The sequence below is a fragment of the Novosphingobium lindaniclasticum LE124 genome, from assembly GCF_000445125.1.
GTDB classification, from domain to species: Bacteria; Pseudomonadota; Alphaproteobacteria; order Sphingomonadales; family Sphingomonadaceae; genus Novosphingobium; species Novosphingobium lindaniclasticum.
The window spans coordinates 1-57,671 of record NZ_ATHL01000153.1; the positions used below are offsets into that span (position 1 = coordinate 1).

At 62.9% G+C, this 57,671-nt stretch carries 45 protein-coding genes and 3 pseudogenes; 27 read left to right on the forward strand and 21 right to left on the reverse strand.

Going from position 1 to position 57,671, the window contains the following annotated elements:
• Positions 1-336 (reverse strand): transposase (locus tag L284_RS45640; RefSeq protein ID WP_167663621.1); only part of this gene is annotated, 336 nt, incomplete at its 3' end.
• Between the two features lie 106 nt (positions 337-442).
• Here L284_RS45640 and L284_RS47765 point away from each other — a divergent pair.
• A complete protein-coding gene (locus L284_RS47765) occupies positions 443-616 on the forward strand; it encodes a heme-binding protein (RefSeq protein ID WP_235054611.1) in 174 nt (57 codons plus the stop codon).
• A gap of 33 nt (positions 617-649) precedes the next feature.
• Here L284_RS47765 and proP read toward each other — a convergent pair whose 3' ends face one another.
• The 3 genes from proP to L284_RS45660 all read right to left on the reverse strand — a co-directional run bounded on the left by proP (position 650) and on the right by L284_RS45660 (position 4,206).
• Entirely contained in the window at positions 650-2,107 is a 1,458-nt protein-coding gene (gene proP, locus L284_RS45645; RefSeq protein WP_021236126.1) for a glycine betaine/L-proline transporter ProP, read from the reverse strand.
• 733 nt (positions 2,108-2,840) lie between these two features.
• Complete coding sequence (locus L284_RS45655) at positions 2,841-3,278, reverse strand: hypothetical protein (protein ID WP_021236129.1); 438 nt, start codon at positions 3,276-3,278, stop codon at positions 2,841-2,843.
• Between the two features lie 271 nt (positions 3,279-3,549).
• Positions 3,550-4,206, reverse strand: a complete 657-nt coding sequence (locus tag L284_RS45660) for a sensor histidine kinase (protein ID WP_160172161.1) — start codon at positions 4,204-4,206, stop codon at positions 3,550-3,552.
• 226 nt (positions 4,207-4,432) lie between these two features.
• On the opposite strand from L284_RS45660, the gene L284_RS45665 reads away from it, so the two are divergent.
• Together L284_RS45665 and L284_RS0125030 are read left to right on the forward strand one after the other, a co-directional pair.
• Positions 4,433-6,073, forward strand: coding sequence for an FAD-dependent oxidoreductase (locus L284_RS45665; protein WP_031343233.1), 1,641 nt, complete (start codon positions 4,433-4,435; stop codon positions 6,071-6,073).
• Positions 6,070-6,372, forward strand: a complete 303-nt coding sequence (locus tag L284_RS0125030) for a UBP-type zinc finger domain-containing protein (RefSeq protein WP_031343234.1) — start codon at positions 6,070-6,072, stop codon at positions 6,370-6,372. The genes L284_RS45665 and L284_RS0125030 overlap by 4 nt, the downstream gene beginning before the upstream one ends.
• A gap of 156 nt (positions 6,373-6,528) precedes the next feature.
• Here L284_RS0125030 and L284_RS45670 read toward each other — a convergent pair whose 3' ends face one another.
• The 4 genes from L284_RS45670 to L284_RS0125035 all read right to left on the reverse strand — a co-directional run bounded on the left by L284_RS45670 (position 6,529) and on the right by L284_RS0125035 (position 11,606).
• Positions 6,529-7,944: an efflux transporter outer membrane subunit gene (locus tag L284_RS45670; protein WP_081674214.1), complete on the reverse strand. Its 1,416-nt coding sequence runs from the start codon at positions 7,942-7,944 to the stop codon at positions 6,529-6,531.
• Positions 7,941-9,041 (reverse strand): HlyD family secretion protein, encoded by a 1,101-nt coding sequence (locus tag L284_RS45675; RefSeq protein ID WP_021236134.1) that lies wholly within the window; start codon positions 9,039-9,041, stop codon positions 7,941-7,943. Before L284_RS45675 ends, L284_RS45670 begins: the two co-directional genes overlap by 4 nt.
• Positions 9,038-10,558: an MFS transporter gene (locus L284_RS45680; RefSeq protein WP_200861693.1), complete on the reverse strand. Its 1,521-nt coding sequence runs from the start codon at positions 10,556-10,558 to the stop codon at positions 9,038-9,040. Before L284_RS45680 ends, L284_RS45675 begins: the two co-directional genes overlap by 4 nt.
• A 448-nt stretch (positions 10,559-11,006) precedes the next feature.
• Positions 11,007-11,606: a DedA family protein gene (locus tag L284_RS0125035; RefSeq protein WP_021236136.1), complete on the reverse strand. Its 600-nt coding sequence runs from the start codon at positions 11,604-11,606 to the stop codon at positions 11,007-11,009.
• Positions 11,607-12,006: 400 nt separating this feature from the next.
• Between L284_RS0125035 and L284_RS45685 the strand changes: the two genes are divergently transcribed.
• Positions 12,007-13,539 carry a sensor histidine kinase gene (locus L284_RS45685; protein WP_021236137.1) on the forward strand — a complete coding sequence of 511 codons (1,533 nt, stop codon included), beginning with the start codon at positions 12,007-12,009 and terminating at the stop codon, positions 13,537-13,539.
• Positions 13,540-13,653: 114 nt separating this feature from the next.
• Here the strand turns inward: L284_RS45685 and L284_RS49145 are convergent, their stop codons facing one another.
• From L284_RS49145 to dld, 4 genes are all read right to left on the reverse strand, one after another.
• Positions 13,654-13,926, reverse strand: coding sequence for a chloride channel protein (locus tag L284_RS49145; protein ID WP_152524790.1), 273 nt, complete (start codon positions 13,924-13,926; stop codon positions 13,654-13,656).
• Positions 13,927-14,001: 75 nt separating this feature from the next.
• On the reverse strand, positions 14,002-14,199 hold the full coding sequence (locus tag L284_RS48910; RefSeq protein ID WP_031343242.1) for a cytochrome ubiquinol oxidase subunit I: 198 nt from the start codon (positions 14,197-14,199) through the stop codon (positions 14,002-14,004).
• A 15-nt stretch (positions 14,200-14,214) separates the two neighbouring features.
• On the reverse strand, positions 14,215-15,951 hold the full coding sequence (gene poxB / locus L284_RS45690) for a ubiquinone-dependent pyruvate dehydrogenase (RefSeq protein ID WP_021236139.1): 1,737 nt from the start codon (positions 15,949-15,951) through the stop codon (positions 14,215-14,217).
• 129 nt (positions 15,952-16,080) lie between these two features.
• Entirely contained in the window at positions 16,081-17,814 is a 1,734-nt protein-coding gene (gene dld, locus L284_RS45695) for a D-lactate dehydrogenase (RefSeq protein WP_081674216.1), read from the reverse strand.
• 585 nt (positions 17,815-18,399) lie between these two features.
• Between dld and L284_RS45700 the strand changes: the two genes are divergently transcribed.
• Positions 18,400-18,915: a Dps family protein gene (locus L284_RS45700; protein WP_021236141.1), complete on the forward strand. Its 516-nt coding sequence runs from the start codon at positions 18,400-18,402 to the stop codon at positions 18,913-18,915.
• Positions 18,916-19,001: 86 nt separating this feature from the next.
• On the opposite strand, the gene L284_RS45705 is transcribed toward L284_RS45700, so the two are convergent.
• Positions 19,002-19,910, reverse strand: a complete 909-nt coding sequence (locus L284_RS45705; RefSeq protein WP_235054613.1) for a LysR family transcriptional regulator — start codon at positions 19,908-19,910, stop codon at positions 19,002-19,004.
• A 201-nt stretch (positions 19,911-20,111) separates the two neighbouring features.
• Between L284_RS45705 and L284_RS45710 the strand changes: the two genes are divergently transcribed.
• Together L284_RS45710 and L284_RS45715 are read left to right on the forward strand one after the other, a co-directional pair.
• Complete coding sequence (locus tag L284_RS45710) at positions 20,112-20,957, forward strand: fumarylacetoacetate hydrolase family protein (protein WP_021236143.1); 846 nt, start codon at positions 20,112-20,114, stop codon at positions 20,955-20,957.
• A gap of 28 nt (positions 20,958-20,985) precedes the next feature.
• Positions 20,986-21,969, forward strand: coding sequence for a C-terminal binding protein (locus L284_RS45715; protein ID WP_021236144.1), 984 nt, complete (start codon positions 20,986-20,988; stop codon positions 21,967-21,969).
• A 31-nt stretch (positions 21,970-22,000) separates the two neighbouring features.
• Here L284_RS45715 and L284_RS45720 read toward each other — a convergent pair whose 3' ends face one another.
• Positions 22,001-22,228 (reverse strand): hypervirulence associated TUDOR domain-containing protein, encoded by a 228-nt coding sequence (locus L284_RS45720; RefSeq protein ID WP_021236145.1) that lies wholly within the window; start codon positions 22,226-22,228, stop codon positions 22,001-22,003.
• A 239-nt stretch (positions 22,229-22,467) separates the two neighbouring features.
• Here L284_RS45720 and L284_RS45725 point away from each other — a divergent pair, with 239 nt between their 5' ends.
• The 12 genes and pseudogenes from L284_RS45725 (at position 22,468) to L284_RS45770 (ending at position 37,342) form a co-directional block, all read left to right on the forward strand.
• On the forward strand, positions 22,468-23,448 hold the full coding sequence (locus L284_RS45725) for an MBL fold metallo-hydrolase (RefSeq protein WP_021236146.1): 981 nt from the start codon (positions 22,468-22,470) through the stop codon (positions 23,446-23,448).
• A gap of 5 nt (positions 23,449-23,453) precedes the next feature.
• On the forward strand, positions 23,454-24,917 hold the full coding sequence (locus L284_RS45730) for an OprO/OprP family phosphate-selective porin (protein ID WP_021236147.1): 1,464 nt from the start codon (positions 23,454-23,456) through the stop codon (positions 24,915-24,917).
• 183 nt (positions 24,918-25,100) lie between these two features.
• Positions 25,101-25,964: an alpha/beta fold hydrolase gene (locus tag L284_RS45735; protein WP_021236148.1), complete on the forward strand. Its 864-nt coding sequence runs from the start codon at positions 25,101-25,103 to the stop codon at positions 25,962-25,964.
• 46 nt (positions 25,965-26,010) lie between these two features.
• Complete coding sequence (locus tag L284_RS45740) at positions 26,011-26,790, forward strand: alpha/beta fold hydrolase (RefSeq protein ID WP_021236149.1); 780 nt, start codon at positions 26,011-26,013, stop codon at positions 26,788-26,790.
• 138 nt (positions 26,791-26,928) lie between these two features.
• Positions 26,929-27,399, forward strand: a complete 471-nt coding sequence (locus L284_RS45745; protein WP_021236150.1) for a MaoC family dehydratase — start codon at positions 26,929-26,931, stop codon at positions 27,397-27,399.
• Between the two features lie 46 nt (positions 27,400-27,445).
• Positions 27,446-27,802 (forward strand): annotated as a pseudogene (locus L284_RS49150) (esterase/lipase family protein); the annotation flags it as partial.
• A 58-nt stretch (positions 27,803-27,860) separates the two neighbouring features.
• Positions 27,861-28,169, forward strand: coding sequence for an alpha/beta fold hydrolase (locus tag L284_RS48915; RefSeq protein WP_235054615.1), 309 nt, complete (start codon positions 27,861-27,863; stop codon positions 28,167-28,169).
• Between the two features lie 118 nt (positions 28,170-28,287).
• A complete protein-coding gene (locus tag L284_RS45755; RefSeq protein WP_235054616.1) occupies positions 28,288-29,262 on the forward strand; it encodes an alpha/beta fold hydrolase in 975 nt (324 codons plus the stop codon).
• A gap of 35 nt (positions 29,263-29,297) precedes the next feature.
• Complete coding sequence (locus L284_RS0125050; protein ID WP_160172162.1) at positions 29,298-30,446, forward strand: sensor histidine kinase; 1,149 nt, start codon at positions 29,298-29,300, stop codon at positions 30,444-30,446.
• A gap of 287 nt (positions 30,447-30,733) precedes the next feature.
• Positions 30,734-33,037: a TonB-dependent receptor gene (locus L284_RS45760; RefSeq protein ID WP_152524782.1), complete on the forward strand. Its 2,304-nt coding sequence runs from the start codon at positions 30,734-30,736 to the stop codon at positions 33,035-33,037.
• Positions 33,038-33,125: 88 nt separating this feature from the next.
• The gene (locus tag L284_RS45765) at positions 33,126-34,019 is read left to right on the forward strand and encodes a LysR family transcriptional regulator (protein ID WP_152524783.1); all 894 of its coding nucleotides are present in this window, start codon (positions 33,126-33,128) and stop codon (positions 34,017-34,019) included.
• Positions 34,020-34,579: 560 nt separating this feature from the next.
• On the forward strand, positions 34,580-37,342 hold the full coding sequence (locus L284_RS45770) for a TonB-dependent receptor (RefSeq protein WP_021236156.1): 2,763 nt from the start codon (positions 34,580-34,582) through the stop codon (positions 37,340-37,342).
• A 254-nt stretch (positions 37,343-37,596) separates the two neighbouring features.
• On the opposite strand, the gene L284_RS45775 is transcribed toward L284_RS45770, so the two are convergent.
• Positions 37,597-38,415 (reverse strand): DUF1206 domain-containing protein, encoded by an 819-nt coding sequence (locus L284_RS45775; protein WP_021236157.1) that lies wholly within the window; start codon positions 38,413-38,415, stop codon positions 37,597-37,599.
• A gap of 282 nt (positions 38,416-38,697) precedes the next feature.
• On the opposite strand from L284_RS45775, the gene L284_RS45780 reads away from it, so the two are divergent.
• Entirely contained in the window at positions 38,698-39,219 is a 522-nt protein-coding gene (locus tag L284_RS45780) for a hypothetical protein (RefSeq protein ID WP_021236158.1), read from the forward strand.
• Between the two features lie 896 nt (positions 39,220-40,115).
• Here L284_RS45780 and L284_RS45785 read toward each other — a convergent pair.
• The gene (locus L284_RS45785; protein ID WP_152524784.1) at positions 40,116-40,583 is read right to left on the reverse strand and encodes a response regulator; all 468 of its coding nucleotides are present in this window, start codon (positions 40,581-40,583) and stop codon (positions 40,116-40,118) included.
• A gap of 380 nt (positions 40,584-40,963) precedes the next feature.
• On the opposite strand from L284_RS45785, the gene L284_RS47780 reads away from it, so the two are divergent.
• From L284_RS47780 to L284_RS49160, 5 genes and pseudogenes are all read left to right on the forward strand, one after another.
• Complete coding sequence (locus L284_RS47780) at positions 40,964-41,887, forward strand: TetR/AcrR family transcriptional regulator (RefSeq protein WP_152524785.1); 924 nt, start codon at positions 40,964-40,966, stop codon at positions 41,885-41,887.
• Positions 41,888-41,943: 56 nt separating this feature from the next.
• The gene (locus tag L284_RS45795; RefSeq protein WP_021236162.1) at positions 41,944-42,981 is read left to right on the forward strand and encodes a phytanoyl-CoA dioxygenase family protein; all 1,038 of its coding nucleotides are present in this window, start codon (positions 41,944-41,946) and stop codon (positions 42,979-42,981) included.
• Positions 42,982-43,033: 52 nt separating this feature from the next.
• Positions 43,034-43,336: an SDR family NAD(P)-dependent oxidoreductase gene (locus L284_RS45800; protein WP_021236163.1), complete on the forward strand. Its 303-nt coding sequence runs from the start codon at positions 43,034-43,036 to the stop codon at positions 43,334-43,336.
• Positions 43,337-43,620: 284 nt separating this feature from the next.
• A pseudogene (locus tag L284_RS49155) lies at positions 43,621-45,039 on the forward strand (class I adenylate-forming enzyme family protein); the annotation flags it as partial.
• The gene (locus L284_RS49160; RefSeq protein WP_407635861.1) at positions 44,967-45,254 is read left to right on the forward strand and encodes an AMP-binding enzyme; all 288 of its coding nucleotides are present in this window, start codon (positions 44,967-44,969) and stop codon (positions 45,252-45,254) included. The pseudogene L284_RS49155 and the gene L284_RS49160, both read left to right, overlap by 73 nt.
• A 337-nt stretch (positions 45,255-45,591) precedes the next feature.
• Here the strand turns inward: L284_RS49160 and L284_RS49165 are convergent.
• From L284_RS49165 to L284_RS45825, 5 genes and pseudogenes are all read right to left on the reverse strand, one after another.
• Positions 45,592-45,711: pseudogene (locus L284_RS49165) on the reverse strand (DeoR/GlpR family DNA-binding transcription regulator); the annotation flags it as partial.
• 320 nt (positions 45,712-46,031) lie between these two features.
• The gene (locus tag L284_RS45810; protein ID WP_021236165.1) at positions 46,032-48,086 is read right to left on the reverse strand and encodes a glycoside hydrolase family 97 protein; all 2,055 of its coding nucleotides are present in this window, start codon (positions 48,084-48,086) and stop codon (positions 46,032-46,034) included.
• Complete coding sequence (locus L284_RS45815) at positions 48,083-49,705, reverse strand: alpha-amylase family glycosyl hydrolase (RefSeq protein WP_021236166.1); 1,623 nt, start codon at positions 49,703-49,705, stop codon at positions 48,083-48,085. The genes L284_RS45810 and L284_RS45815 overlap by 4 nt, the downstream gene beginning before the upstream one ends.
• A 35-nt stretch (positions 49,706-49,740) precedes the next feature.
• Entirely contained in the window at positions 49,741-51,567 is a 1,827-nt protein-coding gene (locus L284_RS45820; protein ID WP_021236167.1) for an alpha-amylase family glycosyl hydrolase, read from the reverse strand.
• Between the two features lie 168 nt (positions 51,568-51,735).
• On the reverse strand, positions 51,736-54,504 hold the full coding sequence (locus L284_RS45825; protein ID WP_021236168.1) for a TonB-dependent receptor: 2,769 nt from the start codon (positions 54,502-54,504) through the stop codon (positions 51,736-51,738).
• A 251-nt stretch (positions 54,505-54,755) separates the two neighbouring features.
• On the opposite strand from L284_RS45825, the gene L284_RS45830 reads away from it, so the two are divergent.
• Positions 54,756-55,790, forward strand: a complete 1,035-nt coding sequence (locus tag L284_RS45830) for a LacI family DNA-binding transcriptional regulator (protein ID WP_021236169.1) — start codon at positions 54,756-54,758, stop codon at positions 55,788-55,790.
• Between the two features lie 135 nt (positions 55,791-55,925).
• Positions 55,926-57,431 (forward strand): MFS transporter, encoded by a 1,506-nt coding sequence (locus tag L284_RS45835; RefSeq protein ID WP_021236170.1) that lies wholly within the window; start codon positions 55,926-55,928, stop codon positions 57,429-57,431.
• The last annotated feature ends 240 nt before the right edge of the window (positions 57,432-57,671 follow it).

A 57,671-nucleotide genomic window follows, 5' to 3' on the forward strand; every position in this document is an offset into this window, starting at 1 on the left:
CAGGGAGATGACCTCGATGTCGCTTCCAAAGCGCAAAGTCCGGCCTTTCGTCAGGCGCAGCTCAACCATGGACGTCGCGCCCGGACCAGGGTTGTAAGCAACTTCAGGGGCTCGAACGGCAGGCAAGTCCAGGGGGAGAAAGACAGCCTCGGGGGCGGCTCCCAAGAGCCCGCGCTTCTTCAAATCATACCGCCAAGTATAAATCTGTTGTCGGGTTACATCGTGGCGCTGCGCCACCTCTGTCAGTGTAGCGCCATTCACGCCAACGGCACCAATGATCTCCAGCCGCTGCTGATCCGTCCACCGGCGCCGACGTTCCTGACCCAGTATCTCCACCCTCATCGCAATCCCCGATCAAGAGACGTCGTTAGCGACGTCGCTATGACCGTCTCTTAAGAGATTATCGCGCCATCAGGCAGGCGGTCCCAATCGGACGGTTACGTTGCTGCTGCTCGGCGGGGGGATGCCGCTGCTGGTCGACGGTGACGTGATCGGAGGTATCGGCGTCGCGGGATCGGGCGGAGCGGCCAATGACGAACGCTGCGCGACACAGGCGATTGCTCAGGCTCTTACCTCGACAAGCGTGCGACAGGGGCTAAATGTAACAGGCGAATGATCGCTCGGGGTTTGCCTGGATAGAACCCTCCGTTCATTCGCGGAAGGTGGGCAGGTTTTCGTCCACGGTAACAGGCACATCGCCTTCCACCAGGGCCACGGCATCCGCCTCGGTTTCCACGGCGGGCGGCGACCCGCGAAGCGGCAATTGCGCCGTCTCGCGTACGGTCAGCATGGTGATGAACCCGATAACTGCAGCGCCCATCATGTAGTACGCTGGCAGGAGGTCGTCTCCGGTCTTTTCTATCAACCAGGCCGTCAGCAGCGGCGTGGTCCCGCCGAACAGGGATACAGAGATGTTGAACGCGATGGACAGGCCGCTGTATCGCATGGGTGTGTAGAAAAGGGCGGGCAAAGTGGACGGCATCGAGCCTGCAAACCCTGCCAGGATGATACCCAGGACCATCAGGCCGGCGAAGATCAGCAGGTCGTTCGCCATGCCGATCAGCATGATGGCGGGAATGGACAAGAGGAACAGCGCCGCACACACGCCAAGGATCATGGGTTTGCGTCCGAGGCGGTCGCTTACCCGGCCACTGATGACGACCAGCGGCATCATGACCAGCATCACGACGATAAGCAGCAGAAGGCCTTTGCTCTCGCCATAGTTCAAGGTCACGGTCAGGTAATTGGGCATATAGGTCAGCAGCATGTAGCTGGTCACGTTCCAGGCCAGAACCAATCCGATGCACTTCACCAGTTGTCGCCACTGATGCTGGATGAGGACCGGCAGACCCGGCCGTGTCGCTTCGCGGGCATCCGCAGCTTCCGTATAGGCTTGGAAAGCCGGTGTCTCTTCCAGTTTCATGCGCATGTAGAGGCCGAGCAATCCAAGCGGGCCTGCAATCAGGAACGGCAGGCGCCAGCCCCATGAAAGCATGTCGTCGGCGCTGAGCGACAGCTGCAGCATCGTTACCGTTCCGGCACCGGCGATATAGCCGCCCAAGGTTCCGAATTCGAGCCAGCTGCCCATCATTCCGCGCCGGATGTCGGGCGAATACTCCGCGATGAAGGTTGCGGCGCCGCCATATTCGCCGCCGGTGGAAAAGCCCTGCACCAGGCGCGCGATCAGCAGCAGGATGGGCGCAGCGACCCCGATCTGGGCGTAGGAAGGGATGATGCCGATCGCGAATGTGCCTGCTGCCATCATGATCATCGTATAGGCCAGCACTTTGTGGCGGCCAAAGCGATCGCCCAGTGGACCGAAGACCAGACCGCCAAGCGGGCGAACCAGGAACGCAGCGGTAAACGTCGCGAGAGTGGCTATGAGCTGCAAGGATGGGTCATCGGACGGGAAGAAGACTTTCCCCAATGTGACGGCGATATAGCCGTAGACCCCGAAATCGAACCATTCCATCGCGTTGCCGAGAGCGGCGGCGCCGACCGCGCGTTTCAGCGCAGAACCGTCGACGAGCGTCACTTCTTCGACGTCGAGGTCGTCCGAGCTCTTGTACCAGCCAAAATGAGCCGCTTGCGCGGGTTCATCCACCATTTTCATCTCCGAGGCATCGGCTTAACGGATCAGACCTGCTCGCACGGTAGCAGACCCGATCATCTATTCCCCCGCTTGGGCGGCGGAAGTCCGCGCCTCTCCGAATGGTCCAACGGGTAGAATGTTCCTGTCCTGCGATCGCGTGCACGCCGATCGCACGAGTTTACGCCCTAGCTCCGGCGAGAGGTTGGCCGGCTGGTGACGATACACAGGCACTATATCTGGACGGTCCATACGAATGTGGGGGACAAGCATACGAGCCTTGTTCGATAACGTCCGTGTGTTTTCGTAGCTGCGTCTTATGGTATCGTTCAAATGGTCAGACGGACTTCAGCCACCGACCATCTTCGCCAAGCGGTTGAGCGGGTTCCGTCCTGACGAAGCGCAAGAGCCCAAGAACCACGATCTGCCATCCAAGCGCGATGACACCCGCTGTCAGGACCACGTCGCCGAACGTGCGAACCCAGCGAAGCGTCCGGAAGATCGGTTGCTGCAATAAGTCCGCGCTTCGCGCTTACCACATTCCGGTTTCGACGCTGGCTTGAAATTGGAGGAGACCGATCGGGAGTAGGCTGGTGACGATCATCAGCACGAGACAGCTGTTCAGACACCAGAAGCTCGTGTGCATCAGGCGCTCGTCCGGAGCAGCGGCGAGAGAAGCACCATATGATGGTTCGAGCCGACACTAAGGAGAGAAGCCGCCAGCGATGCTAGCGGCTTCGATGAAGAGCTTTTACCAGCCTCGGTTGGGCCAGAACCCGAAACCGGCCCATGGACCATCCCAAGGTCCCCAGGGGCCCCAGTTCCAGTTCGAATCCTGATAGGCATCTGCGGCGTTCAGCTGGTCCCGCGCAATCTGTGCCTGCTGCATCGTAGCCCGGTAGGTGCCATAGGCTTGCTGGGTTCCGACGTAGAGGCAGTTGCAGTGTACCGGGTCGGCATAGAGGTAGGCGACGTTGTCCCCATTCACGCGGCGGAAGAATTTCTCCTTCGGCAGGCTCGCCAGCATGGTTTGCCGCTCCGGCGTATTTGCTGGTCTGGCCTCGAAACCTGCGGCAAGCAGTTGGTTCTCCTGTCGGGTGATGTGGTCTTTCGATTTGGCGATCGCCGGCATGGCGACCAGCGCGATCGTCGAAGCCGCAGCGAATGCGGTCCCGGACGTCTTGAGCATCGATTATCTCCTGTTGCCAGATGCATGAACCTGAGATCGGACGTATCCCTGATCCGGCACGACAACGGCAGACAAATGATGGTTTAGGATCGTCCCTCGGCATCAACCGGGACTGCTTTGCAAACTATACCTTTTTGGAGAAGCCTCCAACGCCAGTATGATAGCAGCAAGTTTGATAGGCGACGCAGGTTGGAAACGACATGGAGCGCGGTAAGCTCAGGAGAAGTCATGAGTTAGACTTGGCACTGATGCGCGAGGCTCTTCCAAGTTCTCAGAGCGGAGCGGCCAGTACGCATCGCGTGCCGGGAAACGTCTGTTCCCAGATCAGGGCCGCGCCGATGCGCTGGGCCATCATCTCGATGAGGCGCGTGCCGAAGCCCACGCGAGACGGGTGCACGGCGCGTCCGACGCCGTCGTCTTCCACGGCAAGGCGCAGTGCATGCGGGCCGGCGCGCCGAAGATCGATGCGGACCTCGCCCCCTCCCGTGCCGGGATAGGCATATTTGAACGCGTTGAGGACGCATTCCGATACGACCAGCCCAAGGGCCGCCGCCGTTCGGGCAGGGACCTGGATCGGTTCGGCGTGAATGGCCAGCCGGCGTCCTCTCGCAGGATCGCAGCAACTTTCCGCCAGGTGATGGCCCATGCGCCGCAAATAGCTTTCCGCATCGACCATCCCTTCCGGACGCGGCGCCGTGAGTTCCCGGTGCACGCCGGATATCGCTCCGATCCTGCCAAGCGTGCGATCGAGCACCTGGCGCGCCGCCGGATCGTCGATCTCCTTTTTTTCAGCCGATATCATGGCGATCAGCAACTGCAGATTATTCGCGATACGGTGATTGCTTTCCGTAACCATTTCGGCCCCGTAACCCTGGAAAGAGGGTCTGGCGGTCGTGTTGTCATGCCGATTGTACTGCGAGGAGGGCATCTCGCGATCCTTTATATGGCTGCGTTCCGATGAGTCGGTGCTTATGGCCTCATCTGTCGCACCTTGCCGGTCCCCTCGCCACCATACGGACGGGTAGTATTTTGCCTGCCGAATCCACACCAGCGTATGGATAGTCGATCCTGTGTCATAACTGCATAATGCCCGTGTCGGGATGACCTTCCCCATCCTCGAGACCGATATCGCTACTGCAGTCAGGAATAAGACGATGAGCATTGCAGAAACCCGAGAGCACCAAATATACCCGGTACTTTCCGCTGCCGAAATCGGCCTGGCGCGGCGCTTTGCCAGCGGCCCTGAACGCCGGTTCACGCCGGGCGAGGTGGTTTACGCGATCGGCGATCATCATGCCTCCGCCTGGCTGGTTCTCGAAGGCTCGATAGAGGTACAGCGCCGCGATGGGCTGAACAGGGAAGCTCCGATAACGACGCATGGTCCCGGCCAGTTCACAGGCGAAATCAACCAGCTGGCCGGCCGCCCCTCGATCGCTGGCGGCATCGCCGGGAGCGAGGGCTGCGTCGCTTTGCCCATCGACGCCGCGCATCTGCGGGCGTTGATGATCGGCTCGGCCGACCTCGGCGAGAAGGTCATGAGGGCACTGATCCTGCGCCGCGTCGGCCTGATCGAGGCGGGCGGCGCCGGGACGATCATCATCGGGATTCCCGGCAGTGCCGCCGTGCTTCGCTTGGAGGAGTTCCTTCGCCGAAGCGGCAGCCCCTTCCTTTTCCTGGACGTCGGTCAGGATGAGGAAGGCAAGGCGATGGTGGAACGCCTTGGAGTTACACCATCGCAGTACCCGCTGGTCGTTTGCCCCACCGGCCCGATCCTGAAGGCGCCTTCGGAAGAGGAACTGGCGGGATGCCTGGGTTTGACCACTGCGATCGATCCCGATGCGCTTTACGACGTTGCTGTCGTGGGGGCCGGTCCTGCCGGGCTCGCGGCAGCCGTCTATGCCGCCTCGGAAGGACTGTCCGTCGTCGTGTTCGATGGGCGCGTGGTAGGCGGCCAGGCTGGAGCCTCGGCGCGGATCGAGAACTACCTGGGATTTCCGACCGGGATCTCGGGGCATGCGCTCGCCGCGCGGGCCTTCAACCAGGCCATCAAGTTCGGCGCTCAGGTCGCCGTCCCGGTCGTGGCCGAGCGGCTCGAGCGCAAGGATGGAGCGCTGGAACTCTCGTTGTCCGGCGGCGGCCGGGTGCGATCCCGCGCGGTGGTTCTCGCGTCCGGGGCGACCTATCGCCGGCTGCCGGTCGAGGGGCTTCAGCGCTTCGAAGGCGCTGGTGTCTTCTACTGGGTCTCGCCCATCGAGGCCAAGCTCTGCAGCGGCGAGGACGTGGCGCTGGTCGGCGGCGGAAACTCGGCCGGGCAAGCGGTGGTCTACCTCGCTCCGCAGGTTCGGCGGCTCCACCTGATCGTTCGCCGGAAGCTCTCGGAAACGATGTCGAAGTATCTCGTCGATCGGATCGCGGCGCTGCCGAACGTCGAAATTCACGTCGGCGCCGATGTGGTCGGCCTGGAGGGCGACGAATACGACAACCTTACCGGGATCGACATCCGCCGGAACGCCGACGGAACGGTTCATCACCGCTCCTTGCGCCACTTGTTCCTGTTCATCGGGGCAGACCCGAACTCCGGCTGGCTGCCTGCCGAGGTCGCACGGGACAGCCATGGGTTCGTGTGCACGGGTAGCCGGAACCGCCCTCTGGAGACCGAGATGGAAGGTGTTTTCGCGATCGGAGACATCCGCGCTGGCTCCACCAAACGCGTGGCATCGGCGGTGGGCGAAGGCGCCGCCGTCGTTGCCCAGATTCATGCCATGTTCGCCAAGAGCGAGAAGGAAACGCGATGAACGCCTGCTCCCACAGTTCGACGATCCATGATGTAACGCCCAGTGCACGAGGCTGCGAGGAATGCCTCAGGATCGGAAGCCCCTGGGTCCACTTGCGGATCTGCCGGTCCTGCGGCCACGTGGGCTGCTGCGACGATTCCCCGCATCGGCATGCCCGGGCCCATTTCCATTCGTCCGGGCACCCGATCATCGAGGGATACGATCCGCCGGAAGGTTGGGGTTGGTGCTATATCGACGACATCGAGGTCGACCTTCCCGATCAGACGCCCCAATGGGGGCCGATCCCTCGCTACATTTGAGTTTTTCGCGCTCGACGGACGGTGGGGATGCCGTTCGCACCTGCCGGGCGGTGCGCCCTCCAGTTCCGTTTTTCAAGCACGCCGCGTGGCCGTTTTGATTTCGCTGAGAACCTTGCGGCCAGGATGACCCGAGAGTGTCGAGGTCCGGAAAATACTTTAATCTCGACCAGATGGCACAGCCTGGACTTTTGCGTCCCATCCGCCGCCGAGGGCCTGGTAGAGAGCGACGAGATCCTGGAACTGTTGCGCTGTCGCATCGATGGTCACCAGCTGTGCCTGTAGGAGGCCGCGCTGGGCGTCCAACTGGTCGATGTAGGAGGAATAGCCGCTCAGATATCGCCGTTGAGCGGTCTGGAATGCCTGCGTCGCAGCCGCCTCGCGAGACCGGGCAAGGAGAAGGTCGTCGCGATCGAGTCGCAAGCCGCTAAGCGCTTTCTCTACTTCTCCGAAAGCGGTCATGACGGCGAGCCGGTACGCGAGGGCTGCTTCCTCCACCTGAGCACCGGCAAGGTCCTCGCGCGCCCGGAGTTGTCCGCCCTCGAACAAGGGGGTCAGCACCGACCCTCCCAGGCTGAACAGGGTAACGGGGCTTGAAAGAAGTGTGGAGACGATACCGCCACCCGTGGGAGTGAGCTGGAGTTTGGGCAGGAATGCGTCCCTGGCCGCTGTCAGCCTGAAACTTGCGGCGGCCAGCCTCAGCTCTGCAGCGGCAATGTCGGGTCGCTTACGCACGATCTCGCTGGGTAGCGCCGTGGGCGCGGGGGCGAGGTGCAGTGCATAGAGATCGGCTTTTCGTTCAACGGGAGCGGGATTCGATCCTTCGAGGATGTTCAACGATCTCTCATTGATCTCGATGTCGCGGTCGATCTCGGCGACGAGCTGGCTGGCGGAGGCCAGTTCGATCTTCGCCTGCTCGAGATCGAGGCGCCCTGCATATCCGGCGTTCGTCCGCCGCAAGATCCTCGCAAGCTCTTCGCGGCGGGTCCCCTCCGTGTCGGCGGCAATGCGCCGCTTGGCATCCAGGGCAAGCAGCGTCAGATAGCTCTGGACGGTCGTTGCGATCAGGCCGAGGCGGACCGTATCGCGGCTTGCTTCGCTTGCTAGGGCAGTCGACCGCGCAGCTTCGGTCCCCGCCTTCAACCGGCCGAACAGGTCGACCTCATAGGAAATGCCGATGTCCGCACGGGCGTCAGTCTGATCGACTGGCTCACCGAAAGCGTTCAAACCGCGGTCCCGCGCAGCCTTGCTTGAGGCCGTGATCCATGGCCTTTGCAAAGATCGCTCAGCCGCAAGCTCGGCGCGGGCCTGCATTATCCGAGACGCGGCGATCTTGAGATCGACGTTGTTCGCAAGGGCCCGGTCGACTGCGGCATCCAAAGCAGGGTCACCAAAGCCCCGCCACCAACGATCCTTTACGACATCCAGTCCGCCAGTATCGCCGGGAGCGCTTTCGGCCGTCGCTATCCAGCCTTGAGGCACGGGTGGTGGCGCAATACGCGGCCGGTAAGTCGGCGATGCACATGCGGAGAGGAGACCTATCGAAGCAAGGCAGAACCGGCGGATAGGCTTCATTTCGCAACCTCGATCCGGGTTTCAACGGACATTCCGGGGCGAAGTCTCTCGGCCAGAGGCTGGTTCTTGTCGATCTGCACCATCACGCCGATGCGCTGAGGGATTTTGACGAAGTTACCCGTGGCGTTGTCGGGCTTGAGCACGGCAAATTCCCAACCCGTAGCCGGAGCGATCCCGGACACCCTGCCGGTCATTCGGTGCCCTCCCAGGGCATCGACCGTGAAAGTGACCCGTTGGCCTATGGCCATTCGATACGTCAGGGCTTCCTTGTACTGGGCGATGATATAACGCAGGGGTGGCACAACCTCCATCAGCGACGTCCCGTTCGTGACATAGGCACCCTCCCGAACGCGGACTTCGCCAAGTTGACCAGTTTCGGGGGCCCGTATCACAGTATGGAGCAGATCGATCTCGGCGAGGCGCAGCTCCGCCCTCGCCATTTCGACCTGCGCCTTGAGACCGGAACGTCCCACCAGGACCGTCTTAAGATCCTGCCGTGCGATCTCGCCACCCGAGAACGTTTCGCGCAAGACTCCTTCGGCGGTGGCAAGGGCGGCCGCAGTCTGATCGCGCTCTCGCATGGAGATGGACCCATCGGCGGCGAGATCGAGCGCACGCGCCATGTCGGCTTTGGCCTTGACGAGCTGGGCACTTGCGCTTGCCATGCGAGCGGTCTGGCCGGCAATGCTCGCGCGTCGCGATTGCTGCTGTTGCTCGCTGTTTGCGAGGGCGGAGAGCTGGACATCGAGGTTCGCCTGAGCCTGCAGGACTTTCGCCCGGTAGATGTCATCGTCGATCAGGGCGAGGAGCTGGCCGCGTCTCACCGTATCGTAATCCTTCACAGGCACCTTGCGGACATAGCCGCTGACTTGGGGCGAGACGATGACGGTCCGGCCGCGTACCAGCGCATCGTCGCTCCGAACCGAAGGGTCCGCAAAGGGACCGAGGCCCCAGACACGCAGGATGATACCGACTGAGGCTATCAGCACGGCCGTCAGAATGGCGGTCGTGATGGGGTTGGAGCGCGGCGCCTGCCAGACATCCGACGGCGGGGCTAGGACAGCCGGGGACTGTATTGCGGCTGAGGGGTGGCTCATGCTCGCGCCTCGTGGGTGCTCGGCTTCATGGGAAAGAACTTCTTGCTGACGATCAGGGCCGAAAGAAAGATCGCAGCGGCTAGTGCGATCCAGGTGACGACTCTGAAGGTGTCGTTGAATGCCAGGATGTTGGCCTGAAGCTGGAGTGCGTTGCCGAAGACGGCGTTGCCCTGAGCGGTTTGCTGAACCGGATCGATCAGAATGTCGTGGTACAGATTTGCGGATTGGGCGAGCCGAGCGTCGAGTTCGCCGTGGCCCATGGCGATGTTCTCCGCCAGCCTTTCGGCGTGAAAGCGAGTACGTCTCATCTGGATGGTGCCTAGCAGTGCCGATCCGGCGAGGCCGCCGAGGTTCTGCGTAGTGCTGAACAGGACGACGAAGCTGACCAGGTAAGGCGGCCCACGTTCGATGACCCGGCTGAGACCATACTGGATCGCGGTGCCCAGAAACAGGATCGAGCCGAAGCCGAGGAGCGACTGGCTGAGGAAAAGCTGCTGCGGGCGCGTCTGTGTCGTGGCGTTGCTGTCGATCCAGGAGCCTGCGGCGATGAGCAGCGCTGCGGCGATCGACATCGGAAAGAGCCGGTGGGGACGGGCCACGACGGCGGTGACGGCGACGCCGGCAATCATCGCGATCAGGACCATCGCGAACAGCGGGTGCAACTGATCGCTCGTGAGGCCGCCAAGGGAAAGCAGGCCCACGGCCGCGTAGGTTTGCTCGGTCAGTGCAATTCGGAACACTACCCCGATGAGCGCGAAAATGAAGATATCCCGATTGGCATACCAATGAACCTGAAGCAGAGGGCGCTTTCTACGATCCTCGATCTGCAGCACGGCCCAAAGGAGCGGGAGGGCCGCCGTCAGCGCCCATCCGATCCAGGGCGTATCGCTCCACCAGAAAAACCGCCCTTCGGCGAGCACGATGCACAGGAGCATCATGCCCGGAACGGCAAGGCTGACGGTGAGCGCATCGAGCGGTTCGAATGCTTTCTGCCGCTCGGTTGGCGGGAGCGGCACGAGATTGATGATCGCCCAGGCAGCGAGCGCGAGGGCCAGCTCTATAAGGTGCAAACCCTGCCATTCCCCCGGAGCGATGGCATCGAGCGGGATGAGGCGCGCGACCGGTACGGCAAGCTGGGGGAGAGTGAAGCCTATCACGATCGCGGCTGGACGGTGTCGCAGCGGTATCGCCTGAAAGAGGTTGTGAAGCGTCAGGGTGGTAAGACCTCCTGCGGCGATGCCCGACATCGCGCGTGCCAGGACGGTAAGCCCGAAGGAGGGGATGGCGATCTGCAGGACTTGCGCAGCGATCACGCCGCCAAGCAGGACATGCATGCACGGGATGATGCCGAACTGCACACGGGCTTTCACCAGCAGCAAATTCGCCGTGGCGTTGAAAGCAACATAGACGGCTACCAGCAGGAAGACTTCGTAGGTGTAAACGCCGATGTACCCGGCCATATTGGTGACGTTGACCGTGAGAAGACCGTTACCGAGCCCGCTTGCCATCGCCATCACGAATGCGGCCATACCGTACAAGATGCGGGCGGCGGGACTGTGGCGGGGTGAGTAGGGCGCGCCGGGAAAGGCGGGCCGTTCTTCGGGCCGGAACTGATAGCCGCTGGATGCTGGGCTGATCGATGCCGAGTCTCCTGACATAGCCTTGCGACCAATATCCCGTTTGCCGGACAGGTTCGTAGTGCGACCCTGTGTTCGTTTGATGCCCATCGGAATGATGGAACGAAGCGCCTTGCTTGGGAATGCATACGATCGTGTGGCTTTTCGCCGGCGGCCCTATCCTTCGGTATCTGGTCACCCGACCGGACATCGCGATCATGCGACCGTCGCAACGGTAATTTGTTCCCGCCGCATCGGCCCGCGAACTCCCACGGCCGAGCGGTCGGCCCGATCGTCTTCCAGGTGACTCAATGCATCCACGGGGCCCAGGCGTCGAGGATGCCGCCGCTTAGTGCAGGGGATCCCGGGCCGCCTCATCATTCGCAGGCCGACCCTTTCGCGAGCAGATTTTGGCGATCGTGCGAAGGCACAGGAGAGCAAAAGCGATCGCGGCAAGCGTTGCGGCAATTTTCGCGATGGATGCAACTTCACCAAAGTAACTTGCGATTGCCGATCCGAAAAGATAGCCGGCCAGAGAGAAAGTGGTCCCCCATACGATAGCCGCGACGCCGTTCAACCGCATGAACACCCCTGTCGGAAGGTTGGTGGTCCCCAACACCACAGGGCTGATCGTTCGCACACCATAAAGGAAACGAAACGCAAAGACGAAGCCGGTCGGGTGACGTTCGAAAGTGGACAACACTTTGGCGAACGCAGGCTTCGCGGTCCAGCGGACCATCGCGGGGCTGTGCTTGAGACGACGACCAAGCACGAAGAGCAGCTGATCCGCCACGAAGGATCCGCAGATTGCCGCCGCGACCGACTGGAAGAGCGGGATGCTGCCCTGCTGCGCCAGAATGCCCCCGATAATCGCGCTTGTTTCGCCTTCTGCGCCGGAGCCAAGGAAAACGGCGGCCGCTCCGTATTGCGAAAGAATGGCTTCCAACATCACTTGTCTATGAACCGCTCACTGGAGGGAGGACGCCCAAGGGCCGGGAAAGGTCGCTGCGTTCCGATTTCGTTACGGTTGAGTCCCGTCCGTCAGGTCGGAAAATCCGCCGTGTCCGCAAAAATAAACGCCGGGGGCAATTGTCGTAAGTCATACGATGGCGATGATCTACCGGATCACTTCGCAGGGATAGTCCAACGCATCAAGGATCTACCCAAAACGTTGGTATAGGGAGGGGTGAACCAATCGAAACTTGCTCCGATGTCCCGGATGCTTTGAATGAGGCGTAAAGCTGCGTTTGGTAAGGCTCGCCGAATGCTCGGATCCACTGTGTATTGCGGGGCAGGGTGCTGTCGATGTTTGGAATGTTTTGTGGGCTACGCCGCGCCTGGTTGCCGCGATGAGCGGTCTGGTACAGGCGCTGCGGCAAAATCCAGCCCGCCTGTTGGGTTTCCTATCGGCTTTGGCGATCATCGTCTGCGTCACTGTCGCCGATCTGCTCACCCCGCCGGATATCGAGCTTGCGCCGCTTTACGTGCTCGCGCTGATCGCGGCGGGTCTCACAGGGGCCAGCGAGTGCTGCATCTGGGGTTTGACGCTCTTCAGTGTTTGCGGCACGCTGCTGCGTCTCACCGGGATCGGTGACGCCAGTTTCTCCCTTGCGAATGCGTATAGTGTCGGTGTTGCGGTTCTTACCCTGTCGGCAACCGCTGCAGTGATCGGTCACATGGCGCGTGCGAGTGGTCGCCGATTGTCCGAGATAGGATATCGCCGGCTTTTCGAAGATCTTGCCGTCGCGGTCATCGAGATCGATCTTACGGGCGTTAAGCGCAGGATCGACGAATTGAGCCAACAGGGCATTCATGACCTTCGTTGCCATTTTGCCTCTCGCCCGGGATCGGCGCTTCACTTGAAGCAATCCGTCCCCATCACGAATGCGAACGATACGGCGAGGCGGCTGAGCGGAATGTCTGCAGAAGTGCGGTTCCGTTCATTGGCCGACTTATGTCCGGATGAAGAGGTTTTCATAGCTCTTCTGGTTGCCATGGCCCACGGCGAGGCGGCTTTCTCCGCCGAGGCAGAGCTTGTGACGCCCTCTCAAGAACGTATTCCCGTCTTGATAGCTTTGAACGTGCCGGTTGGCGGAGACTTCTCACGTGTGACGATAAGCATCATGGACGTTCGTTTACATCGTCAATTGGAAACCGCGCTTCAACGGACGCGTCGGGAACTCTCCGATGCACTGCGATCCGCCAGTCTCGCGGAAGTGGGAGCAGCGATCGCCCACGAGATGGGTCAACCACTCTCGGCCATCAGCGGCTTTCTTCGCGCTGCGAAGCGAAACCTCAACCAAGTTCCGCCGGATCTATCGGCTTGCCGGCAAACGATTGGAAACATGGAATGCGCGATCGACAGGGCGACTAACGTCGTTCGCCAGATGCGCAAGGCGATCGGTGTTCCCACTGCCGATCCCGATGAGTTCGTTTTCGACGAAATCGTGACCGATGCTCTGCAGTTCATCGAGGGTGAGGCGGATGGGCCGCGCGTCAGGGTTTCCGTGAGTCAGGGTGCCGAGGGGGTGAAAATCATGGGCGACCGGGCACTGCTTCAGCAAGTTCTCGTCAATCTTGCCCGAAACGCGGCGCAAGCGGCACGGCAAAAAGAACAGCCGGATCCCTGCGTCACTGTGCGGACAACCTTTGATGGGCAGAATATCTGCCTTGAGGTGGAAGACAACGGTGCCGGATTTACCGAGGTCGCGAGACGCGGGGCCTTCGCGTCGTTCCTGACGGCCAATCGGATGGGTCTGGGCCTTGGGCTGGCGATATGCAGGTCCGCCGTCGAGCTTCACGGCGGCAACATCAGCATCTCTCGCACGGATGTGACCGGCTCGCTTCTCCTGGTCAAGCTCCCGGCCGCCCAGCCGTCCTAGCTGTCGCCCTAAAGTCTTATCTGTTCGTGAGCGCGCGACGTGCATCACTAGTTCATTGGCGGCCGCGTTGGTGAGACGCGTTCCATCAGCTGTTCCCTGCGGTTCGCAGGAGGATCAGTGCCGGCTAGGGTCGAAGCCCCGTGCAGCAGAGTTGGTTCGGGGGCGCCACAGGCCCCGCTTGACGAGACAGGCGCCGAATACCCCGACGACGATCGGATCGATGAGGTCTGGGCCGGTGTCTGTAAGTTCGACCGCGAGCAGGATCGCGGTGCTGGGCATATCCATGGATATGGAAAGAAATTCTGCGGCTCCTATCAGGGCAACGGCAGCGGGGTCGTCGGCACCGAACCGGGTTTGGCGATGGCGACAAGGACAGTCGAGGCCAATGCGCCGAGCGCGAGGCTTGGCGCAGGCACGCCGCCGTCGGCACCGACTTGCGTGACAGCACGATGGCGCCGGCCTTCAGCACAAGCAAACCCGAATATCTTGAGCCGAAAATCGAAGAGGGTCCGATAGAGCGGTCTTCCCGTCGACACCCCGCAGCACTTCCAGGCAGGTCAGCCATGCGGCGAGACCGATCGTGAAGGCCGGGAAGATGATGTGGAAGGATACAGTAAATGCAAACTGCAGCCGGGCGAGAAGAAGCGGTGTGATCTCCATCGAACCCTTCTCCCGTCAGCGCCAGAGGTTGGTGCGGGCCAGATCGACGATCTCGCTCATCCGCCCGTTCATGACCGCGCGCAGCATGTAGAGCGTGAAGCCCTTGGCCATCTGCGCATTGATCGCGGGCGGGATCGGCAGCTCGGTGCGGGCGACGACGGCGTCGACGAGAACGGGGCCATCGTGCTCGAAGGCCTCCTTGATGCCCGCTTCGACTTCCGCGGGATCCTCGATGCGGATTCCCTTGATGCCGACGGCTTCGGCCATGGCGGCGAAGTTGGGGTTCTCGAGGTCGGTCCCGAACGGCAGGAAGCCGGTCGATTTCTGCTCGACTTCGATGAAGCCGAGCGCGCCATTGTTGAAGACGATGATCTTCGCCGGCAGGTTCTGCTGCTTGAAGGTGAGAAGGTCGCCCATCAGCATCGTGAAGCCGCCGTCGCCCGATAGGGAGATGATCTGACGGTCGGGATAAGCGGCCTGTGCGCCAAGGGCCATCGGCATGGCGTTCGCCATCGAGCCATGCCAGAGCGATCCGATCATCCGGCGCCGGCCGTTCATCTTGAGATAGCGCGCCGCCCAGACAGTCGGCAGTCCGACGTCGAAGGTGAACACGGCGTCGTCGGCGGCGAGGTCACTGATTGCCTTCGCGACCTGCTGGGGATGGATGGTCTTGTCCTTGCCGGTGGGAACGGCCAGTTCGTCGAGTTCCTTGCGCGTGCGCCGGTAGTGCTCGACGGCCTTGCTCAGGTGTTCGCTGTCTTCGTTCAGTGTAAGCTTGGGCAGCAGCGCCTCGATCGTCGAGCGTATGTCACCCACGACACCAAGGTCGAGCGAGGCACGCCGGCCAAGTTGGCCGGGTCGGATATCGACTTGCACGGTCTTGACCCCGGCACCCTTGGGATAGAATTGGCGGTAGGGGAAATCGGTGCCCAGCATGAGCAGCAGATCGGTATCGATCATCGCAAAGTAGCCCGAGGCGAAGCCGATGAGGCCGGTCATGCCGACGTCGTAGGGGTTGTCGTACTCGACGAACTCCTTGCCCTTGAGGGCGTGGACGATCGGAGCCTTGAGACGATAGGCTAGTTCGAGCACTTCGGCGTGAGCACCCTCGCAGCCCGATCCGCACAGGATCGTGACGCGGCCCTTGCCATTGAGCATCTCGGCAAGGGCGTCGAGTTCACCGGGATGCGGGATGACGGCAGGCTGCTTGGGGAGCAGTCCGAGCGGCTTGGGTTCGACCGGGTTCGCGACCGGCTGGAGCGCGATATCGCCTGGAATGACGATGACGGAGACGCCGCGCTCGCCGATCGCGGTGCGGATTCCGATCTCCAGGCTACGCGGCATCTGCGCCGGGTCCGAAACCAGTTCGCAGTAATGGCTGCATTCCTTGAAGAGATCCTGGGGGTGGGTCTCCTGGAAATAGCCGGAACCGATCTCGGGCGAGGGAATATGCGCGGCGATGGCAAGGACCGGCACGCGCGAACGGTGGCAGTCGAACAGGCCGTTGATGAGGTGCAGGTTGCCCGGCCCGCAACTGCCGGCGCAGACCGCCAGGCTTCCGGTGAGATGGGCCTCGGCGCTCGCGGCAAAGGCGCCGACTTCCTCGTGACGGACATGGATCCATTCGATCTTGCCGCGGGCCCGGATGGCGTCCGTCAGCCCATTGAGGCTGTCGCCGACGACACCATAGATCCGTTTCACGCCGGCGGCCTCGAGGGTCGCGGCAAATTGCTCGGCTACGTTCTTGAACATGGGATACCTCGTAAGCTTTTGACGAGTTGAAGGTGTTTGGCGCCGGCTCCCGTGTCCTTCCGGGCTTGGAGGAGAGGTCGCAATCTCGGAACCGGCGCCGGGACGAAGGGTTGCCTTCGACCGATCGGGTTAGCGCCAGTGGGCGCACTTGGAGGTCTGGCCGATCCCGGGATTGAAGCTGTTGGTGGGGTCGAGAGTCCGGTAATGATCGACGAGCGCCGGCTTGGCGTGGTAGAGATGCCCGACATTGTGTTCGGCGGGATACTCTGCGCCTCGCGTATCGAGGATCTTCCACATGGCGTGCTCAACCTCGGTCGTGTCGAAGCCGCGCTTGACGATGTAGTCCTGGTGGAAGACCTGGCAGAAGAAGTGCCCGTAATAGATCTTGTGAACGAGCTTGCCGGTAATCTCGTCGGGCAGCCGTTCGAACCAGTCGCGCTCGCTGCGGGGCAGCGCGATGTCGAGCGCGACGATATCCTGCACCTCCTTGCGGTGGATCGCACGATAGCGGATTGCCGCGCCCGCCGCTGCAAAGCGGTGAAGGAAAGCCTTGTCGCCCTCCTCCTTCGAGCATTCGAAGTAGGCACCGGTCCGTGATGGGAACATCTTGGCGAAGTAATCGCGCACTTCCTGCACGCCTTCCCCCGACATTTTCAGGATCAGGTGGTGTTCGTACTGCTCATGGTATGCGTAGAGCCGCTTCGGCAGATGTTTCGGAAACAGGCTGGCGCCGAACTGCATGAGCTTGTCGGACAGATCTTCGGGAAGGAACGGGAATTTGGCGCAGAAAGCGTCGAAGCGCCCCTTCAGGGCAAACATGGCCGGAATTCGGTCGGTGCCCAAGTACTGGATCGCGAGGAAGGTGTCTTTGCCGTACTTCTCGGCAATGGTGAACGCATCGCGGTGCAGGTATTCACCCTGGACCGGCAGGTTTTTGAAGTTCGCCAGGATGTCGCGGCGGATTTGCGTGAGTTCGTCGGGATCGTTGGTGCCGATGTAGAAGTCGACCACGTTCTTGTTCTTTGGAAAGGTGTCGAGGCGTACCGCGAGGAGCATGACCTTGCCGGCGCTGCCTGCGGATTCGAACAACCTTTTGGGATCGGCATTGAAGCGCGCGGGCGTGTCCGCATCGATGTCTCGGACGTAGGTCTGGTAGTCGTGGTCCGAACAGTGGCGATCCGGATCGTCGATGATGTCGCCCGCCGCAAATCCGCCAGCTTCCACGGCCCTGAGAATAGACTCCGGGTCATCGCCGAGCTTGATCCCCAGGTGGTTGACGAGGTCCACGTTGCCGCTCTCGTCAATCCGTGCGTAGAGGGTCATCTGCGTGAAAGCCGGGCCACGGTGGATCAGCGCGCCGCCTGAATTGTTGCAGACGCCTCCGAAGACCGAAGCGCCGACGCACGAGGATCCGATCACCGAATGAGGCTCGCGGCCCAGGGGCTTCAAAGCGTCTTCGAGTTGGTAGAGCGTGGCGCCCGGCAGGCACACGACCTGGCTTCCGTCCTTGATCAAGTGGATCTTCGCCAGGCGCAGCGTGCTGATGATCACGATCTCGCGATCGTAAGCGTCGCCATCCGGGGTCGAGCCACCGGTGAGGCCGGTGTTGGCGGCCTGGACGATGACGATTTTCCTTGCCTTGCTGCACACGTTGAGTGATCGCCACATTTCCACGAGGCTCCCCGGGCGCAGCACGGCCAGGGCAGGGCCCTCGCCAAAGCGAATGCCCTTGCGGTAGCGGCGGGTGGCGGACGGCGAGGTGAGGACCTCGTTTGCGCCAACGATCTGGCGAAGCTGCGTGAGCAGTTCGGCGTCGCTGACGGGAGACATTCTCGGCCCGATACCGGGAGCCATTGCAGTCATGGGAGCGTGCCTCTTTGCAATTGGTGACGTGGAGTTCACTCTGCCGCTCGGGCTTCGATCGCGCTTCCAGGCAAGAGAGCGGCGGGCATGTGCAGTTGGATTGTGCCGTAGCATGGCGCGGCCTTGGTGATCGGGCCACCATCTTGATGTATTCTCCAGGCCATACCAATGTATCCCGCGCTTCCTGGGCGGGCGCATAGACCATTGCCGAAAGAAGTTGCGGGGCTGTCCGCGATCCCGTCATCGGGTTCTTCGGAAGCGCTGGGCTCATGAACTGGTGGCGGGGAGCAGGCTTCGTCGTATCGGATGGGCGTTTGCCGGGACGGGCCCCGGCTCCCGACATTCGGTATGGCCTTTCGCGGCCGCGCCCGATTGTTCAAAAAACACGGCTCAGGCGCAGAAGAGAGGGCTTCATCGGCCTTGGAGGCCTTATGAACGCGTCATCGCGATCGCTGCGGGTTGATGACGGCGCGCCTCAGGGTATGGGGCGGCGCAAACCTTTGTCTGGCTATTCGGCGGCGGCACATCCGCGCACATTCCCGGTGCTGGCGGCGCAGTTCGCCGTTCGATCCAGGAGATATTGCGATGTCGAAGACCGTACCCTTTTCCGAGCGCTTCCTCGGGACGCCGACCGACCTTGGCGAAGACGCCACCCGCGATATCTCGGCAGGGCTCGCCGGACTTCTCGCCGATATCTTCGCGCTCTATCTCAAGACCAAGAACTTCCACTGGCACATGAGCGGGCCGAACTTCCGCGACTATCACCTGCTGCTCGACGAGCAGGGCGACCAGATCTATGCGATGACCGATCCGATCGCGGAACGCGCCCGCAAGCTCGGCGGCACGACGATCCGCTCCATCTCGGACATCGCCAAGCGCCAGCGCATTCTGGACAACAACGCCGACTACGTCGATCCGCAGGACATGCTGGCCGAACTCCACGGCGACAACAAGCTGGTAGTCGCCGAGATGCGCCGGGTACACGAACTGTGCGACGAATATTCCGACGTGGCTACCGCCAGCCTGCTCGAAAACTGGATCGACGAGACCGAACGTCGCGGCTGGTTCCTCTACGAAGCGTGCCGTCGCACGCCGTCGTGAGCGGGACGCGCGGCCGGTCTCGACCGGGATCGGCGGCATCCGCGTGCTCTCGCGGGTGCCGCCGCTCGCGCGTCAGGTCCGCCGGATCAGCCTTGCGGCAGAGCTTTGGGCGACACGTCCTCGCCGGGTTCGACCAGGCCTGCCAGCCGCTCGTTGAGGACGGTCCGCAGTGCCGCGATAAAGGCGCGGGCCTTCGCCGGGATCTGCCGCGAGCTGGGAAAGACGGCCCATATCGCAAGGGCTTCGGGCGCCGCGTCGGTCAGGACCAGTTCGGCCAATCGTCCCGCCCGGATCTCTTCGTCGACATCCCAGCTGGAAAGGTTGGCGATGCCCTGTCCCGCCATGCACGACGCGTGGAGCGCTTCGATCGAATTGGCCGTCAATCGCCCGGAGATCCTGTGTTGCACCGATCTGCTGCCTTTCTGGAACGTCCAGTGCGAGGTTCCGCTCGCCACCAGGCAGGCATGGTGATCGAGTTCGGCAAGCGTCGTCGGCGCACCATGACGGGCGATATAGGCGGGCGAGGCGCAGAGCCGGCGCGGGTTGTCGGCGAGCTTGCGGGCGACGAGCCGATTGTCGCGCAGCTTGGCGATCCGGATGGCGACGTCGATTCCGCGCGCGACGATATCGACTTGCTCGTCGGTGAACATCAGGTCGACCTGGAGGTCCGGATTGTCGTCCATGAAGCCGGGTATCATCGGCGCCACGACCTTGCGACCGAAGGCCGCGGAGGCCGTGATGCGCAGCAGACCCGAAACGCCGGTTCCGCGTGGCCGGATCGCTTCCAGGCCATTGTCGCGCGCTTCCAGCATGGCACGGGCGTGCGGCAGGAACAGGTCGCCCTCGGCCGTGGAGGAGAGCGAACGAGTGGTGCGGTGGACGAGACGGACGCCGAGTTCCTTTTCCAGGGCGGCAAGCGCGCGCGTCGCGGACATGGCGGTGAGGCCGAGGCGTCCTGCCGCCTTGGCAAGACTGCCCGATTTCAGGGCTTCCACAAAGACTGCTATTCCGCCGAGATCCATTATAACGCTTTTCGTTTGGCCGGCCTGTCCATCTCAGGCCGTAGTGTCCCTAGAGCGCGCGTGTCATATCGCGCAAGTCCGCTTCCACGGCGATCCGCAATGAGCGGCCTCTTCTGGGCGGGCTGAAGATCCCGGTCGCCGCTCCGGCCGATCACTACTTTCAAGGAGAAGAGTATGAAACTTGCCCGCATCGGCGCCCCCGGCGCCGAACGCCCGGCCCTGGTCGACAACCAGGGCAAGCTGCGCGACCTTTCCGGCGAGATCCCCGATTTGACGGGAGCGCTGCTTTCGGATGCCGCAATCGCGCGTCTTGCCGCGTTGGACCTGTCCGCGCTCCCGGAAATCGCGGAAGGCCAGCGCTACGGCGCTCCGGTGGCGGATACCGGCAAGATCATCTGCATCGGCCTCAACTATACCGATCATGCAGCGGAAGTAGGCCTTCCGCTTCCGACCGAACCGACGATCTTCATGAAGGGCTGCCGCACGACCGGCGCCAACGACGTGGTCCATCTTCCGCGCGGCGCGGAGAAGGGCGACTGGGAGGTGGAACTCGGCATCGTCATCGGCACCGGCGGGCTCTACATCACCGAGGACGCCGCGCTGAACCATGTCGCGGGTTACTGCGTGGTCAACGACCTCTCCGAGCGCTCGTACCAGATGGAGCGCGGAGGGCAGTGGACCAAGGGCAAGAGCTTCCCCGGTTTCGCACCCGTGGGCCCGTGGCTGGTCACGCGCGACGAGATCGGAGAGGCCGAAGAGCTGGGCATCTGGCTAGAAGTCAATGGCATCCGCCGTCAGGACGGCAATACCCGTAATCTCGTCTTCGGTGTGCGTCGGATCGTCAGTTATGTCTCGCAGTTCTATGCCCTCGAAGCCGGCGACATCATCGCCACGGGAACGCCCGCAGGCGTGGGCCTCGGCTTCGATCCGCCCGTCTTCCTCAAGCAGGGCGATGAGCTCCGTCTCGGCATCGACGGTCTTGGCGAGCAGCGCCAGCGCATTCACGCCTGGCACGGTTGAATTCCTCGAGACAGCGCTGGAGAAACAAATGACCGTCAAAGTCGTCATATCCGATTACGTCTGGGAAAGCGTGGACGTCGAGCGTTCGATCCTGGGCCCTGACGTCGAACTCGTCCCGCTCAAGACCACGTCGGAGGACGAGTTCCTGGACGCGGCGGCGGACTGCGATGCCTTGCTCAATACCTACGCCGGGCCGATCACGGCCCGCGGCATGGCCCGAATGAACAAGTGCAGGATCATCGCGCGTTACGGTATCGGCGTCGACACGATCGACCTCGAAGCGGCGACCGAGGCCGGCATCATCGTCACCAACAACCCGACCTACTGCGTCGAGGAAGTCGCGGATCATACGGCCGCGATGCTGCTCGCATCGGCACGCAAGGTCGACTTGCTCGACCGATCGGTACGTGCGGGGCGATGGGACGTCATGGAGGCTGCGCCGGTGCGCCGCCTTTCCAAGACGACGCTCGGTCTCGTGGGCTTCGGCAATATCGCGCGCCGCGTGGCGAGCCGCATGGCCGCCTTCGGCATGACGATCCTCTGGCACGATCCGTTCGTCAAGGAGGGGCAATTCGACGTTCCGGGCCGGAAGACCGAACTGGACGAGCTTCTCGCGGCATCGAACTTCGTGTCGCTGCACACGCCGCTGACGCTGCAGACCAAAGGCATGTTCGACGACACGTTGCTCGGCAGGATGCGGTCCGATGCCATTCTCGTTAACTGCTCGCGGGGCGGTGTGATCGACCAGGATGCGCTCGTTCGAGTTCTCGACGCGAAAGGCATCGCGGGCGCCGCTCTCGACACCTGCGTCCCCGAACCGCTGCCCCCGGACCATCCCCTGCGGGGCCGCGACAATGTCCTGATCAACCCCCATGCGGCGTGGTATTCGGTCGAGGCTTTCGCGGATCTTCAGGCCGGCGCGCCGGGCGAAGTTGCTCGCGTCCTGCGCGGCGAGCGCCCCTTCCACATCGTCAATCCGCAAGTCCTCGGCCGCTCGCGGGCAGGCCTCTGATCGCCGGTTCGCCTGGGCGGGGCCGTCCTGCTCAGGCGGACGGCATCAGAGCCAGTGCCGAGCCCTTGTGGGCGGCGATGTGGTCCGTCTTGAGGCTCCTGATTTCGTACTGCGGATCACGCGCACTGGCATGGTGGCGGTATCCCTTGAAGAGGAAATCCTCCTCGTGGATCGCGACGATCGTTCCGCCGACCATGCCGGCTTCCGAGTTCCATTGCACGGTATCGCCAAGGGCGAAGCGATGTGTCGGTCTGGTCATGTCGCAATTGCCTCGGATGTCTGCTCGCCACCCAGATGGGGGCGGCTGAGCGGATTGAAAGGTGCTGTCGACGTTCAACTGAAAAGGCACGCTTCCATGTCCGGCGCCGGACGCGCCCGGGCGAACACGATCGTTTCGGCCGAGGCGTTGCACGAATCGCCAAGCCGCACCCTCCCGCGCACCTGGCGCCGCCTCCACAAAGCACCGGCTTCGCGCCAGCCTCCCCAATAGGAAATCCCATGAAATTCGCTTATCTTCTCACGGCCCTCGGTCTTCTTGCCAGCGCTCCGCTTGCCGCGCAGGCCCCTGGCGAGGCGCCGCTCAAGGCGTCTGCGCCGAAGATGCATACCGGTCAGGCACCCGGCTTCTACCGCATGCATGTCGGGCGTTTCGAGGTCACCGCGCTCCTCGACGGGACACATCCGTTCCAGGCCGGGCGGCTTGCGCTCAACGCCGGGCCGACCGAAGTCGAGGACAAGCTCAAGGCGCGATTCCTCGCCTCGCCGTTCGAAGGCATGATCAACGCCTTCCTCGTGAACACGGGAGAGCGGTTGATCCTCATCGATACGGGTGCGGGTAACCTCTATGGCCCGGCCGGCGGCGGCCTGACTGCGGCCATTCGCCAGGCGGGCTACGATCCGGCCGAGGTCCGGGATATCTTCATCACGCACCTCCATGAGGATCATGCCGGGGGGCTCATCTACGACGGTGCGGTGGTCTTCCCGAACGCGGTCGTCCATGTTTCGAAGCGCGATGCCGATTTCTGGCTGAACAATGCCAACCAGTCGCAGGTCGGAGACCTTCTCCGTCCGTTCTTCGCCGCCGACCAGAACGTGGTCCGGCCGTATATCGCCGCCGGCCGCTTCGAGACGTTCGACGGCGATGCGCCGCTGCTCCCCGGCCTCACCCCGATAGCCGGACCTGGCCATACGCCGGGGCATACGTTCTATCTGCTCCAGGACGCCGGCCAGAGCATGCTGTTCTGGGGCGATACAGTGCATATCGAGCCGGTCCAGCTTCCGGACCCGAACGTCGCGCTGCTCTACGACTGGAAGCCGAAGCTGGCGGTCGCGACCCGCAAGGCCATCTTCGAGCGCGCCGCCCGCGAGGGCTGGTGGATCGCCGGCGCCCACATCTCGTTTCCGGGGATCGGCCATATCCGCAAGACATCGGCGACGGGCTTCTCCTGGGTTCCGGCCAATTACACCCTGAACCGGTGAGAGAGATGTCCCAGCATAGCCGTCGCTTCAGCCGCAGTCTGGCGCTCACGAGTGTCCTCTGCCTGCTCGCGCCGATACGTGCGATGGCGCAGGCGGGCGACGGTTCGTCGCTCGCCGAGTTGGTACGACAGCAGGCTCAAGAAATCGCCGACCTGAAGCAAAGGCTAAGCGCGCTGGAGGCCAAGGAGGGCGTGGCCGGGGCATCCCCGGTTGCGCCGGCCCCCGTCGCGAAGACAGAGCCGCCTGCCTCGCTCGGGCACCCTGAGGCACCGTCCCGGCAAGTCGCGGATGCCGAGCGGGTTTCGACGACGAGCGGCCCGGCGGAAGTGCATTGGGGCACCGCGGCCGCCCCGGTGTTTTCAAGCCCCGACGGTCGTTTCACGTTCCACCCGCGCGGCCGTGTGCTGTTGGACGCCAGCAACACTTCCGGCTCGAACCATCCCGATCGTAACTACCTTGCGACGGGCGCACGCACTTTGCGCCTCGGGGCCGACGGGACCGTGGCGCGCGATTTTAACTACACGTTTGAAGTCGATTTTTCTCAAGTCAACGTGAACGTGCTGAGTGCCTTCATAGGTTGGCACAGTTCGCCCAACCGACCCGTTCGTTATGAAATTCGGGCAGGCAATGTATTCCTCGATCGCGGCGTCGAGGGCGGCAGCTCGCCTGACAGCGTGCCGCTGCTGGAGCGTAACACCACGGGAACGACGATCGCGCCAAGATCAGGATTCTACGGGCTGGGCCTCTTGGGTATCGTCTCTGGCCCCAATTGGCACGCTTCTCTTTCAGCAACGGGAGATGATCTCGACGGCAAGACCGCCGTGCGCGACAGCTGGGCCGAGCAGGGACGGGTGCACTGGGATCCCGTCCATATGCGCGATGGCTTCGTGCATCTGGGGGCCTGGGGCTTCACCGAGAAGTTCGCGCTGAATGTCAGCGATGCAAGCCGGGCCAGTCCTATCGGCGGACGCCTCAACACGGTGCTGCGGGTCACCACGGCGCCGATCGTGGGCGCCACCGGCAGCGCCGGCTATGGCGGTGAGCTTGGTTTCGGCCGCAGATCGGCCTGGTTCATGGCCGAGGGCGGGCGCCGCCGGATCCATGTCGCCGATGCGGCCGATGTGACGGCCCGTGCCTGGAGCGTGACCGGCGGAATGTTCCTGACGGGAGAGAAGCCGGAATACGACAGCCGCTATGGCATCTTCGTCCACCCTGCGGTGCTTCGCCCGATCGACGGCGGCGGCCCAGGGGCGGTCGAACTGGTGGCTCGCTACGAGGAGCTTGCCTATGAGACCGTTCTGCCGCGCGATCGCGGCACGGCCGCCACGCTGGGGGTGAACTGGTATCCCACCTCGTTCCTGCGGTTCGGCGCGAACTACATCCACTGGGATCTCGACCACCAAGCCGATGCCGGTGCGTCGGGCGACAGCGGCGATACGCTGACGGCGCGTGCCCAGATCGTCTTCTGATGCTTCCGGGCAGGGAACTGGCGCCGAGCCCGCCCTTCCTCCTGTTCCCATCGATGCAAGGTCGATCATTCCGCAGTCGGTCTGAGCAAATGCAAGTCGTTTTCGCCAAGCGGGGCGTATTGCTCCGAGTTAATCTCCTTATCACGCCCGTTCGATTGAATCGAACGCATCCAAGGACGCAAGATGATCACACCTGCAAGCCATACCGCGCATGCGAACGGCATCCGGCAGAACTACATCGATGCCGGGGAAGGGGCGCCCGTCGTCCTTCTGCATGGCTTCCCCGAAACGAACTTCGCCTGGCGTTTCCAGATCCCGGTCCTGGGCGAGCTCTATCGCATCATCGCACCCGATCTGCGCGGCTACGGCGAGACCGACAAGCCGGCGACCGGCTATGACAAGCGCAACATGGCCAAGGATCTCGCGGCGCTGCTCGACGAGCTCGGCATCGATCGGATCGCCCTGGTCGGCCACGATCGCGGAGCTCGGGTCGCGACGCGGTTCGCCAAGGATTATCCCGAGCGTGTCGATCGCCTCGTCGTCATGGACAACGTGCCGACCCGTATCGTCGCCCGTGATATCAATGCGGAAATCGCCAAGAGCTACTGGTTCTTCCTTTTCCATCTCATTCCCGACCTTCCCGAGACACTGATCGCCGGCAAGGAGGAGCAGTGGCTGCGCTGGTTCTTCTCGGACTGGGCCTACGATCCTTCGTCCATCTCTGGCGAAGCCTTCGATACGTATGTGCGGGCCTATCGCGCGCCGGGCGCGGTGCGCGGCGCGATGGCCGACTACCGGGCCAATGCCGAGGACGTGGCGCAGGACCTTGAGGACGCGGACGTGAAGATCGCATGCCCTACGCTTGCGCTCTGGGGCGAAAGCTTCGGCGCGGTCGGCAAGATGTTCGACATGCCCAAGGTCTGGGCGGAGATGGCCGACAATCTGAAGGCCGTTGCAATCCCCCGCTGCGGCCATCTGCCGCACGAAGAACGCCCCGAAGCGGTCAACGCCCTGCTCCTGGAATTTCTCCAGGGCTGGCAGGGCTGATCCCGATTTCCCCCGAAACCCTCCATTCTCACGGAAGGATAATCCCATGTTCAAATTCCTCGGCGCCATTGGCGCACTTGCCCTTTCCTCCACCGCCGCCACCTCCGTCATGGCCGCCGAAGCGGCGCCGGCCGCAAAGCCCACCGTCGTGCTCGTCCACGGGGCCTGGGCGGACGGGTCGAGCTGGAACAAGGTCATCCCGCTTCTCCAGGCCAAGCACATCCCCGTTCTCATCGTGCAGAACCCGCTGACGAGCCTGGCCGACGACGTCGCAGCGACCGCACGCGTGCTCGCAACCGTCAAGGGACCGGTCGTGCTTGTCGGCCACAGCTGGGGCGGCACGGTCATCACCGAGGCGGGGAACGACGCCAAGGTCAAGGCGCTGGTCTATGTCTCGGCATTCGCCCCCAAGGAAAACCAGACCGGCAACGATCTGATCGCGGCCTTCCCCAAGCCGCCGGCGCTCTCCACCGTCGCGTTCGATTCCGAGGGCTTCACCCGCCAGACCGAGCAGGGCGTCCTTGAAAATTTCGCGCCGGATATCCCGAAGCAGGATGCGCGCACGCTTTTCGTGACGCAGGGGCCTCTTGCCGGCAGCACGTTCACCGATACGGTCAAGACCGCCGCCTGGCGTACCCGTCCAAACTGGTTCGTGGTTTCCGCGAACGACCGCGTGATCTCGCCCGAGATGGAACGCATGTTCGCCAAGGAACTGAACGCCAAGACCACGGTCCTGGCCTCGAGCCACGTCTCGCTGCTGTCGCACCCGGCCGAAGTGGCCGCGGTGATCGAGGATGCGGTCGCAACCGTCGCCAAGGAACAGTGATCCCGCGCCCGGCCTGACCGGATCGCGACACGAGGGTGAAGCGCTCCCCCGCCCGGCGCTTCACCCTCCAAGGCTGCCGATGGGCGGCATTCTGGGCGCGGCGGTGCCCGCGCCTTTCCCGAACTACGGAGCCTATTCATGGCATTCGCATTCGATCCTGCGAACTGGGCGATCGTGCCCACCCGGACATTCGCCGAACTGAAGATCGGCGAAATATTCCGCACGCCGAGCCGGACGGTGACCTCCGCTCACGCCGCGGCGTTCCAGGCCGTGTCCTGCGACAACCACCCGATCCACTACGATGAGGAATACGCAAGACGGGCAGGGCACTCCGCTCCCGTCGTTCACGGCCTTCAGGTGCTGGCCTTCACGGCCCCCGGCTCGACATTGTTGCCGCACGTCTTCGGCCCGGTCTTCATCGCCTTTACGGAAGTTTCGGTAAAGTTCCACGAGGAAGTCCATGCCGGGGATACACTTTACCCCGCGCTGGAAATTCTCGCGCTCAAGCCGCTCGACGGCCGGGGCGAAGTGGAAACCTCGGTGACGGTTCACGACCAGCACGCCAGGCTCGTTCTGTCGGGCACGCACAAATATCTGCTCCGGCGCTGAGGCCGGGCATTTCCTGCAAGAATCCCATCAACGAATGGAGGCTTTCATGGCCGATGCAACCACTGAAAATACCCCGATCAAGGCAAGTATCGTTCTCGTCCACGGTGCCTGGGCGGATGCTTCGAGCTGGAGCAAGGTGATCCCGTTGCTCCGCCGCGACGGTATCGAAGTGCTCACCGTCCACAACCCGCTGACCAGCCTTGCCGACGACGTAGCCGCGACCCGGCGGGTGCTGTCCGTCGCCCAGGCTCCGGTAGTCCTGGTCGGCCATAGCTGGGCCGGGACGGTGATCACCGAGGCCGGCAATGCCGACAATGTCGCGGCCCTCGTCTACGTTTCGGCCTTCGCTCCGGACGCTGGCCAGACCGGGGAGGAGCTGATCGGCGCCTATCACCCAGCCCCCGGCGCTCTCGACGGTCATCGCCGATTCGCAAGGCTATGTGCGTCTTACCGAGCAGGGCGTGATCGAAAACTTCGCTCCGGACCTTCCCGAGGCCGAAGCGCGCGTGCTGTTCGTAACGCAGGGCCCGCTGTCAGGAACCACGTTCAAGGACGCACCGACCAAGGCAGCCTGGCGTTCGAAACCGTCGTGGTTCGTGGTCTCGGCCAACGACCGCGTGGTCTCGCCGCAGATGGAACGGGATTTCGCCGCGCGGATGAACGCGAAGACCACGGTGCTGGAATCCGGACACCTCGCCCTGCTCTCGCATCCCGCAGATGTGGCTGCCGTCATCGACGAGGCCGTCGCCTCGCTGCACGTTCCGGCGTGATGATTCCTGCCGGCCGCCGCCCAACGGTCGCCGGCAGGTTCGGCCCGGATCGCACGACTACCGAAATCTGCAAAGCTGCGTATCGACCGGCCACAAAGGCGGCGGACAGACGAGTGAGATGGGCATCGTCGGCATTGTCCGCGGAACCAAGATCGCAGGTGACAACTGCGCAAAACAGCGCATTCGTGCAAGAATTTTCGGTGATGCCGATGGCAAGTGTGGGAATAGCAATCTACGGGGCGCCAGGGCGCTTCCTCCAGGAGAACAATCGGTGCCGATGATCGAAGTGAAGGATGGTACGCGCCTCTACTACAAGGATTGGGGTCACGGCCCTGCGGTTGTCCTTTCCCACGGCTGGCCGCTCAATTCGGATATGTGGGAGAACCAGATGATGCATCTGGCTTCCAACGGTTTCAGGGTGATTGCGCATGATCGCCGCGGGTTCGGCCGCTCGGATCAACCCTGGGATGGCTACGATCATGACACGTTTGCGGACGATCTCGCGGCATTGATCGAGCACCTCGACCTCAAGGACGTGACACTCGTCGGTTATGCCATGGGCGGCGGCGAAGTCACTCGGTACGTTGGGCGCCATGGTTCCGAGCGGGTGAAGGGGGTGGTGCTTATCGGAGCAACCCCCCCGCGCCTCAGCTGGAGCGAGGACTATCCGAACGGTGTCCCGCAGATCGTCTTCGACAATGTGAAGGCGGGCCTGCTTGCGGACCGCGCCGAATTCATGCGCGGCTTCGCACGACTGTTTTTCGGAGCGGACAGGGAAGGCGCCGAAGTTTCCGAGGGGCAGCTCGCTCACATCCAGCATATGGCACTGCTCGGTTCCCTCAAGGCGGCGCACGATGCCGTTACTGCCTGTGCAATGACCGATTACCGCGAAGACATAAGCGGTTTCGACGTTCCCGTTCTCATCATCCACGGTGAGGAAGATGCTTTCGTGCCCCTCTCGGCGACCGCCCAACAAGGAATTGAACTCTTTCCTGATGCGACGCTGAAGGTATATGAGGGCGCGCCTCACGCCGTGCTCTACACCCACGCAGAGCGGCTGAATGCAGATCTGATGGAGTTCATTTCAGGATAATCATGCCGAGAGTGGTTACCGAGGGCTCAGCGAAGATGGTCGAGGCCATGTCGCTGGCCCTGGCTCAGATCGATGCGTCGCAGACCGCGGTCTTGCTGGATGAGTACGTTGCCTACCAAGCGGCGGGTGCTCCGGCCTCGCAGTCTGAGGCGCTGCGAAAAATCGTCGCGAAAACGTTGCTGGTCGCTGCCAACGGGAAGGCGCTTGCTCTGTTTGGTCTCAAGGGGAGCGAGTTGCCGGTCCCGGTTTCGCGCATTTGGCCCTTCGGCGAAGCGGAAACTCTGGCGCTCTCCCTCCTGGCTGCGTTGCGGCAGAACGATACGCATCGAGCAGAGCTGAATCTACGGCACGCAAGCGGCCGCGAACTGCCGGTGATCTACACCAGTTGGCGGGAGGTGAATCCATCGGCCGATATCGTTTCGGTTGGCTTCGTGGACGTCAGCGAGCGGGTTGCCACTGAAACCGCACTCCACCGATTGCGGAATGACGTGGCGCATGCCGACCGCATTTCCACGATGGGGGTGATGACCGCCACGATCGTTCACGAGATCCGGCAGCCGATCGCGAGCATCCTCAATCTGGCTCATGCTGCGCTGCGTTGGGTGGGCCGACCCGAACCCGACCTCGCTGCGGTAAAGTCGTCGCTTGAAGACATCCAGTCAGCCGGCAATTCGGTTCGCGATATCGTGACGCGCCTGCACGGAATGTCGTCGGCCAAGAGCCAACTTCGGGCGAGATGTTCGGTGAACGAACTCGTGGAGGAGACCGCAGCCTTTCTGCGGGCGGAGCTGTCGCGCCGACAGGTGAAGCTCTCCGTTCAGCTGGACAGTTATCTGCCGCTAGCCTCGCTCGATCGCGTCCAAGTCCAGCAAGTGCTTGTCAATCTGATGATGAATGCAGCGCAGGCCATGGCTGACGCCCATTGTTGGAGCCGCACCCTGCTTGTGCGTACGCGCGCTCTTGACGCAAGCATCCACGTCGAGGTCGAGGACAGCGGTCCGGGGGTTCCGCCCGAAACCCGCGAGCGGCTTTTCGACGGCTTCTTTTCCACCAAGCCTGGTGGACTTGGCTTGGGGCTTCGGATTTGCCGGTCGATCATCGAAGATCATGGCGGCGAGCTTGTCTATGTCTCGAAGGCAAGCGCGGGTTCGATTTTCCGATTTTCACTGCCGACGGGCAGCTGACGGCGTTACGGCTGATCAGTCCTGACTGACGACGATCTTTCGAGCTGAACCCCAGCATCGCCAGACGACGCTTGGCTCTTTGCCGAGGTCAAAGTGCCGCGGTCCTTGTGGCCGGGCCCGCAGTCGCCGCACATGATCAATCCAGACGGCAGGTGATGGCACCGCTCCCGGTTATAGCGATAACCCAATGGAATTTGCGCCCTCTCTCTTCTGCAATGCAACATCCCCTTGCCGCGGCAGAGGCCGCTATTGGCGAACATCGGGGTAAGCCAAGGGGGGCTCTGATCATGGACGTGTACGGCGTATTGTACTCCAGTGTTGCATCCGTATTACTGCTAAGCGATCCGGCGGCGACTGAAGGGACGGCCCTGGAGCAGCTCTCCGAAGCTGCCCAACCTGCTCCATCGCGGGAGCTGGCGGAGGAAAGCTCCGACGATATCGTGGTTACGGCGTTGCGGCGAGAGACGACGCTTCAAACCACGCCTCTTAGCATTTCCGCGCTGACGGGAGACAAATTGGCGCAACTTGGCGCGACGCAGCTACAGGACTACTTCCGGCAGGTGCCCAACGTTAACGTCGCGCAGGGCGTGCTGGGGCAGAGCCGTGTCAGCGTGCGCGGCATCGGCGGCGTAGGCGAGGCGACCACCGGGCTGTACTTCGGCGAAGTTCCGGTAACCGGACCGAGTGGAACCGTCGGTGATCCCGGCAACAATGCGCCGGATATCAATCTTTACGATATCGAGCGGGTCGAAGTGCTGCGTGGCCCTCAGGGCACGCTCTACGGCGCGAGTTCGATGGCGGGCACCTTGCGCATCATCTTCAGAAAACCTGACGCGACCGGCTTCGAGGCGACTGCGGAAGGGCAGTACGCCGCCACGAAGGGCGGTAGCGACAGCTACTTCGCCAAGGCCGCCCTCAATCTTCCCGTCGTCCGCGATCTGCTTGCGATCCGCGTATCGGGATATTACGAAAGCCGTCCGGGTTTCGTCGACAACATCCGTCTTGGCCGTAAGGATATAAATCGCAGTACCGCAAAAGGGGTTCGAGTCCTCGTCGGGCTCGATCCCGATCCGGACACCAATCTGACCGGAACCTTCATCTACCAGCGCAGTGAAGCCGACGACGCCCAAGGCTGGTTCCCCTCCGTTGCCACGTTCAAGACCGACACGCCCGTCATCCTGCCTTTCGAGAACAACTTCAGACTGTTCAACTTGACGGGAAGACACCATTTTGGAGGAGTGACGCTGACCGCATCGGCTGCGACCTATCGCTACGATATCGTCCGCACGCTGGACTTCACGCCGAGCGTAACCGCCATCGCCTATTCTCCTGCAGCCTGCCAAGGCTATTACGGACAGGCGGCGGCCTGCAGTGCCACCCAGTTCGCGGCCTACAACGCCTACGGGATCTCGCAGACACCGGCCCTGGGCTACCAGCCGGGCTACCTGCGAACGCGAACCGCCGAGGTCCGGCTTGCGTCGGCGGGCGAGAGTTGGCTGCAATGGACGCTGGGGGCCTTCTACGAGAAACGGCGCGACTATATAGATAGCCACGTAACGCGGGCGGCGGCCGATGGATCGGCCCCTGATCCATTGCAGGACATCAGTTATCGGTTTGTCGCCAACCGGCTGCGCCAGCTTGCCGGCTTCGCCGAAGCCTCGTTCAGGCCCGCCGACGCGTTGACGCTGACCGGGGGGCTTCGGTACTACGACTACGAAAAGGTTACCGGCGGCCAGACCTTGCTGGGCAGTGTCCTGACCGGCAGCGTGGTCTCTCCCTACAGCGAGCGAACCGCCAGGACCAACGGATGGCTGTTCAAGGCCAACGCCAGCTATGAATTCTCGCCGGACGTGATGGCCTACGCAAATGCCGCTCAAGGATATCGGCCGGGCGGCGCGAACAATATTCCCTCTCTTCAGAACAGCCTTGTCACCTATCGGCCGGACAGTCTGTGGAGCTACGAAGCGGGCGTCAAGTCGCGCTGGTTCGGCGGCATGGTGACAATGAACGCTGCGTTGTTCCAGATCGACTGGAAGGACATGCAGGTCACCGCGCGCACCGGGGACGGGCTCTTCACCTTCCTCGCCAATGCCGGCGGAGCCCGCGTCCGGGGCGGTGAACTGGAACTGTCCGCCAGGCCCGCGCACGGGGTGGAACTCTCGGCCACCTTTGGTCACGTCATCGGCAAGCTGACATCGGACCAGGTGATCGCCGGCTTCCAGGGCGCTGCCAGCGGAGGCAGGAAGGGCGACCGGCTTGGCATGGCACCTTGGACGGCATCCGCGAGCGCACCCTACGCCTGGCCGCTCACCTCGACTCTGGACGGCACGGTCCGCGCCGATCTGACCTATACGGGCGAAGGTCGCACGGGCTTCAATCCCGCCGATCCCTACTTCACCACGGATGGCGACTTCGCCATGGTGAACTTGCGCGCGGGCATGCAGAACGATCGTCTGGGCCTTTATCTTTTCGTACAGAACCTGGCCGATACAAACGGCATCGCCAGCCGCGTATCGACGTTCGGCGCGCCGAACCTGTCGTTCAGTATACCGCCGCGCACGATCGGCGCGAATATACGGTTAACTTACTGAAAGATCCATTCACGCCTTTTCACAAGCAGAGCAATTCGACAAACTCCGCTTGGGCGTCGCTGATCGGCAGCGGGAAATCGGGAACGGTATGAAACTCCATCAGCTGCGCGCATTGGCGGAAGTCGCGAGAGCCGGGAGCATTCAGCGCGCGGCGCTCAATCTGAACGTGTCGCAACCCGCCCTCAGCAAATCGGTGCGCGAACTGGAGCGGCAGCTGGGTGTCTTCCTGCTCGACCGGGGCATAAAGGGCGCGACGCTCACCGCCTATGGCGCGATCCTGTCCAAGCGCTACGACACTATAGAGAAGGAGATGGACAAGGCGCGCGAGGAAGTGGAATGGCTGCGGGGCGCTTCAAGCGGGCGGCTTCTGATAGGCATGTCCCCGCCGGTGGCGGGTACGAACATCGCCAGCGTCATGGCCGCCTTCCGGGAGCGTCAGCCGGGGGTGGAACTCGGGCTGCTCGAACTCCGGCCCGCCCAGATCTTCGACGCGGTGCGGTGCGGGACGCTCGATTTTGGTATCGCCCATCATTATGGCAGCTTCGATCCTGCGGGCCTCCAATGTACGCCGCTGCGCAGCTACCCGACCATGCTGGCGATGGGAGGGCAGAAGGTAGATGCCTTCGAAACCGTCGATCGGCTCTGGTCGCTGGAATGGATCACGGGAGACCTGGTCGATTACGAACACGGCTACATCAATGTTCTGGCCCAGCAGCTTGAGCGGAGTTTGCCGCTGCGAATATCCCGCTGCACCTCGATTTCCGTCTACTTCGATCTGGCGGAACAGCCTCAGCTCATAAGCCACTGGGCGGACACCGCAAACCCGCACCTCGACCGCAAGCTTGAAAGCGGCGCTTTGACTCGGTTGGATCCCGGCATCGCGCTTCCGGAGATGCACATTGCACTCGTCTATCGAGACGAGGAATTGCTGACACCTGGTGGAAGCCTGCTGGCGAAGATGGTGCGTTCCTCACTTTCCTAGGGCGCCGATCGTCATCCCGCAGCCGGATCCGGATGGCGACCTGGTCGCCAAGACGCGCGATCGAAAACCGCTGCGATCAAGGGTTGCCCTTGAGCGCTGGGTGATCTGTCAACAATCTCGCGATAAAAGTGCGAAAGGTGGTGTCTCTTGCCGCACCTTGCCGCACTTGCACCTCGCCAGCGCGCGGCGCGCCTGCCGGCACTCATTAAGAAAAGATTAGAAATCGGCAAGTTTGTAACGCCGACGTCATAACTCTACCCCACTTCGCCCCGCGACACAGAACAAGACCGGGGTCCTCAATGCGTTCGATATCGGCGGTTTCGCTGGCGTTGACGGCTGCCTGCCTGCTGGGCGGAGCAGCGCGGCAGCCACAGGGCGACCTTAAGCCGGCCGGCGTCCGCACCTCGCGAAAGTCCTGCCCGAATCGCCCGCGCCGATCTCGGAGTCGCCACGCCGAACAGGCGGCCCTGGGCGGGCTGAGCCGCAGCGATTTGGCACCGTTCGTCACCGACCCGGCCGGCAACCGGCGGGCATCATCAACCTTGGGGGTAATTCGCGACATGAAGACTGAACCAAAAGGCCTACGCCGTGCAGCACCGTTCCTGATCGGCGGCGCCATCGCCGCTCTCGCCGCCGTACCGGCGTCCGCCCAGACGGCGCCCGACGCCGCAGAAGATGCCGAGAGTGAGATCGTCGTCTCGGGCTACAGCGGCAGCCTTCAGAAGGCGATCGACATGAAGCGCGACACGATCGGCTTCTCGGACTCGATCATCGCCACCGACATCGCCGACTTCCCCGACCAGAACCTGTCAGAAGCGCTCCAGCGTCTGCCCGGCGTCACCATCGAGCGCGACAAGGGCCTGGGCACCCGCGTCAACGTGCGCGGCCTGCCGAGCGAGTTCACCTTCGTGTCGATCAACAAGCTGGCCACCGCCTCGGGCTCGGGCGGCCGCGACGTCGAGTTCGACACTTTCGCGTCCGAACTGATCCAGTCGGTCACCGTGCAGAAATCGCCCACAGCGGCGGACGAGGAAGGCGGCATCGCAGGGTCCGTGGCGATCCGCACCGCGCGCCCGTTCGACCAACCGGGCCTGCGCCTGGTCGGATCGGCGGAAGGCGCCTACAACTCCATCTCCCGCGAAGTCGATCCCAACTTCTCGTTCCTGGCGAGCAATACGTTCGGGGATTTCGGCGTTTTGATCTCCGTCGCAAAGCAGCAGCGCACCAACCGCACCGATTCCAACTCCGGCATCAACTTCCGCCCAATCTCGCGCTGGACCGACAAGGGCAACGCCCAGACGAGGCAGACGCTGGACGTGCTGCAGCGCGACGCCGGTATCACTTTCGGCGACCTGAAGAACAAGGACGAAGTCAACCGCGTCGTATTCCTCGACAAGGTCGGCGACCGCATGTACCTCAACGATCAGGACCGCCTGGGCCTGTCGGGCTCGCTCCAGTACAAGCCGAGCGACCGGTTCAGCCTGAGCTTCGACGCTTTCCTCGGTTCGTACAAGACGCATGAGGACGAGTACGATGCCGCCGGCTATGCGGCTTCCAGCACATCGGCGCTGGATCGCATCTACGACTACGACGACAGCACGCTGGCGGACGACGGAATCGTCGTAATCCGCGACGCGGCCTATACCCGCACCCAGCACGAATTCCTTAGCAAGGAGTTCATCAACAAGACAGACTACCGCCAGTTCGGCGGCGAAATGAACTGGGACGCCGGAGACTGGCACATAGACCTGCTTGGCGGCTATTCGGGTGCGAAGAAGACGCTCGACAACTCCAACCTGAAGCATGTCGCCTACGCGCCTTCGCGCACGCGTTATACCAAGAACGGCGGCGAGACGATCCCGAGCGACGCCGCCGGTACCATCGACATGTACAATTCGCCCGATTCGTACTTGTTCGAAGCCTATGAAACCACGCGCGAGAAGATCAAGGACGACAAATATGCAGCCCAGCTCGACGTGAGTCGCACGTTCGAGATCGCCGGGTTCGAGGCCCTGAAGCGCATCGCCTTCGGCGGTCGCTACACCAACAAGGCCAACGAGCGCTGGTACGGCGAGGAGAAGCTCCAAGGGCCGAGCCGTGGTAGCGTGGCCTGGGTCAACACCCGCAGACTGTCCGACAGCCCGCTGGAAGACGTGACCGAGATCGTCGGCGGCCAGTCCTATCAGGTGCGTGATCTGAACTGGCAGATGATCTCGAACGACTACGCGCGCAGCTTCTTTCGTCCGGACGGCTTCGTCACGCCGTTTCAGGACAGCAACTACTACAAGGTGCGCGAGGAGACTTTCGCCGGCTACGCCATGATCGACTTCCGCTTCGACCTTGGCCCGGTGCCGCTGTTCGTGAACGCGGGTGCGCGCTACATCGACACCAAGGTGAAGTCCGAAGGCTTCCACCAGGTGCAGAACGAGGACGGCAGCACCGGATACACGCCCGCGCCGATCTCCAGCACGGGCAGGTACGGCAAGGTGCTGCCGGCCATTACCCTGCGTGCCGAAATCAACGACAACCTGCTGATCCGCGCCGCTGCATCGCAGACGCTGATCCGCCCGGCGCTGACCGACCTTGCCTACAAGCGCACCGCCAGCTTCAACAACTTCCGCTTCACCGACGGCAATCCCGGCCTCAAGCCGACCTATGCCGATCAGTGGGAAGTGGGCGCCGAGCAGTACCTGGGCAACGGCGGCATCGTCTCGGCGTCCTACTTCTGGAAGAAAATCAAGGGCGTCATCCAAAACCAGATGACCGGCATCGTTCCTGGCGTCACCAAATACAACGCCAACGGCACGATAGACGGCGTCTATGACTTCGAGGTCTATCAGCCGGTAAACGCGGCAGGGTCTTATACTGTCAGCGGCGTTGAGCTGGCGGCGGTGATCCCGTTCGGCATGGTCATGTCCGCGCTGGACGGCTTTGGCGTCAACGCCAACTACACGTTCCTCGACAGTTCGCTGACCGGCCAATCCGACCTTGGCATCCCGACCTCACCGATCGGCCTTGCGGACAACGTCTATAACGTCACCCTCTACTACGATCGCGGGCCGATCGGCGCGCGCCTGTCGTTCAATCGCAAGGGCGAATACGTCGAATACATCCAGAACAACATGTATCCGGTCTACCGCGATGCCTATGGCCAGTTCGACTTCGCCGCCAGCTACCAGCTGACCGATAACGTCCGCCTGGAAGTACAAGGCATCAACATCACCGGCGAGCCGACCAGGGGCTATACCATGGATCCCTCTTTCCCGACCTTGTACGAGAAGTCGGGAAGCCGCTGGACTTTGGGAGTTCGCGCCCAGTTCTAAACGGGATCGGGAACACTGTAGGGCGTAAACTCATAAACGGCACAATCGAGGTTTTGCGTCAATCCGAAGGACGCCCAAATGGCTTCCATCTCGAACCGAAACGACCTTGGACGGGCAGCCAGCCCGCCCGGCGGCCGCTTCGGCTCGAGCTCTTCGCCATTTGGACGCCTCGATGGTGTCATTTGTGAGTTTACGCCCTGGTAAAAGGAAGGGCGGCTGCCTACGCAGGCGCCGCCTTTTTTCTTGGCTCGTGGTCAAAGTTTGATCGGAGGCCGCAGCTTGGGAACTTTCAAGCGCCGGTAGCGTGTTTCGACGAGACTGAAGATACCGAACAGGCTGAGCCCCAACCCGATTATCGCGAGGATCCACGAACCTTCCGGTTGAGCGCGCAACTCTGCCAGTGCGTCACCCAAGCCTCCCGCCCGCGCTGGATCGTGATGAATGGCTGCGGAGATCAGGAGCCAGCCGATGATGGCGAAAACGACGGCACGAGCGCCATATCCCATCCTGCCGATCCACCTGACATAGGCCGGAGCCGGCACGTCGCCATCCAGTTCATCGAAGCTGGCCTTGTATGCCTTGAGCGCCTGGGCACCCGCGACGAGGAAAAGACCGATGCCGATGGCGCAGAGGAGTGCGACGCCTCCGGGTTTATCGAGCAACCAGGCCGACCAGCTTTGCGCACTTTCGTCGCCGGGGCTGCCGTGCCGGGCGGGGGATTGTCGCAGGGCCAGTTTTCCAGCGACGATGCAGAGCACGCCGTTCGCAGCGCCGCTGATAAGGTAGGAGATGCGCTCGAACTTTCCTTTGTGTGTGCGGCTGCGCGCTTCGGGATCGAGCGCTCCTTCCGCCAGCCTCCAGAACGCATACCCCGCAAAACCCAGGGCACATATCGCCAGGAGCGCCTGGCCCATCGGCGTATCGCTCAAGCTGCCGAGCGCACCTTGATTATCGCTCGGTTCGCCGCCCGTGCGCGAGGCAACGAATGCAAGCCATCCAACCAGTATATAGACCAGGCCCCTGGCCGCGAAACCCAGCCGGGCAAGCATTGTCATTCTGTCGCTGTAGGTCATGGCACTCTCCCAACGCAGTCAGAATGCGTGTACGCCGTGTGCGTTCCGCCGCCCTTGCACCGTCGAGCGCAGGAGGGTGCGGGCGACCTTGGGAACATGTCGTGCCTACCTCAGCAGCGATCCGAAATCGCAGACTGCAAACTGGATTATAACCGGGCGCGCCCTCCGCCGATAATCTCGGCGGGATCGTACCTGGCGGGCCCGTCAAAAGGATGCGCCGGGAACAAACCGTAGCATCCGCCCTTCCTCTGCTCGGCAGTTAGCCATGACAGGAGAAGGATAATGGCGAAGGCATCAGCAATCTTCGATACGCATGCAGAGGCGGAACGTGCCGTAAACGAACTGCGCGCTATCGGCCTGAGTGACCGCGATCTTTCGGTCATCGCACACCATGGCGGCACGACGACGGCGCGAAGCGGGGATGGTGAAATCACCGACGAGCATCATCGTAACGTTCTTCGCGGGATCCTCGGCGGTGGCGCCTTGGGAGCGGGCCTGGGCGTTGCGGCGCTGGCCATACCCGGCGTCGGCCCCCTGGCGGCAGCCGGTGCGATCGCCGCATCTGCGGTGCCCGAAGCCGTCGGCATCGGCGCTGCCATCGGCGCGATCGGCGGCACGCTGAACGAAACGCTCACCAAACATGGCGTCAGCGACGAAGACGCCACGTACTACAACGATCGTATCAAGGATGGCGGCGTCGTGGTCACTGTCGAGGACACGGGGGTGGATACGGCAACCGTTCGCGACGTTCTGCACCGCAACGGCGGACACAACGCCGCGCAGGCTCGCACCGGATCCCTCTGACCTTCCGCCTGCACAACCTTGCCGTACTCGCGGCAGGTTGGCGAATGGTGGAAAGAAAGGCATGGCAGGCGGCGGACATCGCTGTCTGCCATGCTTATTAGGGCGTAAACTCATAAATGGCACCGTCGAGGTTCGAGGCAAAATGGTGCAGTGCGAGGAAGGAAGCCGCAGGAATACGTCCGTATTTCAAGGTTTCCTGACGAAGCGATGCACCTCTTTTTCCTTCAAATCCGAAGGACGCCCAAATGGCTTCCATCTCGAACCGAAACGACCTTGGACGGGCAGCCACCCCGTCCGGCGGCCGCATCGGCCTGAGCTGTTCGCCCTTTGGACGCCTCGACGGTGCCATTTATGAGTTTACGCCCTCGAGCATTTTCTAATCAGGTGGAATCACCTGATGACTCGGAAAATGCGTCAAACCGGAAACTTAGAGTGGTTGATCCGATGCAATCGGATCGGAAACCGCTCTGACGTGCGGGAGCAGTGTTGAGCGACTTTGAACCGACAGAACGCGGGGGCGTTCAGAGACGGGAAGTGCCTGCTGCCGATGGACTCGATCCGGCGCCTGCCGCGCCAAGAAACCGCTTGTTCGATAAACTGGGACATAGCGCACTGATCGGCTTCAGGCCATTGTCGCAGTTCTCAGCAACCGGCGCAGGAGGCAAGTGAAGGATGCATCGTAAAGGCAGTACAGAGCGTCGTTATTCGGCTCCCGGCCGGACGGTTCAGGTCGCTTTGCGATTGGCGGTCATCGTACTCACAATCCTTCTTGCCACTTATGCGGCTGGAAACCTCGCTCACCTCGACAAGCACAGGAGCGCCGTCGCGTTTGAGCGGTGAGGCGGTTCCCGGTCGGGCTGCGCTTTTCGCTGCTCGCTCGGTGTGGACGGCACCGCTCAGGGAGCCGGTCGAGCCCGGCGCTCCGGCAGGAGCTCGGCTAAGGTCCGCACTACCTCGTCCATTCCGGTAGGCTTCTCAAGCCGCGGGATGTGGCGCAAACGGTAGGGAACGACGCCCGCATCATACCCGGTAGCGAACACGACCGGAATGTCCCGCTTTATGAATTCGTCGACAAGGTGAAAAGCCATCTCGCCTTGTAAGTTGATGTCTATCACACCCGCGTCGATTCGTTCTTCGCCGCCGAGCAATTCGAGAGCACATTCGAGATCCCCAGTGGGGCCGATTACCTCGACACCGTGGCTGATTAGCTGTTCCTGCAAATCGGCGGCGATGAAATAATCGTCTTCAACCAGCATGATCCTTCGGTTCTGCAGGGAAGCTGGCATTTTTTCGAACCTCCTTCTCCCTTTTGGACGACCGAGCCGTTGCCCATCATCCGCAGACGGTGCGTTCAGCTTGTTCAAAAACACAGCACGTCCCTGGGGTCAGGACAACAAAGTAGATTGCACGCGGTCCTTTTTCTTCGCGTCGGAAAGACGCTGGCGACCGGCACGGCGGAGGATTATGCCGCCGCGCATCGTCTGCAGGAAGCCATGAAGCTGTGCCGCTATGTCAACTGGCGCGTAGGCCGCGATATGTCTCCGCTTCCTCGGGCAATTGGGGCAGATTCTGCGCGATTGGTGGCCGAGGCCTGCCGGCGCCGCATCTGTCAAATGCAAAGGCGCTGGGCCTCGGCGCCCAAGGGTTCGACCCGACCCGTCTGGATGAGGCCGCGCGTTGACAAGTGGTCTCGAGGCTGGCCACCCGCAAGGTTGTGGTAGAAAGACGGTCCCGCCAGCTGGGCGTGCAGGCGAACGGCTGGACCACCAACTATTCCGGAGCGGGGTTCGGCGCCGACTATCTGCTCCGCGCCGCCGTCGCTAACCATGTCGCCGCTGCATCGCGCTGTACAGTGTCATGCAAATCCCGAATGTGGATAGGCTGCGCACTTGAACAGACGATGCAAAGATCTGCATCAATTCGCTTTGAACAAGCCAAAGTCGATACGGATCGTCTTGACAGCCGGGCCCGCGAGGGTTCTATTCCCATATGGCATAAGAAAATGGGTGAGAGGGCTTTGGACGGCATAGCTCAGGCACGCAGAGGACGAACACCGCGTCTGTCGGTCGAGATGATCGTCGATGCGGCACTGCATGCTTTGTCCGAGCAATCCGGGGATCCCCTTTCGCTGGGAGCGACCGCTCGCATTCTCGGCGTGACGCCAATGGCGCTCTATACCTACTTTAACAGCCGGGACGACCTTATCCAGGCTGTTGCCGAACGACTGATGTCAGATTTTCCTGCGGGAGATGAAGCGCAACTACCGGAATTATGTATTCGCGACTGGGCCTTCCGGATGCGAAACCATCTTCTTAAACGACCGCAACTGCTGGGAATGCTGAGTTGGGAAGGCGGCCACAGCTCCAGCGCATGGCTGGAGCGGTCGGTCGAGGTGATGCGGGCGCTGGAGGAGCTGGGTTACACCGGGTCGGAACTCGCCCGCATGACTTTGCGGATCTGGCACCGGGTGATGAGTGCGATCAATGTGGAGATCGCGAGCAAGGGCAAGTCGGGACAGATCGCTTCCGACGACCTGGAAAAGCTGACGCCGGACACGCGCGAAAGAGTGCTTCGGCTACACCAGGTTTCAGGGCGGGAAGATTTCTATGAAGATCTCATGGAGTTCGAAGTGTCGTCCATGATCGACACGATACGACGTCAAAAATGAATAAAGCAGTCCCGGATGCGTAATATCCGAGAGTGACTGCTGATAAGGAGAGAGCGATGACCGCTTTGAAAGAACTCGAAGGGCTGAACTATGTCCCCGAACGGCAAGTTCAGATCCGCAACGAAATGCCTGCACCCACGACTGATCTGGAGCAGGCCAAGCGAGACCTGGACGAAACCGGCCTTGCGATCATGCGGGGCCTGTTTACCCCTGAGGAAGTACAGCAGCTCCGCGAAGCCGCGCTGGAACAGGCTGAACTGGAGCGAGAGCAGGGTGTCGCCTTATTCGCCAGGCCGGAGCTGGGTCACCATCCGACCAAGGGCATGATCTACACCCATGTCGGTTCGCGCATCGGCCGGCCCCTGAAGGATCCCACCTATCAAGTCGTGCGCTTCCTGGTCAACAAGGGCCGCGAGTTCATCGACCTTGCCAAGAAGCCTGAGTTCCTGGCGCTTGCCTATCACGCGATCGGCGAGGAGTACCACCTCAGCAACGCGACCGCGCTGGTCATCCGCAAAGGCGCGCCGGCGCAAGTGCTGCACCGTGATCAGGCGGTTCTCTCCTTCGAGACCCCGCGTCCTTCGATGCTGAACCTGATGATGGCGCTCGGGCCCTATCGCGCGGATCAGGGCGCCACGCTATTCGTCCCCGGCACGCATCACGGACCTGCGCCGCGCTATGCGATGGGGGCGGACGGCCTTGTCGAGGTGGTCGAGGACGTGAAAGCCTATCCCGCTGAAATGGAAGCGGGCGATGTCGTCTTCTTCGAAAGCCGGGTCTGGCATGGCCAGGGTCCTTCGGTATCGGACGAGATGCGTGTCTCGATTTCGTTCATCTACAATGCGCATTGGTGGAAGCCGCACGAGAACTACCCTGCCAGCATCCCGAACGAGCTCTACGAGCAGCTGGATGACGAGGAGCGGGCTTTGCTGGGCTTCAAGGTGTTCCAGCACGGTACGGGCACGATGATGCCGCGCGATCCCCAGGACAAGCGGCGCAACATCGGCACGGCCGAACTTCCCTTCATTCCGGAACTGCGCCGCGGCAACGGCAAGAGCGCCGTTCCCCTGGACGGCGAAGTCGAGGAATGGTGAGGACCAGTTCGATACCCGGAAACTTTAGTCATTACAGTATTGAAGGTACATCATGGACCGTTTGAAAGGTAAAGTCGCCCTCATCACCGGATGCGGCCGCATCGGCAACATCGGGCTTGCTGTCTGCGAAGCGTTCCTGAGGGAAGGCGCCTCGGTTGTCGCGACGGATATCCTGACCAACGATCAGGAGGAGATCGTGAATTCGCTGGTGGGGAAGAGCTCGGCCGACCGGGTACTCTTCCTGCAACACGACGCGACGCGCGAGGAAGACTGGCAGCGTGTCGCCGATCAGACGATCGCAACCTTCGGCCAACTGGACGTGCTCGTCAACAACGTGGGGATCGCCCTTTCGTGACGGGGGCATCGATCTATCACGACGGCGGTCTGGGGCAGCGATACTGAGGACGCAGACAGACCTGAACCTCATGCAGGTGTTCGCCAGGAGGTGGCCGGTCGTATCGAAGGGAACGTTGCCGGATCGAGCCGTGCCGGATCGCTGGTCCATCGACCCCATGGTGGCCGCCCCGACGGCGCGCTTTTTGGCAGATCCGGTCTGAGGACGCCAGGATTTGACGCGGTGCAACGGAGGATAAAATGTCGAGCAGCGAGGCTTGGACGGAAAACGCGACCCGCCCCTGGATGGATCTTTATCCTCACGACCTTCGGCACCGCGAATGTCGCCGCCATGCCCATATTCTCTCGGCCTATCGCGCCAATCTGCGCAGCGATGCCGAAGCGATCCGCTACTTCGACGGATCACTGACGGGAAACGAGCTGGACCGCCTCAGCGACGGCTTTGCCGTCTGGTTGCAGGAGCGTGGCGTGGCGGTGGGCGATCGGGTGGGGATCGTTCTCCAGAACGTTCCGCATTTCGCCATCGCCTCTCTGGGTATCTGGAAAATCGGGGCAATCCCGGTTCCTGGAAATCCCATGTACCATTCGAACGAACTGGCCAGAGTCTTTGACGACTACGGTCCGGCGGCGGTCGTGTGTCACGAGGACCAGAGGGCGGAGATCCTCGATGCGTTTCGTGCGATCGGTACGAACGTGCCGCCGCTCGCCATCGTCAATGCGCATGACTTCCAATCGATCGACGACCACCGCGTGTTGCTGCCTGTGGGCCCCGCCTCGGCGCTCGATTTCCTGGATCTCTGCCGTGTTCGTAGCGGTCGAAAGCCGGTGCCGGCACCGATCCAACCGTCGGCCACGGCGCTGATACTCTATACCTCCGGCACGACAGGCGCGCCCAAAGGTGCGGTAATCAGGCACGAAAGCCTCGCGTTCAATGCGCAGGCGAGTTCGCTCTGGATGAAGATCGACCATCGCAGCCGGATCCTCGCCCTTGCGCCCCTATTCCACATCACCGGCTTCGTACTGCACATGGCAGCGGGCCTGGCCGCCGGATGCTCGGTCGGGCTTGGCTACCGCTTTCATCCAGGCAGCGTCATCGACATGCTTCGGACCTACCGCCCGACGACGACGATCGCGGCCATCACCGCCTTCAATGCGCTGCTGAATACGGAAGACATTACGCCTGACGATTTCGTGTCTTTCGAGAACGTCTTCACTGGGGGAGCGCCTGTCGCGCCGGCTTTGCGGGATGCGGTAACCCGCCACCTGGGCGTCACGCTATGTCCCGTCTATGGAATGACCGAGTCCTGCTCATCGACGCATATAGCGCCTCCGGGCCTGGAAATTCCCGTCCATCCTGCAACCGGCGCGCTATCCGTGGGGCTGCCGATTTCCTATACCGATGCGCGCATCGCGGGGCCCGATGGGGAGGAGGTGGCGCCGGGAACGCCGGGCGAAATCTGGATGCGCGGCCCGCAGATTATGAGCGGATACTGGAACAAGCCGGAAGAAAACGCCGTGACCTTGCACGACGGCTGGCTGAGGTCGGGCGACGTCGGGATCATGGACGAACGCGGCTGGTTCTACGTCATCGACCGGCAGAAGGACATGATCAACGCCTCCGGTTTCAAGGTGTGGCCGAGGGAAGTGGAGGACGTTCTTCTCGAGCATCCCGATGTGCGGGAAGCGGCGGTGATCGGCGTGCCCGATGCTTATCGTTGCGAAACCGTCCGTGCATTCGTGTCGGTCAAACCGGGAGTCTCGCCCCCGATGCGGCCAGCCTTATCGCCCATTGCCGCGAGAGACTGGCAGCTTACAAAGTCCCGCGGCAGGTCGAAGTCGTGTCCGATCTTCCCAAGACGCCAACCGGCAAGATACGGCGGGCCGCGCTCCGCACTGGGCCGACATCTTCGAACGCGTGAGGAGAGGTCGGCCGTAAATACCGGCATGGTATTGCAAAGGCGAATTTTCACGCTTGGCGAGAGCGTGGCCGCTGTTGCCCTCGGGACTGCAACTCGGCCTTCGCCCATCGCCGGTCCTCGAGACGGCGTCTCCAACGATTCCGGGGCTTTTGGCCATCATCCGGGTGCCGCTGAGGGGCGCGGCGACAGCCTTGCTGCAATAGGTCCTCAGCTGCGGGAGATATTCCGCGAACGGCAGTCGGGCTGCGGCTTCGCGGATCGCGGGAGGGGGATTCCGTTCGGTGACGAGGTTGTGGACGTGCTCGAGATCCGCGACATGAATGGTTCCGGCGCGCGAGAACTTGCCGTGATCGGATACGACCGCCAGCCTACGCGCGCGATCGAGCGCGGCCCGCTCGAAAGCCGCCTCGTCCGGGTCGAAGTCCAGAAAGCCGCGGGAGGCGTCGATCGCTCCCATGGAAAGCCGAGCGATAGTCCACGTTCATCGCCCCACCCGCGAAGAAGGTGGTCGGCCCTGCCAAGACCCTGCGGGACCACTTCCAGGCTGTTGCTGACCAGTGGGAGGCCGCGCAGATAGCCCGGTTCCTGCGCAACCCGGTACGACGTCTTGCCGGAATCGATGAAGACCGTGGCTCCGTCCATTATGAACCCGGCCGCGGGCGATCGCGCCCTTGGCCTCCACGTGTTCGCGCAGGCGCGCCTGGATGACAGGACCGGTTTCCTACCGCACTGAAGCAGAAGTTCCGGGACGGTGCCAGGCCATCCCAGAATTTGCGCTTATTTGCCCGGCACCAGCCGCATGGCCGCGCCGCCGCCCGGAGCCAGCCACAGATCGAGCTTGTCGCCCTTTCGCACGGTACGCGTCTCGTAGGCGATCTTGTGGCGGGCATCGGTAAGGTAGGTCGCCCCTTCGCCGTCCTTCCAGATCGTAGCCTTGTAGCTCTTGCCCGGTTCGAGGAAGTCGAACGAGAGCGTGACGGTGCGGGCGGTGCCATCGTTCACGCCGCCCACGAACCATTCGGGGCTCTTGCGGTCCTTGCGCGCGAAGATCGCATAGTCTCCCACTTCGCCCGCGATCAGGTGGCTTTCGGCCCAGTCGGTGGGGACATGGCGGATGAATTCCATCTCGCGCGGATGCTTTTCGAGGTTCTCGACGAAGTCCGCCGCCATCTGGATCGGCGAGTAGAGCGCGAGATAGAGCCCGAGCTGCTTGGCGAGCGTAGACGCCAGCGGATCGTGCTTCGCGCCTTCCAGGCTCAGCACGCCCGGCGTGAAGTCCATCGGGCCCGAGAGCATGCGGGTATAGACCAGGGTCGGCTCATGGTCCGGACCGTTGGCGAAGGCGCCCCAGGCATTGTATTCCATGCCGCGCGCGCCTTCGCGGGCGATCCAGTTGGGATAAGTGCGGCGCAGACCGGTGTCCTTCACCGGCTCGTGGGCGTTGATGGCGATATGGTGTTTCGCGGCCAGTTTCACCACGTCGAGGTGATGGTTCACCTGCCGCTGGCCGTCGTGCCACTCCATATGCGTGGCGCCCGGCTGCTCGCCGTAATGCCAGGTGTCCGCGATGATGCCGCCGCCGTCGGCCACATAGCCGGTCTTGACCGCCGGAACGCCCAGCTTCTCGTAAAGCGCGAAGCCCGCGTCCATCTGCTTTTCGTAGGTGGCGATATTGCCGCCGGTTTCGTGGTGACCGATCAATACGACACCCTTCTTGCGGGCATAGTCGGTTACGCCCCTGATGTCGAAGTCCGGCGTGGCTTCGGTGAAGCTGAAGTCGCCGTGGCCGAACCAGTCGCCGTCCCAGCCCTTGTTCCAGCCTTCGATCAGCACGCCGCCGAAGCCGTTTCGCGCGGCGTAGTCGATGTACTGTTTGGCGCGCGCGGTGGTGGCGCCATGCTTGGCGCCGGTCGCCCAGGACCAGTCGCCGCGGATCATGCCCCACCAGATGCCGATGTAGCGCATCGGCTTCACCCAGCTGACATCGCCCAGCTTGTTGGGGTCGTTGAGGTTGAGTTCGAGGTCGTTCTCGACCAGTCCCGCCGCCTTGTCGGCGATGCGGATCGTGCGCCAGGGCGTGTTGAAGGGGAGGTCGCGGACCACCCGCGCGCCTTGCGAGGAGGGCGAGAGCGTGGTGCGGAACTTCTGTCCATCGGCGCGCTTGAACCAGTACCCGGCATAGTCGACCAGCGCCGCCTCGTGGAAAGAGAGGTGGGTGCCGTCCTCCAGCTTCATCGTGATCGGCGTATGCGCGGTGGAGACGGCATCGATCGGGGTCTGCTGGTAGACCTGTTCGTAGCGGTTCCACTCGCCGCCGGGGATCCACCAGGCCGTGCCTTTGGGAACGATATCGAATTCGGTGGTCTCGTCGGCGATCTTCATCGTCTTCATCGCCGGCTGCTCGGGCAGTTCGTAGCGGAAGCCGATACCGTCATCGAACAGCCGGAAATGCACGTCCATCAGGCGGCTGCCCTGTACTTCGGACTGGCGGAAGTGGACGGTGATCTCGTTGTAATGGTTGCGCACATCGGTGCGCTCGCCCCAGGGCTGCTGCCAGGTATCGTCGTGGGTGCCGGTTTCGCTGCCGGTAATGGCGAAGCCGCGCACCATGTTGACCCCATCGGTCAGCACGAAGCCCAGCTTGCTGGGTGCGATCAAAAGCTTGCCCTTGCGCGAGAGCGACCAGGTGGGGCGGCTGTCGTTGTCGGTATCGACGGTGAGAACGATCGAGCCGTCCGGGGATGCGGCGGTGACGGCCTTTGCCTGGGCGGCGAGCGGTGCTAGCGCGGCAGCGAGGATACCGGCTTTCGCCAGCAGGTGGAAAGGCTTCATGCTTCTTCTCCGTTCGGACTTTCGGCTTCTTCTCTAAGCCAGATGGCACCCCATGCGGGCAATGTGCCGGGTACGGTATCGTTGACGGCGGCAAGGACCGTGCCCGTGGCCGAGACACCGTCCGGCCAGGCCGCGTCGCTTGCGCCGATGTTGAACAGGGCCAGGACCGAACCGCCGTTTGCCTTGCGGCGCAGGACCAGCCGTGTCTCGTCGGCAAGCAGCACTTCGCAAGTGCCTCGGCGCAAGGCTGCATTGTCGCGCCGCAAGTGGACGAGGTGACGCGTCAGGTGCAGCAGCGAGGCGTGATCCGCCTCCTGGCGGTCGATGGCGCGGGCAAGGTTGCCCTCGGAAAGCGGCAGCCACGGTTGGCCACTGGTGAAACCGCCGTGTTCGTCCTGCGCCTTCCACGGCAGCGGCGTGCGCACGCCGTCACGCGAAAGGGTAAGCGGCCAGTTGGCGATCGCCTCGGGATCCTGGAGCCGTTCAAACGGTACTTCGTCCTGCTCCAATCCAAGCTCTTCGCCTTGGAACAGGATCGGGTTGCCGCGCAGCGACAGCAGCAGCATGGCCTTCATCCGCGCGAAGGCATCGCGATGTTCGGCAGCACACCAACGCGAAACGGCGCGCGGCGCATCATGGTTTTCGAAGGCCCAGCTCGGCCAGCCCATTCCCGGCTCGTCGGGCCAGAAGTCCTGCGCGGCGGCGATGCGGGAAGGAGTCAGGTTCTCGGCATAGAGGAAGTCGAAGCCATAGGCGCTGTTCAGGCGGGCGGGGCCCTGCGTGAACGCCTTCATCTCCGAACCGGCGTTCAGGCCGCCCACTTCGGCCAGCGAATAGGTGTCCGGATAGGAGGCGATCAGCGCCTGCAACCGCTCGATGAAAGGCTGGATATCCGGGTGCGACTGGTTGTAGCGCTGGATCTGGAAATCGTAGGGCCGGGTGCGCAGCTTGCCGTCTGCCGGTGCCGCAGGATTGTCGCGCAGCAGCGGGTCATGCATCGAGTGGTTGAGCGCATCGATGCGGAAGCCCGAGACGCCCCGATCCAGCCAGAACTTCGCCACCGCGAGCAGCGCGTCCTGTACTTGCGGGTTGTGGCAGTTGAGCTGCGGCTGTTCGGCCAGGAAATTGTGCATGTAGTATTGGCCGCGCCGCGCATCCCAGCGCCAGGCGGGGCCGCCGAAGATCGACTGCCAGTTGTTGGGCGGGGTGCCGTCTTCCCTGGGATCGGCCCAGACGTACCATTCGGCATGGGGATTGTCTCGGCTCTGCCGGCTTTTCGCGAACCAGGCATGGCGGTCGGAGGTATGGGCATAGACCTGATCGACGATGATCTTCAAGCCCAGTTCGCGGGCGCGGGCGATCACCGCGTCGAACTCCTCCAGCGTCCCGAAAATCGGATCGACCGCGCAATAGTCCGAGATATCGTAGCCGAAATCGGCCATGGGCGAGGCGTAGAAGGGAGAGATCCACACCGCCTCTACGCCGAGGGAGGCGACGTGATCGAGGCGCTGGGCAATGCCGCGCAAGTCGCCGATGCCGTCGCCGTTGCTGTCGGCGAAGCTGCGGGGATAGATCTGGTAGATGGCAGCGCCGCGCCACCATTCGGATGCAGATGTCATGGTCGTTTCCGGAGCCAGAGAGGGAGCGGCAAGGATCAGGGTTTCGCCGCGCAGACCGCGAAGCCGAGCGGCGGCAGTTCGATGCGCACGGAGCCGGGCGCCGAGGCCTGAGCGGCACAGGGCGCGCCCGCCAGCGTTTCGAACGCGAGCGAGGCGGGCTCTACCGCGACTTGCGACGCGACCGCTGCGGTGGAGGTGTTGAAGGTCAGGAGCACCTCGCGGTTCGTTTCCGGATCGAAGCGCGAGATCGCGACGAGGCCCGGCTTGTCCGACGCCGCGCGGGTGACCGAGCGGCCGCTGGTCAGCGCCGGGGTCTTCACGCGCAGGGCGGAAAGCTGGGCGATCAGGCGGTAGAGAGGGTGGGCGGGGTCGAAGTTTTCGGTGGCTGTGGTCTTGGTCGTGCCCACCAGCGCTTCGCCGTTGTAGATCGCCACTTTGCTGGCGAACATGTCCTGCCGCGAAAGCTGGTCGCCGCCCGCGCCGACGAAGCCCTGTTCGTCGCCGTAGTAGATCGTCGGCACGCCGCGCAGGGTAAGCAGCATGGCATGGGCGAGTTCGTCGCGCTTCAGCAGTTCGTCCGCGCTCATCGCGGGGTCGGCCGTCTTGAGGAACATCGCCGCGCGCCCGGCATCGTGGTTGCCGAGGAAGGTCGGCAGTTGCAGCGCTGCCTTGGCCCCGCCTTCATAAAGTCCGTCGTCATCGGGCAGGCGCGCAAGTTCCTCGCTGCTCCCGCCGCCCGCGGCCTTCAGCACCGCGTGCATGAACGCGAAGTCGAGAACGCCGGGCAAGCCGGCATTGCGCGTCCAGCTCGCGAGGAGGGCAGGGTCGTAGTCCCCGGTCATGACTTCGCCGAAGATGTGGAAGTTCGGGATGCCCTTCGCCGCCGCGCGGGCTTTCATGGCGGGTACGAACGCCTGCCAGAATGCGGGGTTCACATGCTTGGCGGTGTCGATGCGGAAGCCGTCGATGCCGTAGCGGTCGATCCAGTCGCCATAGATGGCGATCATGCCCCCGACCACGCGCGGGTGCTCGGTGGCGAGATCGTCCAGCCCGACGAAGTCGCCATATTGGGCGCTTTCGCCCTTCCAGTCGGTATTGCCGCGGTTGTGGTAGTAGATCGGGTCGTTCAGCCAGGCCGGCACTTTCACCCGCGTTTCGTCCTTGGGCACCACGGGCGTATAGGCGAAGGACGGATCGGTCAGCTTCGCCCAGTTGGCGACGCTTGGGTTCTGGTCGCCGGCAAAGCCCGGATTGATCGTCTTGCCGGTGGTCCCCCCTCGAAGAGACACCGGATAGTCCGCCTTCGACCGGTACGGATAGCCCTCGGCCGCGCTTTCCTTGTACCGGATCACGTCCGCCGTGTGGTTGGCGATAATGTCCATGTAGACCTTCATGCCCCGCGCATGGGCGGCATCCACCAGCGCCTTGAAATCCGCGTCGGACCCGAAGTGCGGATCGACATGGGTGAAGTCGGTAATCCAGTAGCCGTGGTAGCCGGCGCTTTCCTCGCCCTTCGGCCCTTGCACCGGCTTGTTCTTGAAGATCGGCCCCACCCAGATCGCGGTGGCACCAAGGCCCTGAATATAGCCGAGCCTGGCAGTCAGCCCCTTGAGGTCGCCGCCGTGGTAGAAAGCCTTGTCGGCCGGATCGAAACCGGTGTCCAGCTTGCCGCCCTGGAGGCCGCCTTTGTCATTGGACGGATCGCCGTTCTCGAAACGGTCGGGCAGGACGAAATAGATCACTTCCTGCTCGGGACTGCGCGTGCGCAAGTCTTCCAGCGGCCCCGCCTGTGCCGGAGCCGTGCTCAGGGACAGGCCCAGCGAAAGGATGCTTGCGGCCATAAGGGCGTATCGGCGGATCATGGTTTCTGGCTCTCCCTTGAACGCCGCTAGGCGGAAGGAAAAAGACGGAGCCATGCGATGCTTCGCGCATTCCCATGGCTCCGCCGAGTGGCCTGCGAGGCGGGTTTGGAGGAGGAGAAACCCCGCAGGCCGAGGGATGGATCAGAACTCACCCGAGACCCAAGGGTCTCAGAACTTATACGTGAACCCGGCCAGGAAGCGGCGGCCATAGGTCTGATAGTCGATGATCTGGCGGCTATCACCCGGATTGGTGGTGATGAACGGCGCGTCGGTCAGGTTCTGACCCTGGATATAGAGGGAAAGCCCCGCCAGCGCGCTGTCCGGCTGGAAGTCGTAGCCGATCTGGGCGTCGACGATCGTTTCCGAGGCCGCGCGTCGACGGACGCGATTGGCCGAGAAGCCGGAGACTTCACCGATGAACGTGGAACGATAGCGCACCGAACCGCGCGCGTTGAAGCCCCACTTCTCGAAGTAGGCGGTGCCGTTGGCGACCCACTTCGAATAGCCGGGGAGATCGCCCGAGGGCAGGCCCGGCTCGGGCGCGATCTTGGTCTTGGTATAGGCGACGCTGCCGGTCACCCCGAAGCCGTCGAGCGCGGACGTGAAGGTGTCGAAGGGCAGGGTGGTGGCCAGTTCCACGCCGTAGAGCTTGCCGCCCTTGCCGTTGATCGGGATGTTGAGCTGCGCGGTGTCCGATACGGGGATGCCGTTGCCGGGGTCCTGAAGGGCCAGGCCATCGGTCGGCACGGTGACGTCCATCTTGTAGACGTAGCTCTTCAGTTCCTTCCAGTAGAACTGCGCGGCGATGTAGCCCTTGGCGCCGAAATACTGCTCGAAGGTCAGATCGAGCGCATTGGCGCGCCACGGGCGAAGATCGGGATTGCCGGATTCGCCGGTGACCTGGGCCACTCCGCCCACGATCGTCGAGTTCCAGCTCAGCGAGGCGCGCATATCGTCCAGGCGCGGACGGATGATCTCGCGCGCGGCGGCGAAGCGGATCACCGTATCGCTCGGCAGACGCAGCGACATGTTGAGGCTGGGCAGGACGTCGAGATAGTCGGTGCTGTTGTTGCGTGCCAGCGTGCCGACATTGGGCGAACCGTTGGCGTTCTCGCCCAGGTAGACGGCGGTGGCGCCCTTCGAGTTCTGATCGGTCCAGTTCGCCTGCACGCCCAGGTTGCCGGTGAATTCACCGATACCGAGATCGGCCTTGAAGTTCGCCTGGGTATAGGCGGTCATCACCTTTTCGCGAATGGCGTAGCTTTTCACCACGACATCGCCGTAAGGATTGGCGACGAGATTGTAGATCCCGTCCCGCACCAGATCGAGCGGATTGTAGCTGATCACCTGGCCCAGGCCGAGGTACTTGAGATTGGTGGTCCCAAGCTGGTACTTCTCGGGCACGGGCACGCTGGTCAGGCCGTCGGTATTGGCCGCGAGGCCGAGGAAGTATTCTTCCGGCACCAGCGACTTGGACCTGTTGGTGTAGTTCCAGCCGACCTGGATCGAGCTGAGCGCGCCGGCGTCGAACTTCTTCTCGACCTCGGTGCGGAACTGCCAGAGCTGGTCCTTCACCTTGCGATCGTTGTAGTAGCCGTCCTGACCGCCGCGGATCGCGGTGCCGTCGGGCGCGATCTGCGTGCCGCCCCAGCCCTGCGGCGAGGTCAGCACGATCTGGTTCCAGTCGCCGTAGTCGATGCCGTGCGTGAAGCTGGCGCCCTGGGAGCTATTGAGGAAGCCGATGGTATCGGTGGCGCCCGCCGGGAAACGTCCCGTGCCCGAGTAACTCTCCACCGTCAGTTCGTTGCGGTCGGTCTTCGAATAGCTGACGTCGAACATGGCGTTCCAGCCATTGTCGCCTTCCCACTTGTTGTTCCACCCGAACGAATAGAGCTTGGCGTGGCGCTGGAACACGTCGTTGCGCACGATGCCCTTGACGTCGTCGAAGCTGCCGGACGTGATCAGGCCGTTCTCGGCGGTGTAGCCGGGGTTGAGCGTGGCATTGCCGTAAAGCGGCATTTCGATGCCGCGCTTGATCTGGTCGTCCTTGAAGTCCGAGTAGAAGCCGTCGATCGTCGAGGTGAACTGCGGCACCGGTCGCCACTGCAGCGTGCCGTTGAGACCCAGACGCTTGAGCTTGGTGGAGGTGTTGTAGGACTTCTGGCCGGTGATGACGCGGTTGCCGTCCGGCGCGGGATCGTAGCCCCAGGCGTTGAATTCCTGGATCTGGTAGGGTTCGTCCGTATAGCTGGCGCCCAGCGCGATGCCGATCGTATCGTTGGCGAACTGGTCCACGTACATGCCGTTGACGCGGTAGCCCAGGTCGTCCGAACCGACGTTGAGCTTGCCGAGGTCGGCATAGGATCCGCGCGCGCCCACGGTGAAGATGCGCTTGCCGGTGTCCAGGGGACGGATCGTGCGCATGTCCACGGTGCCGGAAAGGCCCTGGCCGACCAGGCTGGCCATCGGCGTCTTGTAGACGTTGACGGCGCTGACGACCTCGCTCGGGTACTGGTCGTATTCCACGGCGCGATTGTCACCGGTGGAAGTCTGTTCGCGGCCGTTCAACAGCGTGGTCGAGAAGTCGGGCGCGAAACCGCGAATGGCGATCGCGTTGGAGCGGCCCGAAACGCGCTGCGAGGTCAGGCCGGGCAGGCGAGCGATCGATTCCGCGATCGAGGCGTCGGGCAGCTTGCCGATGTCCTCGGCCGATACCGATTCGACGATCTGCTCAGCCCGCTTCTTCTTGTTGACCGCCGATTCAAGGCTGGCGCGAAAGCCGGTGACGACGATCGACTGGCCGTCCTGCGCATCGCCTTCTGCAGCCGCTTCCTGGGCGGCGGCCGGCGCACCGGCCAGGAACGCTATCGTCAGGGCAAGCGAGGACGTTTGACGGCGCGAAAGGCGACGGCCTGAAAAATTCCTGCAAAACGACATCCTGTCCTCCTCCTGCGAATGATCGCCCGGCCTCTGGATGATGCGAGACGGGCGGGGAAGATCCGGCATTTTCGCGTTGCCGTTCTTCCTCTCACCCCGTCGCTTAGGACGCGACAGAAGAATGCATAATATGGCATACGTATACGCAAGTGCCGTGCAGCCACGTTGCGTTGCACAATTGCAACGTCGTGAGGGAAGCGTTGGCCCGCAGAAATTCAGGGCCTTTCAAAGGGATCTCGAAAGAAAAAAAGATGGGCCGCAAACCGAGCAACAGGCCGACCAGTTTCGACATCGCCTATAGGGCGGGCGTGTCACAGCCCACCGTAAGCCGTGCCTTGCGCGGCAGCAAGGCGGTGAGCGCGGCCACGCGGGCCCGGATCGAGGCGATCGCGCGCGAGCTGAACTATTCGGTCGACAAGAACGCTTCCTCGCTACGCTCCCAGCGGTCGAACACGATCGCGCTGCTGTTCTTCGAGGAGCAGACGCCCGACGATTCCAAGATCAATCCGTTCTTTCTCGCGATGCTCGGATCGATCACCCGGCAGTGCGCGAACCGGGGGCTGGACCTGCTCATCTCGTTCCAGAAGATGGAAGACGACTGGCACGTCCGCTATCAGGACAGTCACCGTGCCGACGGCCTGATCCTGCTCGGCTATGGCGACTACACGCTCTACGAAAGCCGGCTGCGACAACTGGTGGGACAGGGAACGCAGTTCGTGCGCTGGGGTTCCGTGAACGAGGAGAACATCGGCGCCACCGTGGGATCGGACAATTTCGGGGCAGGCCGTCTGGCCGGCGAGCACCTGATCGGACTGGGTCGGCGGCGGATCGCCTTCCTGGGCCAAGCCGACGAGCACTATCCCGAATTCGCCGAGCGCTATCGCGGCCTTCGCGCCGCCATGGCATCGGCCGGCCTCGACTGCGATCCGGCGCTTCAATGCGACACCATCAGTCACGAAAACCTCGGCCAGGCGGCGATGCGGTCCCTCATCGACAAGGGCGTGGAATTCGACGCCGTCTTCGCCGCCAGCGATCTCATCGCCATCGGCGCCATGCGCGCGCTCTCCGCGGCGGGGCGCGCGATTCCGCGCGATGTGGCGGTCATGGGCTTCGACGATCTGCCGGCGGCCAGCATGACCAATCCGCCTCTCACTACCGTGATGCAGGATCTCAAGGGCGCGGGCGAGCGACTGGTGGAGACGCTCGCGGCGCTGATCGAGGATGCGCCGCTTCCGGAGACGACCCTGGGGGGAAAGCTGATCGTGCGGGGCAGCACTTCGGCCTGAAGTGGATGAACGATCATGTATTCGTATGCGTGTTGCCGAGGCCGGAGCGCCGTGCGAGTGCCGCGGAAGGCGTGAAAACGGCGGATAGCCTCGGCCGCGACAGGATCTCGGCGCCGACAGGGAAGAGGAAATGCGATGAGGGCAGCGACGGCGCTCGAAAAGCCGAGACAGGGCTGGGCCGGACTTTGGAACATCAGCTTCGGCTTCTTCGGCATCCAGATTGGCTTCGCGCTTCAGAACGCGAACATGAGCCGCGTCTTCCAGTCGCTGGGATCGTCGATCGACGACCTCCCCGCGCTCTGGATCGCCGCGCCCCTGACGGGACTGCTGGTGCAGCCGATCGTGGGCCATCTTTCCGATCGCACGTGGCTGGGCAGGCTGGGCCGCAGGCGCCCCTATTTCCTGGCGGGCGCCGTGCTGGCGACGATCGCTCTGCTGGCCATGCCGGAAAGCGGCGGCCTGCTGATGGCGGCGATGTTGCTATGGATGCTGGATGCCAGCCTGAACATTTCGATGGAGCCGTTCCGCGCTTTCGTCGGAGACATGCTGCGCAAGGACCAGCACACTGCCGGTTACGCGGTGCAGACCGCCTTCATCGGCGCGGGTGCGGTCGCGGGCTCGCTGTTTCCTTACGTGCTGGACCATCTGGGGGTCAGCAACCTTGCGGAGCCTGGCGGCATTCCCGACACGGTGCGATTCAGCTTCCGGGCCGGCGGCGTCATCCTGCTGCTGGCCGTGCTCTGGACCGTGCTGACCACGCGCGAATACGCTCCGGAGCAGCAGGCGGCCTTTCACGAGGCGGAAGCGAGCGAGGCGAGCGCAGGCGCGCGGAGCCTGGCCGCGCGCAGCAAGTGGTCCGCCCTGCCCTGGATCGCGGCGGGCGCGTTCGTCGCTTCGGTCGTGCGCTTCTGGAACCTGGAGAAGGAAGTCTACCTCCTCGGCGCATTGCTGGCCGGATATGGACTGGCCGTGCTCGCGGCAATCGGATTGGCCCGGGCCGGGCGCGGCACGTCCATGCTGGCGGGGATCGTCGGGGACTTCTCGGGCATGCCGCCGATCATGAAGCGGCTTGCGTTCGTGCAGTTCTTCAGTTGGTCCGCGCTGTTCATCATGTGGATCAACACGACGCCGGTGGTGGCCCAGTATCATTTCGGCTCAGCCGATCCGGCCAGCGCGGCATACCAGGCGGCAGGCAACTGGGTGGGCGTGCTGTTCTCGGTCTACAACGGCGTCGCCGCGATCGCCGCCCTCGCGCTGCTGCCCCGCCTTGCCGAGCGGCTGGGCAAGGCGCGGACTCACGCGGCCTGTCTGGTTCTGGGTGCGTCGGGGTTCGCCGGTTTCATGGTTACGCGCGATCCCGATCTTCTGATCGTTTGTGAGATCGGGATCGGCGTCGCCTGGGCGTCGATCCTGGCGATGCCTTACGCCATTCTCGCCAGCAATCTGCCGCAATCGAAGCTGGGTGTGTTCATGGGGCTGTTCAACGTCTTCGTCGTCCTGCCGCAGCTTCTGGTGGCGACCGTCATGGGCTCTATCATGAAGGCCTTCTTCCCCGGCGAACCGATCTGGACGATGGGCTTCGCGGCCGGAACGTTGCTGGTGGCGGCGTTCGCCTCGCTGCGTCTGGGGCGCGATGTCTGAGGATCGGGCGAGGCCGGATGCGCCGATCTCGCCCGGCGGCTTCGCGAAAGTACGCATGTGCCGGGGGCCTGCCCGGGATCTCGTGATCTGCGCCTCTCTGGCGGCGGCAAGACGCGTGTGGTGCGAACGACCCGCCCACTTCAATGCCCTGCCGATTTGCGGGCCGGCTCGATGGATTCGCGGATAAGCGGCATCCGCCGGCGTTCGGATCGCACCACAAGATAGCCTTTCGCTTCGATG

Coding starts and splice junctions, on each gene's coding strand:
- L284_RS0125030 (WP_031343234.1), top strand. CDS start 6,070: ATGAACGCCTGCTCCCACAGTTCGACGATCCATGATGTAACGCCCAGT.
- L284_RS45720 (WP_021236145.1), bottom strand. CDS start 22,228: ATGACCAGACCGACACATCGCTTCGCCCTTGGCGATACCGTGCAATGG.
- L284_RS48910 (WP_031343242.1), bottom strand. CDS start 14,199: ATGGAGATCACACCGCTTCTTCTCGCCCGGCTGCAGTTTGCATTTACT.
- L284_RS45795 (WP_021236162.1), top strand. CDS start 41,944: ATGACCGCTTTGAAAGAACTCGAAGGGCTGAACTATGTCCCCGAACGG.
- L284_RS45770 (WP_021236156.1), top strand. CDS start 34,580: ATGAAGACTGAACCAAAAGGCCTACGCCGTGCAGCACCGTTCCTGATC.
- L284_RS45815 (WP_021236166.1), bottom strand. CDS start 49,705: ATGACATCTGCATCCGAATGGTGGCGCGGCGCTGCCATCTACCAGATC.
- L284_RS45745 (WP_021236150.1), top strand. CDS start 26,929: ATGGCATTCGCATTCGATCCTGCGAACTGGGCGATCGTGCCCACCCGG.
- L284_RS45700 (WP_021236141.1), top strand. CDS start 18,400: ATGTCGAAGACCGTACCCTTTTCCGAGCGCTTCCTCGGGACGCCGACC.
- L284_RS45715 (WP_021236144.1), top strand. CDS start 20,986: ATGACCGTCAAAGTCGTCATATCCGATTACGTCTGGGAAAGCGTGGAC.
- L284_RS45765 (WP_152524783.1), top strand. CDS start 33,126: ATGAAACTCCATCAGCTGCGCGCATTGGCGGAAGTCGCGAGAGCCGGG.
- L284_RS45665 (WP_031343233.1), top strand. CDS start 4,433: ATGAGCATTGCAGAAACCCGAGAGCACCAAATATACCCGGTACTTTCC.
- L284_RS45675 (WP_021236134.1), bottom strand. CDS start 9,041: ATGAGCCACCCCTCAGCCGCAATACAGTCCCCGGCTGTCCTAGCCCCG.
- L284_RS45755 (WP_235054616.1), top strand. CDS start 28,288: ATGGGCATCGTCGGCATTGTCCGCGGAACCAAGATCGCAGGTGACAAC.
- L284_RS45710 (WP_021236143.1), top strand. CDS start 20,112: ATGAAACTTGCCCGCATCGGCGCCCCCGGCGCCGAACGCCCGGCCCTG.
- dld (WP_081674216.1), bottom strand. CDS start 17,814: ATGACTGCAATGGCTCCCGGTATCGGGCCGAGAATGTCTCCCGTCAGC.
- proP (WP_021236126.1), bottom strand. CDS start 2,107: ATGGTGGATGAACCCGCGCAAGCGGCTCATTTTGGCTGGTACAAGAGC.
- L284_RS0125035 (WP_021236136.1), bottom strand. CDS start 11,606: ATGTTGGAAGCCATTCTTTCGCAATACGGAGCGGCCGCCGTTTTCCTT.
- L284_RS0125050 (WP_160172162.1), top strand. CDS start 29,298: ATGGTCGAGGCCATGTCGCTGGCCCTGGCTCAGATCGATGCGTCGCAG.
- L284_RS45825 (WP_021236168.1), bottom strand. CDS start 54,504: ATGTCGTTTTGCAGGAATTTTTCAGGCCGTCGCCTTTCGCGCCGTCAA.
- L284_RS45800 (WP_021236163.1), top strand. CDS start 43,034: ATGGACCGTTTGAAAGGTAAAGTCGCCCTCATCACCGGATGCGGCCGC.
- L284_RS45810 (WP_021236165.1), bottom strand. CDS start 48,086: ATGAAGCCTTTCCACCTGCTGGCGAAAGCCGGTATCCTCGCTGCCGCG.
- L284_RS45655 (WP_021236129.1), bottom strand. CDS start 3,278: ATGCTCAAGACGTCCGGGACCGCATTCGCTGCGGCTTCGACGATCGCG.
- L284_RS45835 (WP_021236170.1), top strand. CDS start 55,926: ATGAGGGCAGCGACGGCGCTCGAAAAGCCGAGACAGGGCTGGGCCGGA.
- L284_RS45820 (WP_021236167.1), bottom strand. CDS start 51,567: ATGATCCGCCGATACGCCCTTATGGCCGCAAGCATCCTTTCGCTGGGC.
- L284_RS45775 (WP_021236157.1), bottom strand. CDS start 38,415: ATGACCTACAGCGACAGAATGACAATGCTTGCCCGGCTGGGTTTCGCG.
- L284_RS45670 (WP_081674214.1), bottom strand. CDS start 7,944: ATGAAGCCTATCCGCCGGTTCTGCCTTGCTTCGATAGGTCTCCTCTCC.
- L284_RS45740 (WP_021236149.1), top strand. CDS start 26,011: ATGTTCAAATTCCTCGGCGCCATTGGCGCACTTGCCCTTTCCTCCACC.
- L284_RS45725 (WP_021236146.1), top strand. CDS start 22,468: ATGAAATTCGCTTATCTTCTCACGGCCCTCGGTCTTCTTGCCAGCGCT.
- L284_RS45685 (WP_021236137.1), top strand. CDS start 12,007: ATGAGCGGTCTGGTACAGGCGCTGCGGCAAAATCCAGCCCGCCTGTTG.
- L284_RS45730 (WP_021236147.1), top strand. CDS start 23,454: ATGTCCCAGCATAGCCGTCGCTTCAGCCGCAGTCTGGCGCTCACGAGT.
- L284_RS45660 (WP_160172161.1), bottom strand. CDS start 4,206: ATGCCCTCCTCGCAGTACAATCGGCATGACAACACGACCGCCAGACCC.
- L284_RS45780 (WP_021236158.1), top strand. CDS start 38,698: ATGGCGAAGGCATCAGCAATCTTCGATACGCATGCAGAGGCGGAACGT.
- L284_RS45830 (WP_021236169.1), top strand. CDS start 54,756: ATGGGCCGCAAACCGAGCAACAGGCCGACCAGTTTCGACATCGCCTAT.
- L284_RS45735 (WP_021236148.1), top strand. CDS start 25,101: ATGATCACACCTGCAAGCCATACCGCGCATGCGAACGGCATCCGGCAG.
- poxB (WP_021236139.1), bottom strand. CDS start 15,951: ATGTTCAAGAACGTAGCCGAGCAATTTGCCGCGACCCTCGAGGCCGCC.
- L284_RS45760 (WP_152524782.1), top strand. CDS start 30,734: ATGGACGTGTACGGCGTATTGTACTCCAGTGTTGCATCCGTATTACTG.